At 71.1% G+C, this 57,671-nt stretch carries 49 protein-coding genes, 1 tRNA gene, 1 pseudogene and 1 riboswitch (2 of these 52 running past the window's edge); of the genes and pseudogenes, 39 read left to right on the top strand and 12 right to left on the bottom strand.

Features of this window, described 5'->3' with window-relative positions; all coding sequences use genetic code 11:
- Nucleotides 1-1,193, top strand: the final stretch of a protein-coding gene (gene mfd / locus ABT324_RS04885; protein WP_351171721.1) for a transcription-repair coupling factor. The gene continues 2,404 nt to the left of window position 1, outside the view; 1,193 of the gene's 3,597 nt are visible here — the last part of the coding sequence; its start codon lies beyond the left edge, outside the window; it ends in the stop codon at nt 1,191-1,193.
- 197 nt (nt 1,194-1,390) lie between these two features.
- The gene (locus ABT324_RS04880; protein WP_351171718.1) at nt 1,391-3,085 is read left to right on the top strand and encodes a BCCT family transporter; all 1,695 of its coding nucleotides are present in this window, start codon (nt 1,391-1,393) and stop codon (nt 3,083-3,085) included.
- Between the two features lie 104 nt (nt 3,086-3,189).
- Here ABT324_RS04880 and ABT324_RS04875 read toward each other — a convergent pair whose 3' ends face one another.
- Nucleotides 3,190-4,398: a cytochrome P450 gene (locus tag ABT324_RS04875; protein ID WP_351171715.1), complete on the bottom strand. Its 1,209-nt coding sequence runs from the start codon at nt 4,396-4,398 to the stop codon at nt 3,190-3,192.
- A 124-nt stretch (nt 4,399-4,522) separates the two neighbouring features.
- Between ABT324_RS04875 and ABT324_RS04870 the strand changes: the two genes are divergently transcribed.
- From ABT324_RS04870 to ABT324_RS04845, 6 genes are all read left to right on the top strand, one after another.
- Nucleotides 4,523-5,149: a TetR/AcrR family transcriptional regulator gene (locus ABT324_RS04870; RefSeq protein ID WP_351171712.1), complete on the top strand. Its 627-nt coding sequence runs from the start codon at nt 4,523-4,525 to the stop codon at nt 5,147-5,149.
- Nucleotides 5,150-5,267: 118 nt separating this feature from the next.
- Complete coding sequence (locus ABT324_RS04865; RefSeq protein WP_351171709.1) at nt 5,268-5,819, top strand: AMIN-like domain-containing (lipo)protein; 552 nt, start codon at nt 5,268-5,270, stop codon at nt 5,817-5,819.
- 133 nt (nt 5,820-5,952) lie between these two features.
- Entirely contained in the window at nt 5,953-6,888 is a 936-nt protein-coding gene (locus tag ABT324_RS04860; RefSeq protein WP_351171705.1) for a SurA N-terminal domain-containing protein, read from the top strand.
- Nucleotides 6,889-6,959: 71 nt separating this feature from the next.
- On the top strand, nt 6,960-7,970 hold the full coding sequence (locus ABT324_RS04855; protein WP_351171702.1) for a nucleoside triphosphate pyrophosphohydrolase: 1,011 nt from the start codon (nt 6,960-6,962) through the stop codon (nt 7,968-7,970).
- Between the two features lie 114 nt (nt 7,971-8,084).
- Nucleotides 8,085-8,855, top strand: coding sequence for a lytic transglycosylase domain-containing protein (locus ABT324_RS04850; RefSeq protein ID WP_351171699.1), 771 nt, complete (start codon nt 8,085-8,087; stop codon nt 8,853-8,855).
- Between the two features lie 190 nt (nt 8,856-9,045).
- Entirely contained in the window at nt 9,046-9,870 is an 825-nt protein-coding gene (locus tag ABT324_RS04845; protein ID WP_351171696.1) for a lytic transglycosylase domain-containing protein, read from the top strand.
- Between the two features lie 9 nt (nt 9,871-9,879).
- Here ABT324_RS04845 and ABT324_RS04840 read toward each other — a convergent pair whose 3' ends face one another.
- The gene (locus ABT324_RS04840; protein ID WP_351171693.1) at nt 9,880-10,254 is read right to left on the bottom strand and encodes a tetratricopeptide repeat protein; all 375 of its coding nucleotides are present in this window, start codon (nt 10,252-10,254) and stop codon (nt 9,880-9,882) included.
- 273 nt (nt 10,255-10,527) lie between these two features.
- Here ABT324_RS04840 and eno point away from each other — a divergent pair, with 273 nt between their 5' ends.
- Genes eno through ABT324_RS04825 form a run of 3 tightly spaced genes read left to right on the top strand, consistent with a single transcriptional unit; the run spans nt 10,528 to nt 12,854 of the window.
- Nucleotides 10,528-11,814, top strand: coding sequence for a phosphopyruvate hydratase (gene eno, locus ABT324_RS04835; protein ID WP_351171690.1), 1,287 nt, complete (start codon nt 10,528-10,530; stop codon nt 11,812-11,814).
- 3 nt (nt 11,815-11,817) lie between these two features.
- Nucleotides 11,818-12,351, top strand: coding sequence for an FtsB family cell division protein (locus tag ABT324_RS04830; RefSeq protein ID WP_351171687.1), 534 nt, complete (start codon nt 11,818-11,820; stop codon nt 12,349-12,351).
- A gap of 2 nt (nt 12,352-12,353) precedes the next feature.
- Nucleotides 12,354-12,854, top strand: coding sequence for a DUF501 domain-containing protein (locus ABT324_RS04825; protein ID WP_351171810.1), 501 nt, complete (start codon nt 12,354-12,356; stop codon nt 12,852-12,854).
- 482 nt (nt 12,855-13,336) lie between these two features.
- Here ABT324_RS04825 and ABT324_RS04820 read toward each other — a convergent pair whose 3' ends face one another.
- Nucleotides 13,337-14,950: an acyl-CoA dehydrogenase family protein gene (locus ABT324_RS04820; RefSeq protein WP_502949692.1), complete on the bottom strand. Its 1,614-nt coding sequence runs from the start codon at nt 14,948-14,950 to the stop codon at nt 13,337-13,339.
- Nucleotides 14,951-15,158: 208 nt separating this feature from the next.
- On the opposite strand from ABT324_RS04820, the gene ABT324_RS04815 reads away from it, so the two are divergent.
- From ABT324_RS04815 to ABT324_RS04785, 7 genes are all read left to right on the top strand, one after another.
- Nucleotides 15,159-16,886: a lytic transglycosylase domain-containing protein gene (locus tag ABT324_RS04815; RefSeq protein WP_351171684.1), complete on the top strand. Its 1,728-nt coding sequence runs from the start codon at nt 15,159-15,161 to the stop codon at nt 16,884-16,886.
- Nucleotides 16,887-16,967: 81 nt separating this feature from the next.
- A complete protein-coding gene (locus tag ABT324_RS04810) occupies nt 16,968-17,921 on the top strand; it encodes a Ppx/GppA phosphatase family protein (RefSeq protein ID WP_351171681.1) in 954 nt (317 codons plus the stop codon).
- Between the two features lie 207 nt (nt 17,922-18,128).
- On the top strand, nt 18,129-19,760 hold the full coding sequence (locus tag ABT324_RS04805; protein ID WP_351171678.1) for a peptide ABC transporter substrate-binding protein: 1,632 nt from the start codon (nt 18,129-18,131) through the stop codon (nt 19,758-19,760).
- Nucleotides 19,761-19,827: 67 nt separating this feature from the next.
- Complete coding sequence (locus ABT324_RS04800; RefSeq protein WP_351171675.1) at nt 19,828-20,754, top strand: ABC transporter permease; 927 nt, start codon at nt 19,828-19,830, stop codon at nt 20,752-20,754.
- Complete coding sequence (locus tag ABT324_RS04795; RefSeq protein ID WP_351171672.1) at nt 20,747-21,706, top strand: ABC transporter permease; 960 nt, start codon at nt 20,747-20,749, stop codon at nt 21,704-21,706. Before ABT324_RS04800 ends, ABT324_RS04795 begins: the two co-directional genes overlap by 8 nt.
- A gap of 9 nt (nt 21,707-21,715) precedes the next feature.
- Nucleotides 21,716-22,726: an ABC transporter ATP-binding protein gene (locus ABT324_RS04790; RefSeq protein WP_351171669.1), complete on the top strand. Its 1,011-nt coding sequence runs from the start codon at nt 21,716-21,718 to the stop codon at nt 22,724-22,726.
- Entirely contained in the window at nt 22,719-23,720 is a 1,002-nt protein-coding gene (locus ABT324_RS04785) for an ABC transporter ATP-binding protein (protein WP_351171666.1), read from the top strand. Before ABT324_RS04790 ends, ABT324_RS04785 begins: the two co-directional genes overlap by 8 nt.
- Before the next feature lie 319 nt (nt 23,721-24,039).
- Here ABT324_RS04785 and ABT324_RS04780 read toward each other — a convergent pair whose 3' ends face one another.
- Nucleotides 24,040-24,627 carry a TetR/AcrR family transcriptional regulator gene (locus ABT324_RS04780; protein ID WP_351171663.1) on the bottom strand — a complete coding sequence of 196 codons (588 nt, stop codon included), beginning with the start codon at nt 24,625-24,627 and terminating at the stop codon, nt 24,040-24,042.
- A 107-nt stretch (nt 24,628-24,734) separates the two neighbouring features.
- On the opposite strand from ABT324_RS04780, the gene ABT324_RS04775 reads away from it, so the two are divergent.
- Nucleotides 24,735-25,610, top strand: coding sequence for an NmrA/HSCARG family protein (locus tag ABT324_RS04775; RefSeq protein WP_351171660.1), 876 nt, complete (start codon nt 24,735-24,737; stop codon nt 25,608-25,610).
- 105 nt (nt 25,611-25,715) lie between these two features.
- Here ABT324_RS04775 and ABT324_RS04770 read toward each other — a convergent pair whose 3' ends face one another.
- Both ABT324_RS04770 and ABT324_RS04765 read right to left on the bottom strand, forming a co-directional pair.
- Nucleotides 25,716-25,952 (bottom strand): helix-turn-helix transcriptional regulator, encoded by a 237-nt coding sequence (locus tag ABT324_RS04770; protein ID WP_351171657.1) that lies wholly within the window; start codon nt 25,950-25,952, stop codon nt 25,716-25,718.
- A gap of 12 nt (nt 25,953-25,964) precedes the next feature.
- A pseudogene (locus ABT324_RS04765) lies at nt 25,965-26,261 on the bottom strand (ABC transporter permease); the annotation flags it as partial.
- A gap of 391 nt (nt 26,262-26,652) precedes the next feature.
- Nucleotides 26,653-26,872: riboswitch (cobalamin riboswitch) on the top strand.
- 117 nt (nt 26,873-26,989) lie between these two features.
- Here ABT324_RS04765 and metE point away from each other — a divergent pair.
- Nucleotides 26,990-29,275 carry a 5-methyltetrahydropteroyltriglutamate--homocysteine S-methyltransferase gene (gene metE, locus ABT324_RS04760; RefSeq protein ID WP_351171654.1) on the top strand — a complete coding sequence of 762 codons (2,286 nt, stop codon included), beginning with the start codon at nt 26,990-26,992 and terminating at the stop codon, nt 29,273-29,275.
- A gap of 145 nt (nt 29,276-29,420) precedes the next feature.
- Here metE and ABT324_RS04755 read toward each other — a convergent pair whose 3' ends face one another.
- A complete protein-coding gene (locus ABT324_RS04755) occupies nt 29,421-31,139 on the bottom strand; it encodes an amidohydrolase (RefSeq protein WP_351171651.1) in 1,719 nt (572 codons plus the stop codon).
- A gap of 133 nt (nt 31,140-31,272) precedes the next feature.
- Between ABT324_RS04755 and ABT324_RS04750 the strand changes: the two genes are divergently transcribed.
- Both ABT324_RS04750 and ABT324_RS04745 read left to right on the top strand, forming a co-directional pair.
- Nucleotides 31,273-31,497, top strand: coding sequence for a cell division protein SepF (locus ABT324_RS04750; protein WP_351171648.1), 225 nt, complete (start codon nt 31,273-31,275; stop codon nt 31,495-31,497).
- 65 nt (nt 31,498-31,562) lie between these two features.
- Nucleotides 31,563-32,399 carry a class I SAM-dependent methyltransferase gene (locus ABT324_RS04745; protein ID WP_351171646.1) on the top strand — a complete coding sequence of 279 codons (837 nt, stop codon included), beginning with the start codon at nt 31,563-31,565 and terminating at the stop codon, nt 32,397-32,399.
- 31 nt (nt 32,400-32,430) lie between these two features.
- Here the strand turns inward: ABT324_RS04745 and ABT324_RS04740 are convergent, their stop codons facing one another.
- On the bottom strand, nt 32,431-33,891 hold the full coding sequence (locus ABT324_RS04740) for a S10 family peptidase (RefSeq protein ID WP_351171643.1): 1,461 nt from the start codon (nt 33,889-33,891) through the stop codon (nt 32,431-32,433).
- 124 nt (nt 33,892-34,015) lie between these two features.
- On the opposite strand from ABT324_RS04740, the gene ABT324_RS04735 reads away from it, so the two are divergent.
- From ABT324_RS04735 to ABT324_RS04685, 11 genes are all read left to right on the top strand, one after another.
- Nucleotides 34,016-34,711 (top strand): uracil-DNA glycosylase, encoded by a 696-nt coding sequence (locus tag ABT324_RS04735; RefSeq protein WP_351171804.1) that lies wholly within the window; start codon nt 34,016-34,018, stop codon nt 34,709-34,711.
- 52 nt (nt 34,712-34,763) lie between these two features.
- Entirely contained in the window at nt 34,764-35,042 is a 279-nt protein-coding gene (locus ABT324_RS04730) for a FitA-like ribbon-helix-helix domain-containing protein (protein WP_351171640.1), read from the top strand.
- Nucleotides 35,039-35,443 carry a type II toxin-antitoxin system VapC family toxin gene (locus tag ABT324_RS04725; protein WP_351171637.1) on the top strand — a complete coding sequence of 135 codons (405 nt, stop codon included), beginning with the start codon at nt 35,039-35,041 and terminating at the stop codon, nt 35,441-35,443. Before ABT324_RS04730 ends, ABT324_RS04725 begins: the two co-directional genes overlap by 4 nt.
- A 58-nt stretch (nt 35,444-35,501) precedes the next feature.
- Nucleotides 35,502-37,052: a WD40 repeat domain-containing protein gene (locus ABT324_RS04720; RefSeq protein WP_351171634.1), complete on the top strand. Its 1,551-nt coding sequence runs from the start codon at nt 35,502-35,504 to the stop codon at nt 37,050-37,052.
- A 270-nt stretch (nt 37,053-37,322) separates the two neighbouring features.
- Nucleotides 37,323-38,081: an SAM-dependent methyltransferase gene (locus tag ABT324_RS04715; RefSeq protein WP_351171631.1), complete on the top strand. Its 759-nt coding sequence runs from the start codon at nt 37,323-37,325 to the stop codon at nt 38,079-38,081.
- 244 nt (nt 38,082-38,325) lie between these two features.
- Nucleotides 38,326-38,907, top strand: coding sequence for a DinB family protein (locus ABT324_RS04710; protein WP_351171628.1), 582 nt, complete (start codon nt 38,326-38,328; stop codon nt 38,905-38,907).
- A gap of 92 nt (nt 38,908-38,999) precedes the next feature.
- On the top strand, nt 39,000-39,371 hold the full coding sequence (locus ABT324_RS04705; RefSeq protein WP_351171625.1) for a hypothetical protein: 372 nt from the start codon (nt 39,000-39,002) through the stop codon (nt 39,369-39,371).
- On the top strand, nt 39,353-39,787 hold the full coding sequence (locus ABT324_RS04700) for a type II toxin-antitoxin system VapC family toxin (RefSeq protein WP_351171622.1): 435 nt from the start codon (nt 39,353-39,355) through the stop codon (nt 39,785-39,787). Before ABT324_RS04705 ends, ABT324_RS04700 begins: the two co-directional genes overlap by 19 nt.
- A gap of 459 nt (nt 39,788-40,246) precedes the next feature.
- The gene (locus ABT324_RS04695; RefSeq protein ID WP_351171619.1) at nt 40,247-41,569 is read left to right on the top strand and encodes an NAD(P)/FAD-dependent oxidoreductase; all 1,323 of its coding nucleotides are present in this window, start codon (nt 40,247-40,249) and stop codon (nt 41,567-41,569) included.
- Nucleotides 41,570-41,882: 313 nt separating this feature from the next.
- Nucleotides 41,883-43,010 (top strand): ATP-grasp domain-containing protein, encoded by a 1,128-nt coding sequence (locus tag ABT324_RS04690; RefSeq protein ID WP_351171616.1) that lies wholly within the window; start codon nt 41,883-41,885, stop codon nt 43,008-43,010.
- Between the two features lie 91 nt (nt 43,011-43,101).
- Nucleotides 43,102-43,175, top strand: a tRNA-Leu gene (locus tag ABT324_RS04685).
- 561 nt (nt 43,176-43,736) lie between these two features.
- Here the strand turns inward: ABT324_RS04685 and ABT324_RS04680 are convergent.
- Nucleotides 43,737-44,093 carry an ArsR/SmtB family transcription factor gene (locus ABT324_RS04680; RefSeq protein ID WP_351171613.1) on the bottom strand — a complete coding sequence of 119 codons (357 nt, stop codon included), beginning with the start codon at nt 44,091-44,093 and terminating at the stop codon, nt 43,737-43,739.
- A 28-nt stretch (nt 44,094-44,121) separates the two neighbouring features.
- Here ABT324_RS04680 and ABT324_RS04675 point away from each other — a divergent pair, with 28 nt between their 5' ends.
- Entirely contained in the window at nt 44,122-45,477 is a 1,356-nt protein-coding gene (locus tag ABT324_RS04675; protein WP_351171610.1) for an MFS transporter, read from the top strand.
- A 367-nt stretch (nt 45,478-45,844) separates the two neighbouring features.
- Nucleotides 45,845-46,900, top strand: a complete 1,056-nt coding sequence (locus tag ABT324_RS04670; protein ID WP_351171607.1) for a zinc-binding dehydrogenase — start codon at nt 45,845-45,847, stop codon at nt 46,898-46,900.
- Nucleotides 46,901-47,277: 377 nt separating this feature from the next.
- Here the strand turns inward: ABT324_RS04670 and sigJ are convergent, their stop codons facing one another.
- Nucleotides 47,278-48,171, bottom strand: coding sequence for an RNA polymerase sigma factor SigJ (sigJ, locus tag ABT324_RS04665; protein WP_351171604.1), 894 nt, complete (start codon nt 48,169-48,171; stop codon nt 47,278-47,280).
- A 142-nt stretch (nt 48,172-48,313) separates the two neighbouring features.
- Here sigJ and ABT324_RS04660 point away from each other — a divergent pair, with 142 nt between their 5' ends.
- From ABT324_RS04660 to ABT324_RS04645, 4 genes are all read left to right on the top strand, one after another.
- Nucleotides 48,314-48,808 (top strand): carboxymuconolactone decarboxylase family protein, encoded by a 495-nt coding sequence (locus ABT324_RS04660; RefSeq protein ID WP_351171601.1) that lies wholly within the window; start codon nt 48,314-48,316, stop codon nt 48,806-48,808.
- A gap of 141 nt (nt 48,809-48,949) precedes the next feature.
- Nucleotides 48,950-51,652: an SCO1167/SCO6262 family helicase gene (locus ABT324_RS04655; RefSeq protein ID WP_502949695.1), complete on the top strand. Its 2,703-nt coding sequence runs from the start codon at nt 48,950-48,952 to the stop codon at nt 51,650-51,652.
- Between the two features lies 1 nt (nt 51,653).
- Nucleotides 51,654-52,880 carry an SWIM zinc finger family protein gene (locus ABT324_RS04650; RefSeq protein ID WP_351171595.1) on the top strand — a complete coding sequence of 409 codons (1,227 nt, stop codon included), beginning with the start codon at nt 51,654-51,656 and terminating at the stop codon, nt 52,878-52,880.
- A gap of 278 nt (nt 52,881-53,158) precedes the next feature.
- A complete protein-coding gene (locus ABT324_RS04645; protein ID WP_351171592.1) occupies nt 53,159-55,267 on the top strand; it encodes a putative bifunctional diguanylate cyclase/phosphodiesterase in 2,109 nt (702 codons plus the stop codon).
- Nucleotides 55,268-55,286: 19 nt separating this feature from the next.
- Here the strand turns inward: ABT324_RS04645 and ABT324_RS04640 are convergent, their stop codons facing one another.
- A complete protein-coding gene (locus ABT324_RS04640; protein ID WP_351171589.1) occupies nt 55,287-57,329 on the bottom strand; it encodes an ABC transporter permease in 2,043 nt (680 codons plus the stop codon).
- Nucleotides 57,330-57,334: 5 nt separating this feature from the next.
- On the bottom strand, nt 57,335-57,671 hold the 3' portion of the coding sequence (locus ABT324_RS04635) for an MMPL family transporter (protein WP_351171586.1). Its footprint extends 2,390 nt past the window's final position; only the last 337 of its 2,727 coding nucleotides appear in the window; its start codon lies beyond the right edge, outside the window; its stop codon occupies nt 57,335-57,337.

Raw genomic sequence — 57,671 nt, 5'->3', positions numbered from 1 at the left:
TGAGCATGGCGGGCATCCGCGAGATGTCGACCATCCTCACCCCGCCGGAGGAGCGGCACCCGATCCTGACCTACGTCGGCGCCTACGACCAGAAGCAGGTCGCGGCCGCGATCCGCCGCGAGCTGCTGCGCGACGGCCAGGTGTTCTTCGTGCACAACCGGGTGAACGACATCGAGAAGGTGGCGCGGCAGCTGCGCGAGCTGGTGCCGGAGGCGCGGATCGTCACCGCGCACGGGCAGATGAACGAGGACCGGCTGGAGAAGATCATCCAGGGGTTCTGGGAGCGCGAGCACGACGTGCTGGTGTGCACCACGATCGTGGAGACGGGCCTGGACATCTCCAACGCCAACACGCTGATCGTGGACCGCTCGGACATGCTCGGCCTGGCCCAGCTGCACCAGCTGCGCGGCCGGGTCGGGCGCGCGCGGGAGCGCGGCTACGCCTACTTCCTGTACCCGCCGGAGAAGCCGCTGACCGACACCGCGCACGACCGGCTGGCGACCATCGCGCAGAACTCCGAGCTGGGCGCTGGCATGGCGGTGGCGATGAAGGACCTGGAGATCCGCGGCGCGGGCAACATCCTCGGCGCCGAGCAGTCCGGGCACATCGCGGGCGTGGGCTTCGACCTGTACGTCCGGTTGGTCGGCGAGGCGGTGGAGGCGTTCCGCAGGCACGCCGGGGCCGAGCCCGGCGAGGCGGAGGAGGAGCTCACCGAGGTCCGGGTGGACCTGCCGGTCGACGCGCACATCCCGCACGACTACGTGCCCGGTGAGCGGCTGCGCCTGGAGGCCTACCGCAAGCTCGCCGCGGCGGCCGACGAGGACGCGCTGGCGGCGGTGCGCGCCGAGCTGGTCGACCGGTACGGCCCGCTGCCGGAGCCGGTGGAGCGGCTGCTGGCGGTGGCGCGGTTCCGGCAGCGCTGCCGGGAGCACGGGGTCCGCGAGGTGACCCTGCAGGGCTCGTCGCTGCGGTTGGCCCCGCTGGAGCTGGCCGACTCCAAGCAGGTCCGCCTCAAGCGCCTGTACCCGAAGGCGGTCTACAAGCCAGCGGTCCGCACGGTGTCGGTCCCGCGCCCGACGGAGGGAGCGGCCGGTGGCCGCATGGGCGCCCCGCCGCTCCGCGACGACGCCCTCCTGGACTGGTGCACCCAGTTCCTCACCGACCTCACCACAGCCCCAGCCCCCACGGCCTGATGTGGTCGTGAGCGCGCAACAGTGCTCGAACACTGCTGCGCACGCACGACGGTCAGCTCCCCGCGAACGGCGAGAACGGCGCGAAGGAGCCGCCACCCCAGCTCTGGACGTTGCTGCCGGAGCCTCTTGAGTTGCCGAGATCTGGTGGTGGCGTGACCGTTGATCCGGCTCCGCATCAGCCAGAGGAGGCGCGGATCATGACCAGGAAGGCCTCTGCACCGAACGGCACCGGCCCGGACATCCCGCGGTCACCGGAGGCCTTCGCGCCTGCGCGCCGCACGGACCTGCTGGTGTTCGGGGTCACCGCGGTCATCACGGTGGTCTTCGTCGGCTGGGGTGTGTTCTCCACCAGCTCGCTGGCCACGGTGTCCAGCACGCTGCTCTCGTGGCTGGTGACCAACATCGGCTGGGGTTTCGTGCTCGCCTCGACCGGCTTCGTGGTGTTCGCGCTGTGGCTGGCGTTCAGCCGCTACGGCGCGATCCCGCTCGGCCAGGACGACGAGGAGCCGGAGTTCCGCACCGTGTCCTGGATCGCGATGATGTTCAGCGCGGGCATGGGCATCGGGCTGATGTTCTTCGGCGTCGCCGAGCCGCTGGCGCACTTCGTAAAGCCGCCGCCGGGCACGGTCCCGCCGCTCAGCGACCAGGCGGTGGAGACCGCGATGGCCACCTCGCTGTTCCACTGGACGCTGCACCCGTGGGCGATCTACGCGGTGGTCGGCCTGTCCATCGCCTACTGCAGCTTCCGCCGCGGCCGCAAGCAGTTGATCAGCGCGGTGTTCACGCCGCTGATCGGCAAGCGCGGGGCGGAGGGACCGATCGGCAAGCTGATCGACATCCTCGCGCTGTTCGCCACGCTGTTCGGTTCGGCCGCCTCGCTCGGCCTGGGCACGTTGCAGATCCGCAGCGGCATGCAGGCGGCCGGGTGGATCGGTGCGGTCGGCAACACCATCCTGGTGCTGATCATCGTGGTGCTGACGGTGTGCTTCATCGCCTCCGCGGTGTCCGGCGTGGCCAAGGGCATCCAGTGGCTGTCCAACATCAACATGGTGCTGGCCGCGCTGCTGGCGGTCTTCATCTTCGTCGTCGGCCCGACGGTGTTCATCCTGGATCTGCTGCCCACCTCGATCGGCGTCTACCTGCGCGACTTCGGCTCGATGGCGTCGCGCTCCGGCGCGACCGGCGGGGCGCCGATGCTGGACTGGTTGTCCAGCTGGACGATCTTCTACTGGGCGTGGTGGATCTCCTGGACGCCCTTCGTCGGCATGTTCATCGCCCGCATCAGCCGGGGCCGCACCATCCGCCAGTTCGTCGGCGGCGTGATCCTGGTGCCCAGCGTGGTCAGCCTGGTGTGGTTCGCGATCTTCGGCGGCAGCGCGATCAAGGTCCAGCAGAGCGGCGTGGACGTCTACCGCAGCGGCGGTGAGGAGGCGCAGACCTTCCGGGTGCTGGAGACGCTGCCGCTGAGCGGCGTCACCACGGTGCTGGTGATGGTCCTGGTGGCGATCTTCTTCGTCTCCGGTGCGGACGCGGCTTCGGTGGTGATGGGCACGCTGTCCCAGCGGGGGTCGATCGACCCGAAGCGGTGGATGGTGGTGTTCTGGGGTGCGGCGACGGGTGCGGTGGCCGCGATCATGCTCGTCGTCGGCGGGGAGGACGCGCTCAGCGGCATCCAGAACCTCACCTTCCTCGCCTCGGCGCCCTTCGCGGTGGTGATGGTGCTGCTGTGCCTGGCCCTGATGAAGGACCTGCGCGAGGACCCGATGATGCAGCGCGGGGCGAAGGGCGCGCAGGTGCTGGAGCAGGCGGTCATCGCGGGCACCGAGCGCCACGGCGAGGAGTTCCAGCTGGAGGTGGGCCCGGTCGCGGACGACGACGAGCCCAAGTCGTGAGTGGCGGTGGTGGTTGGGGCGACCATCGCCGCTCACGAGGGTGGGGGTGTGGGGTCGTGAGCGGCGGTGGTGGTTAGGACGACCATCGCCGCTCACGACGTTGGTCACCAGGTCACCGGGAGCTCCGCGACGCCGCCGGTGATGGTCGTGCGCACCGGCAGCTCGTCCACGCCCTTGGCCAGGCGCATGCCGGGCAGGCGCCGGGCGAGGGTGGCGAAGACGATGCGCAGCTCGGTGCGGGCCAGGCTGGCGCCGATGCAGAAGTGCGCGCCGTGCCCGAAGCCCAGGTGGGTGCGCTCGGCGCGGTCCGGGTCGAAGGTCTCGGCGTCGGCGTAGGCGGACTGGTCGCGGTTGGCCGAGTTGATCGACAGGATGACGGCTTCCCCGGTGCGGATCGTGGTGCCCGCGATGTCGACGTCGGTGTGCGCGTAGCGCAGCAGGCCGAGGTCGCCGGGCGCGCCCAGCCGCATGATCTCCTCGACGGTGGCGTCCACCCGCCCCTCGGGGTCGGCGGTCAGCGCCGCCCACTGCTCCGGGCGGGTCATCAGGAACAGCACGCCCAGCCCGATGCGGTTGACCGTGGTCTCGTGCCCGGCGAACAGCAGCCCGACGCACAGCCGGATCATCTCGCCGTAGTCGAACGCCTCGTCGGCGCTCTGGGCGCGCACGAGGTCGGTGATGACGTCCTCGCCCGGTTCGCGGCGCTTGGCCTCGGCGAGCCCCACCATGTAGCGGCTGAACTCCTCGCGCGCCTGGTGCGCCTCGCCCCCGTCGGACGGGCTGGCCATGCGGTCGGACAGGGTGTGGAACAGCTCGCGGTCGCTCTCGGGCACGCCCAGCAGGCGGCAGATGACCGCGACCGGCAGCGGGAAGGCCAGGCCGGAGTGCAGGTCGACGACGTCCTCGGGCGTCGCGCGGGCGGCGGTCAGCTCGTCCAGGTAGCCGTCGACGAGGTCCTGCACGTGCTGGGAGAGCATCCGCATCCGCTTGGCGGAGAACGCCGGGGTGAGCAGTCGCCGCATCCGCGCGTGGTCGGCCTCCTCGGTCTCGTAGCTGCCGGTGGGGCCGTCCTGCACGGCGGCGGTGGTGATCCGCGAGGCGCGCTCGGGCTCGGGGTGGGACCGGCCGAACCGCTTGTCGCCGAGCAGTGCCTTGACCTCGTCGTAGCGGGTCACCAGCCAGGCCGGGTCCCCGGCCGGGGTGGTGACCGGGGTGATCGGTGCGTCCCGGCGGAGCACCTCGTAGAGCGGGGCGAGGTCGAGGACGTTCGGCCGCGGGAAGGGCAGTCGCAGGCGTTCGGCGGCAACGCTCATGGCATCTCCTGGATCATTATTGGCAGACACTGCCAATAATGTTCGGGTCGGTTAAGGTGTGTCAACGCTCGATCCGTGGGAGGTGCTGATGGCCCAGCCGAATCCCCGCCGCGGACGCCCTCCGGTGAGCGAGGAGCAGCGCCAGCAGCAGCGGCTCGACATCTCCCGCCACGCGGTGCGGCTGTTCCGCGAGCAAGGCGTCGCGGCGACCTCGGGCGAGCAGATCGCGCGGGCCGCCGGGGTCTCCGAGCGCACGCTGTGGCGCCACTTCCGCAGCAAGGAGAGCTGCGTCGAGCCGCTGCTGACCAAGACGCTCGACGCCTTCCAGGACGTCCTGCGCAGCTGGCCGCCCGAGGTGGAGCTGGCCGAGCACCTGCGCGCGGCCTACACGCTGGTGCCCGAGTCCTCGTGGTCCGACATCGAAGCGGTCCTCGCCGTCATCCGCATGACGCACGACGAGCCCGCGCTGCGCGCGGCGTACCTGGTGCTGAGCGAGCGCGCGGAGCCCACCTTCGTCGACGTCCTAGCCGAGCGGCTGGGGGTTCCGAACGACGCGCTGGAGGTCCGCATGCAGGCCGCCGCCGTGAGCGCGGCGCTGCGGGCGGCGACCGACGAGCTGGTGGTCATCGCGGCGGGAGGCGTCGACCCGGGCGTCCTGGACGAGCACCGGGAACGGCTCGCCGACGCGCTGCGGTTCATCACCCGCGCGCCCGACATCGCAAGTCCACTGAGGACAGACATGGCGCGGTGATCGGAGGATCACCGGTGCGGCTCGAAATGTGCCGGAGATCAGTTCGCCTCCGGTGGGAACCTGTTGCGGCGCAGTGCGTCTGTAGTGGGAAAGGTCCCCGTGTTGAAAGGTCTTGTCGATGTTCTCGCGCAGCAAGCTGATCCTGGCGGCCGGATCGATCGCGATGTCCGCGCTGGCGGTGGCCGGGTGCTCGGCAGGCGCGCAACCGGAAGCCCCGCTCCCCGCGGATGCGCCGCGGGTGCAGTCCCTGCAGTCCGGGACCTCCGAGCAGGCGGGCACCTTCCAGGCGCCGGTCTCGGCCGACAAGCCGGACATCCGCGCTGGCGTGCACGGCGAGCAGGAGCGGGTCGTCTTCGACTTCAGCGGACTGTCCGGGGTCGACGGCGTCAAGGTGGTCAAGCACGAGCTGACCAGCAAGGCCCCGGTCTGGGGCGGCTCCGGTGAACCTGTCGAGGGCATGCGTGGCGCGAAGTTCCTGCACATCACCATCGAGGTGTCCGACCCCGAGCGCCGCACGGCGGGTCCGGAGACCTTCGACCACGAGCTGGTCGCGAGCGCCGTGGTCAACGACAACTCGCACGGCACCGGCGAGCTCACCGTCGGCCTGGTCACCGACGTCGACTACGAGGTCTCGGTCGAGGGCGAGAAGGTCGTCGTCAACATCTCGTGAGGCCGGCCCGCCCGCGCGGAGCAGCGGTCCCGGCGGCCAAGTGGGTGCTGGGGTTCCGCCACCGGGACGCCTGCGCGGGACGAGCCGATGTGTTGCCCTTCACCCGAGGATGATCTCGTGAGAAGGTGCGCCTGTGAGATCCCGCACGCGCCACGGGCGCCTTCTCGCTTCGATCGTCGCGGCCGGGTTACTGCTCGCCGGTTGCGGTTCCGGGCCCAGCCAGGCCGGTGCCGCCGCGATCGTCGGTGACACCCGGATCCCGGTCACCGACGTGCAGTCCTGGTTCACCGAGCTCTTCGAGCGGCAGCCGGACATCAAGCCGCAGGCGAGGGAGCAGGGCGCGTTCGACGACCTCGGGCGGCAGCTGGCCTCGCAGCTGGTCCGGCAGGAGCTGATCGACCGCGCCGCGCGCGAGGAGCGGCTGACCGTCACCGACCAGCAGGTCGCGGCGCGGGTCGACGAGCTGGGCGGACCGGAGGCGGCCACCGAGGGCATGATCTACGGCCCGCGGGAGGCCGGCGAGATGGTCCGCTCCCAGCTGCTGACCACGGAGCTGGGGCGCAAGTACATCGACCGGCTGGCGATCACCTTCGACCTCACCCAGGCCAGCACCCGCCGGGAGGCGGAGGAGAAGGCCCGGCGGATGGCGCGCGGCCCGCAGGAGGCGGCGGCGCTGGTCGTCGAGGACAAGGCGGCCGGGCTGCTCGCCGGTGCCGACCAGCGGGCGCGCCCGGTGGACACCCTGGAGCTCGCGGCCACCACACCGCTCTTCGGCGCCGAACCCGGCACCGTGATGGCCTTCGAGCGGACGCCGAACAGCGGCCAGTGGCTGGTCGTGCGGATCAAGGACCGCCGGGTCGACCCCGCCGCACCGGCCCAGCTGGCCAACGGCGCGGACGACCGGGTGCTCCAGCAGTTCGGGATGCACCTGCTCGGCGCGACGGCCGACCGCGCCGGGGTGCAGCTCAGCCCGCGCTACGGGGTCTGGGACCCGGTGGGCCTCGCGGCGGTGCCGAGCGAGGGCGAGACCACCGGCTTCCGCTTCCAGGGCGGCGCCCCGCAGTCCTGACGGTCGTGAGTGGCGGTGGTCGCTGCAACCACCATCGCCACTCACGAGGTGGGCTTGGGACAATCAGGGGCATGGACGAGGTGCGGGTGGCGGAAGGTTCGGCGGTGGTCCTGGTGGACGACCGCCTCGGTGAAGTCGTGCCTGCCGCGGCGGTCCCGCTGCTGCGGCATGCCACCACCTACGCCGAGCCCGGCCTCGCGCCCGCTGCGCGCGAGGCGCTCGGCGCTCCGGAACCGCCCGCCGACCTGCTGGCGCAGGCCGCGCGCGAGCCGGTCGTGCTCTTCGTCGGTGACCTGGGCTGCGCGGACGCCGAGGCGCTGCGCGCCGCCGGTGCTCGGACGATCGGCGCGCCCGCTCCGCCCGGGGTGGAGCTGCTGGACGCGGTGACCGTGATGGACCGCCTGCGCTCGCCGGGCGGCTGCCCGTGGGACGCCGAGCAGGACCACGACACGCTGCGCAAGTACCTCGTCGAGGAGACCTACGAGCTGCTCGACGCCATCGCCGACGGCGACCGCGAGGCGCTGCGCGAAGAGCTCGGCGACGTGCTGCTGCAGGTGCTGTTCCACGCGCGGGTCGCCGCCGAGGACGCGGCCGACCCGTTCGACATCGACGCGGTCGCCGCGGGCCTGGTCAGCAAGCTCGTGTCGCGGCACCCGAACGTCTTCGCCGATGCGGAAGCCCTGCTGGACTCCGAGTCGCAGCACGCCCGCTGGGAAGAGCTGAAGCAGCAGGAGAAGCAGCGCGAGTCCATTGTGGATGGTGTGGCGCTGGCGCAGCCCGCGGTGGCCCTCGCCGCGAAGCTGGTGCAGCGCGCCGCCCGCGCCGGGATCCCGCCGGAGGCGCTGCCCAGCGGCGCGGCGCCCGGCGAGGCGCTGTTCGACATCGCCGCGCGGGCCAAGCTCGGTGGTGGCGACCCGGAGGACGAGCTGCGCGCGGTCGCGCTGTCCTTCGCCGAGCGGATCCGCGCGGCCGAGCAGCGCGCGCGGAAGTCCGGCCGGGAACCGGCGGAGCTGACCGCCGACGAGTGGCGCGCGCTGCTGTCTGATTTGTCCAACCCGGTCGCGGTGCGCTCGGAGTCGTGACGCACACTTGCCGCTGGTGCGTCGGCTGACGCGGGATCACGGCGGTTCACCACGGGTGGCGGTCTGCTGGGTTCGACGCCCTGAAGTGTCCAGGTGCGCGAGGGAGGAACTTTGGTGTCGCGTCGGCTCTGGCTGTTGTTGTGCCCTGCGCTCACCCTGGTGGCTTCGTGCACCCCCGGGGCGCTGCGCAACGAGCTGGCCTCACCGCCCCCGGCGACCGCCCCGCCGGACCCCGGCATCGACCCGCCCGACGTGCAGCTGCACCCGCCCGGCGAGCCCGCGCCGCAACGACCGCAGGACCAGCTGGTCGACTGGTCCGAGTCGATGGCCGACGAGCTCAACATCCCCCGCGCCGCGCTGCAGGCCTACGGCTACGCGCAGCGGTACCTCGAGCAGACCACCCCGGGGTGCCGGGTCAGCTGGACGCTGCTGGCCGGGATCGGCGCGGTCGAGTCGAGCCACGGCAGGTACGGCGGGGCGCGGTTGGACGAGACCGGCCGCCCCAGCACGGCGATCATCGGGTTACCGCTGGACGGCAGCGACGGCGTGATGCGGATCCCGGACACCGACGGCGGCGTGCTCGACGGCGACGTGGAGTGGGACCGCGCGGTCGGACCACTGCAGTTCCTCCCCACGACCTGGGCGGAGTGGCAGGTCGACGCCGACGGCGACGGGGTGGCCGACCCGCAGGACATCGACGACGCGGCCCTCGCGGCAGGCCGCTACCTGTGCGACGAAGGCGGCGACCTCCGTGACGCGGAGGTCTTCTGGAGCGCGCTGCTCGCCTACAACCGGAGCCGCAGCTACGCCCAGGAAGTCCTCGACTGGGCCGACCACTACGGCAGGACCAGCCACGAGATCCCCGAAGTCCCCACCGGCAGCTAGTCCCACCCGCGTGGGGCCCGCCGCCCGCGGTGGTGGGGCCCAGGTCGGAGGGCTTGTCCACACCCTCCGGTGTGTCGTGCTCCCGACACGCCCGGGAGTGCGGTTCCGGGTGCACTGCGGGTGTCCTGGGGAGTGGAAGGCATCGGTTGGAGGCTGGAGGGGGCGGTCTACCGTTGAGTAGCCTGGCCGGGTGATCAGGACCACTTCCGACGTCTTCGCCGCCCTCGGGCGGCTGGCCACCGCGTTCGGGCTGCTCGCCGCGATGGTCACCGGGGTCGGCCTGATCAACCTCCTCGGCGCACCGCCGTCCGCGCCGTGGGCGGGACCGCCGGTGGAGCGCGAACCCGAACCCGCACCGGTCCTGCCCGGTTCGACCGCACCGCCGGTCGAGGAGCCGCCGGAGGCCATCCCCGGCGTCGACCCGGGCCAGCTGGAGTCGGGGGTGGACCCGGTGCGTAAGTGGGCCGACGAGGTCGCGACGGTGGTGGACATCCCGGCGCGCGCGATCGTCTCCTACGTCAACGCCGACCTGGCGATGCGCGAGTACCAGCCGGGCTGCCGGATCTCCTGGGCGACGTTGGCGGGCATCGGGCGCGTCGAGTCCAACCACGGCCGCTTCGGCGGGCGGATCCTGCGCGAGGACGGCCGACCGTCCACCCCGATCACCGGCGTGCCGCTCAACGGCGCGCCCGGCATCCGCCAGATCCCGGACACCGACGGCGGCAGGCTCGACGAAGACCCGGTGCACGACCGGGCAGTCGGTCCGATGCAGTTCATCCCGTCGACCTGGCGGCGGTGGGCCACCGACGGCAGCGGCGACGGGATCGGCGACCCGCAGAACCTGGACGACGCCGCGGTGTCGGCCGCCCGCTACCTCTGCGCCGGTGGGCGCGACATGACCACCGGCGCTGGCTGGTGGAGCGGGGTGATGTCCTACAACAACTCGGTGGAGTACGCCCAGAAAGTCTTTGCGCTCGCCGAGTCCTACGCCGAAGCGGGCAACCGCCGCCGCTGAAGCCGGAGCTCAGCCGCGGGTGGCGATGTGCGCGTTGATCTCCCCGAGGGCCTCCTGGTAGGCAGGGGACGGGTGCATCATCGCGGCCAACCTGAGCTGGGCGCGTGCCTCGTGGAGGCGCCCCAAGCGCTGCAGGGTGCGGCCCAGCACGAGCCGCGCGTAGTGGTCTGACGGGTCGAAGTCCAGCACCCGGAGGAAGGCGCGCTCCGCGCGGCGCAGCTGGGCGGAGAAGTAGTACGCGCGGCCGAGCAGCAGTTGGACGCTCGGCTTGTCGGCGTCGACGTCGAGCACGGGCTCGAGGACGTGGAGCGCCTCGAGCGGACGGCGTTGCGCGAGCAGTTCCTCCGCTCGGCGGAACGCTGCGACGGTGCCTTCGGTCGTCATGGCGGACACAACGTTACGTGCCGGTGGGGTGTTCCGAGACGTCCGTCCGGATGGTCTTGGTGGCCACGCAGAGCGAACGGCGGTCGAACGGCGGGTGGCCGGACGGGGGCGGAACGGGCGCCTCCGCCGCGAGGCGTGCGAGTCTCCGGCGGCCGTGCTAGCGACCCGGTTAGGCTCGTAGGCGGTCGTCGGGCGTTCGGCCGGTTTCGCCGCGCGCGGGAACGCCGGGGCGGCCCGCTTCGTCCATAGTTCAAAAGCTGGTTAGGAGCACACGTGGCGATCATCGAGCAGGTCGGTGCCCGCGAGATCCTGGACTCCCGCGGTAACCCCACCGTCGAGGTCGAGGTGGCATTGGAGGACGGCACGCTCAGCCGCGCCGCGGTCCCCTCGGGCGCTTCGACCGGCGAGCACGAGGCCGTCGAGCTGCGCGACGGCGACGCCGGGCGCTACGGCGGCAAGGGCGTGGAGAACGCGGTCGCGGCGGTGCTGGACGAGATCGGGCCGGAACTGGTCGGGTTGGACGCCACCGAGCAGCGCGTCGTCGACCAGAAGCTGGTCGACCTGGACGGCACCCCGGACAAGTCCCGGCTGGGTGCCAACGCGATCCTCGGCGTCTCGCTGGCGACGGCCAAGGCCGCTGCGGAGACCTCCGGGCTGGAGCTGTTCCGCTACGTCGGCGGGCCGAACGCGCACGTGCTGCCGGTGCCGATGATGAACATCCTCAACGGTGGTGCGCACGCCGACACCGGCGTCGACATCCAGGAGTTCATGATCGCGCCGATCGGCGCGGACACCTTCTCCGAGGCGCTGCGCTGGGGCGCGGAGACCTACCACGCGCTCAAGTCGGTGCTCAAGGCCAAGGGCCTGGCCACCGGTCTCGGCGACGAGGGCGGGTTCGCCCCCGACCTGCCGAACAACCGCGAGGCGCTGGACCTGATCGCCTCCGCGGTGGAGAAGGCCGGGTACAAGCTGGGCCGCGACATCGTGCTGGCGCTGGACGTCGCCGCCACCGAGTTCTTCGCCGACGGCACCTATGCCTTCGAGGGCGCCAAGCGGACCGCGGACCAGATGGCGGACTACTACAAGGAGCTCATCGGCGCCTACCCGCTGGTCTCCGTCGAGGACCCGCTGTCCGAGGACGACTGGGACGGCTGGGCCAGCCTGACCGAGCAGGTCGGCGACCAGGTCCAGCTGGTCGGCGACGACCTGTTCGTGACCAACCCGGAGCGCCTGGACGAGGGCATCTCGCGGGGCGCGGCCAACGCGCTGCTGGTCAAGGTCAACCAGATCGGCACCCTGTCGGAGACCCTGGACGCGGTCAACCTGGCGACCTCGTGCGGCTACAAGAGCATGATGAGCCACCGCTCCGGCGAGACTGAGGACACCACGATCGCCGACCTGGCGGTGGCCACCGGCTGCGGCCAGATCAAGACCGGTGCCCCGGCGCGCAGCGAGCGGGTCGCCAAGTACAACCAGCTGCTGCGCATCGAGGAGGCCCTCGGTGAGGCGGCCCGGTACGCGGGCGAGCTGGCGTTCCCGCGGTTCACCCCGGAGAGCTGAGCCGTGCCGGTCGGGCGCGCATCGGAACCGCGGCGGCGCCGCCAGGGGGACACCCCGGCGCAGCGCCGGGCCGAGCGCGCCCGCCGCAAGACCGGCGCGACGTCGGGCAAGCGGCCGGGGCGGCAGTCGTCGTCCCGGTCCCGCCCGAGGTCGAGCACCGGGGGTGCTTTCAAGCTCTCCTCGACCCGGCGGGCCGCTGGCCTGGCGATGCTGTTCTGCGTGATGGCGCTGAGCGTCTCGGTGCCGCTGCGCACCTACCTGAGCCAGCGGGCCGAGCTGGAGGCGCAGGACCAGCAGCGGGCCGCGCTGGCGCAGCAGGTCAGCGAGCTGGAGAAGCGCAAGGAGGAGCTCTCCGACCCGGCCCAGCTGGAGGCCGAGGCCCGGGCCCGGCTCGGCTACGTCCGGCCGGGGGAGACGCCCTACATCGTGGAGGTGCCGACCGCGCCGGTCGCGCCACCACCACCTGCGGAGTCCGCCGACGACGGGCTGCCGTGGTACGAAGAGCTCTGGAATTCGGTCACGGGGAAGGGATCTTGACGTTGAACTCGGGTGCGCCGGTGATCAGCGACGCCGATCGGGAATGCGTCCGCCGGCAGCTCGGCCGTCCGCCGCGCGGCCTGCGCGCGATCGCGGCCCGCGACGCGGCCGGTGAACCGACGGTGGTGCAGACCTGGCCGCGGCTGGAGGACGGCACCCCGTTCCCGACCCTGTACTACCTGACCGCGCCGCAGCTGGTCGCGCACGCCTCGACCTTCGAGGCGGAGGGCCTGATGCGCGAGATGCAGGACCGCCTGGCCACCGACGAGGACCTGGCGGCTCAGTACCGCCGCGCCCACGAGTCCTACCTGGCGGAGCGCGACGAGCTGGAGTCCCTGGGCACCGACGTCAGCGCGGGCGGCATGCCGGACCGGGTGAAGTGCCTGCACGTCCACATCGCCCACGCCCTGGCCAAGGGCCCCGGTGTGAACCCCTTCGGCGACGAGGCGATCGCCCTGATCGCCGACCGCTGGCCAGAACACCGCCACCTCCTCAACCGCTGACCCAGAACGCCACCAACCTCCCAGGGGCAGGTCGTCCCTCCCGGCGCCCGCTCCGCGATCCCGCACCCCAACGGATCAAGCGACCAAATCCCCTGCGAGGTGACCTCGGCGTCGTGAGTGCGTAACAGTGTTCTGGCACCGTTTCGCACTCACGACCCCTGACCTGCACAAACGCTGCCTCCAGTGGAGGGGGGAGGTGTGCTGGTTCGCGAGCCCGTCACTCATCTCACGATCTGGTGCTGGGGGCTGTTGGCGGCGACTTCGGTGCTCGTCTGGCATGCGGTCGGCGTGTCGGGTGTCCGACACACCGGTGGTGCGCAGTTTCAATTGAAACTGCGACCGTTGCCCACTCATGTTCGAGGTTTCAATTGAAACTGCGGACCCGGGTGTCACCCAGCTGTGGTTCCCGTGGGGTTGGCGAGTGTCCGTTGTGGTGGGTCGACTGGGCGTTCGATTCCCTTGGGCGTTGTGCGGTTGTTCGGTCAGTGGGTGGGGGTTGTGCGGTTGAGGAGGCCGTGGGCTCCGGGGATGGGGGTTGCGCCGAAGGTTCGGGATGCTGTGGTGAGGCGGGTTGTGGTGAAGGCTTCTGCGACGTGTGTGGGGGCGTGGCGGAGGAGGAGCGCTGACTGGAGGGTCAGGGCCAGGAGTTCGGCCAGGGCTCGGGCCCTTTCCGGTGCTGGGGCGTCCAGTTCCGCTCGGAGGCGGCGCAGGGCTTCGTCGTAGTGGGTGTTGGCGCCCGCCGCCGCGTCGAGTTCCGCGAACAGTGCGTCCCTTGTGGACGGTTGCTTCTCCAGGGCGCGCAGGAGGTCCAGGGCGGTGACGTTGCCCGAGCCCTCCCAGATCGACATCAGCGGTGCCTCCCGGTACAGGCGTGGCATGCCGGATTCCTCGACGTAGCCGTTGCCGCCCAGGCATTCCAGCGCTTCCGCCACCACCGCGGGGGCGCGCTTGCAGACGTAGAACTTCGCCGCCGGGAGCGCCAGCCGCAGCAGGTCGTGCTCGCCCTGCTCCACCGCCGCGGCCAGGCGCATCGCCAGCGTGGTCGCCGCTTCGGACTCCAGCGCCAGGTCGGCCAGCACGTTCTGCATCAGCGGCAGGTCCGCCAGGCGCGCGCCGAAGGCGCTGCGGTGCTGCACGTGGTGGGCCGCTTCGGACAGCGCGATGCGGATGTTCGCCGCCGAGCCCAGCACGCAGTCCAGCCTGGTCATCGACACCATCTCGATGATGCAGCGGACGCCGCGGCCCTCCTCGCCGATCAGGTGGCCGATCGCGCCGGTGTACTCGATCTCCGCCGACGCGTTGGACTTGTTGCCCAGCTTGTCCTTGAGCCGCTGCACCCGGATCTCGTTGCGGCTGCCGTCCGGCAGCACCCGCGGCACCAGAAAGCAGCTCAGCCCGCCGGGCGCCTGCGCCAGGGTGAGGAACAGGTCGTTCATCGGCGCCGAGGTGAACCACTTGTGCCCGACCAGCCGGTAGCTGCCGTCGGCGAGTCGTTCGGCGGTCGTGGTGTTGGCGCGCACGTCCGAGCCGCCCTGCTTCTCGGTCATTGACATCCCCGCCAGCAGCGCGGTCTTCTCCGCGGGCGGACGCAGGCCGAAGTCGTACTCGGTGGCGGCGAGCTTCGGCACGTGCTGGGCGGCCAGCTCGGGGTTGTAGCGCAGCGCGGGCACTGCCGAGTACGTCATCGAGATCGGGCAGCTGTGCCCCGGCTCCACCTGCGACCACAGGTAGAAGCCCGCCGCGCGGCGCAGGTGCGCGCCCGGCCCGCACGTCCACGGCGCGGCGTGCAGGCCGTGCTCGACGGCGCGTGACATCAGCCAGTGCCAGGACGGGTGGAACTCGACCTCGTCGATCCGGTTGCCGTAGCGGTCGTGCGTGCGCAGCTGCGGCGGGTGCTCGTTGGCGAGCCGCCCGTGCTCGCGGGCCTCCGCCGACCCGGCCTCCTTGGCCAGCGCGGTCAGGTCCCCGACGGCGTAGCGGGTGAGCGCCGAGCCCAGCGCGGGATCGCAGGCCAGCGGGTCGAATCCGGACAGCGGTGGCGGCTGGTTGGTCACCTGGTGGGTGCCGAACACGCGGGGCTCGTCGGTGAGCGTCATGCCCGGAGCGTAGGCAGATTTCGCTCGATCGGCGGGAACCCGACGGAGCGCACCGCCCGGACGGAGCAGTGGGAACGGGTGGTCGAGACCAGTCACCAGTCGTCCGGGTGACGTGTCGGCCCGCCATCCGGCGATCGTCCACCTGGTGGTGTATCCAGGAGGCCATTCGTTTTTCGGGGTTGGCGGTCCACGTCGGGGGAATGGACTAGTGACGGCTCGCAGCAAGCGCCACGGCAAGCACATGTGGAGGACGGCTCCGCGGTTCGGCGGGGTGGCGGGGCACCGGGCGCGGAGGTGGGTCGCGGTCACCGCGCTGACCCCCGCGCTGCTGATACCGTTGTCGCTGGTCGGAGCGTCGAGCTCGTTCCTGGCGGCGCCGCCGGGGTCGGTGCCGCGCGAGCTGGGCGTCACCGGGAACCTGCCGCAGGCCCCGCAGCCCGGACCGGACCTGCTCGGGCAGGCCGGTGATCCGCGCGAGCTGGCCGACGGTGCCGAGCGGCCGATCGAGCTGCCCACCGGGTCGCTCGGCATCCCCGAGGTCGTACTGGCCGCCTACCACCGGGCCGCGGACGCGGCGAACGGGCGCAACCCGAGCTGCGGGCTGCACTGGTCGGTGCTGGCGTCGATCGGCCGCATCGAGTCGGGGCACGCCCGCTCCGGCAGCGTCGACCTGCTGGGCACCACGATCCGCGCCATCCTCGGCCCCCGGCTGTCCGGCGGCCCGGGGATCGCGGCGATCCCGGACACCGACGGCGGCGCGTTCGACGGCGACCCGGTGTGGGACCGCGCGGTCGGGCCGATGCAGTTCATTCCGTCGACCTGGCGGAAGTTCGCGGTGGACGGCAACGCCGACGGTGCGGCAAGCCCGCACAACGTCCACGACGCGGCTGCCGCGGCCGGCCAGTACCTCTGCATCGGGGGTGGTGACCTGCGCGAACCGCGCGACCTCGCGGCTGCGGTGTTCCGCTACAACCACTCCGAGAGCTACGTGCGCACGGTGCTGATCTGGGCCGCCGCCTACGCGAACGGCGTGACGCCGACGCCGACGGACCTGGCGCCCGAGGTCGACGACGTGCTCGCCGGTGAGCGTCTGCCCGACGGCCCCGCGGTCCTGGCCCTGCCCGCCGCACCGGCGGCGCTGCCTGCCGCGCCACCTGCGCCGTCGTCCGAGCAGCCGCCGGTTCCCTCCGGCGAGCCCCCGGCACCGCCCGGGGAGGTGCCGCCGCACTCCGGCGAGCCGCTGCCGCACCCCGGCGAGGTGAGCGTCCCATCGCCGTCGATCCCGGAACCGTCGCCGCCGAACCTGCCCCCGTCCACTCCCGGCACTTCCGCGCAGCCGTCGAACCCGCCTGGAACCTCGGTGCCGCCGTCCACTCCGGGCGAGCCCGCGCCAACACCTGGGGCGCCGTCGCCCACGCCCGGCGCACCGCCATCGGAACCGGCGCCGGGGGCGCCGCCGTCCGGCGAGGTCCCGCCGCCCGAGGCGAAGCCCGAGCCGGGCGCTCCGCCGCCCGGTGCCTTGCCGCCTGCCGCACCGCCGCCTTCGGCTCCGCCATCCGACGCCCCACCGCCCGCCGCACCGCCACCGCCGCCCGGCGAACCGTCGTCGGCGACGCCTCCGCCGGGGGCCAGCGCGCCGCCGTCGGAGCCCGCTCCGGGGGGTGCGCCTGCGCCACCGTCCGTCACCGCGCCTCCGGCGACGTTGCCCGAAACGGGCGACCCCGTTCCGGTGCCCGTCGAGTCGCTCGGGACCTGTGACCCGGCAGTGCTGGGCCGGGGCGAGTTCTCGCTCGACCAACCAGCGCCGGGCACCTCGATCGGGCCGGGCACCGGCGACCCCGCGACCCTCGCGCCGGGCCAGGAGGTCTACGTCCAGAACGGCACTCCGGGGACCTTCGCGACCTGCACAACGGGAATTCCCACCCCTCCGCAGTGAACCCCCGAAGGTCCTGCTGGGCCGCGTCGACCGGGGAAGTAGCGTGGACCTCGGGGCTGCGCGAAGCGGAGGAGGACTGGGATGCCACGGGTTGCGGCGATCGACTGCGGGACGAACTCGATCCGGCTGCTGGTAGCCGATGTGACGGTGCACGAGGACGGTCGGCGCGACCTGCGCGACGTGTACCGCGGGATGCGGATCGTCCGCCTCGGGCAGGGCGTGGACGCCACCGGTCGGCTCGCCGACGAGGCGCTGGAGCGGACCCGGGAGGCGCTGGTCGAGTACGCCGCGATGGCCGTCCGCAAGGGCGTCGAGCGGGTGCGCATGGTGGCGACCTCGGCGACCCGGGACGCGGAGAACCGCGAGGACTTCTTCGCCATGGTGCGGGACGTGCTCGGCGTGGACGCCGAGGTGATCAGCGGTGACGAGGAGGCCCGGCTGTCCTTCACCGGCGCCGTCGGCGACCTGGACCCGCTGGACGGCCCGTTCGTGGTCACCGACGTCGGCGGTGGGTCCACCGAGGTCGTGGTCGGCACCTGGGACGGGGTGCGCGCCGACATCACGGCCGCGCACTCGGCGGACGTGGGCTGCGTGCGGCTGACCGAGCGCTGCCTGCACACCGATCCGCCCACCGAGGAGGAGGTGCGGGCGGCGGAGAAGGTGGCCCGGCAGGTGCTGGACGAGGCCTTCGCCGCGGTGGACTGCTCGGGCGCGAAGACCTGGGTCGGCGTCGCGGGGACCGTCACCACGTTGTCCGCGATCGCGCAGGACCTGCCGGAATACGATCCGGTGGCAATTCATCTTTCCCGTATTTCCCAGAGTCGGGTCGAACGAATCACCGAGGAACTGCTCGGCATGACGCACGAGGAACGCTCCGCAATCGGTTCGATGCACCCGGGGCGGGTCGATGTCATCGGCGGTGGTGCGCTGGTGGTGGAGGTGCTCGCCGAGGAATTGGCGGAGCGCGCGGGGATCACCGGGGTCACTGTCAGTGAGCACGACATCCTGGACGGTATTGCCCTGTCTATCAGCTAGTTCTCACGATGTGAAAACTTGATTCCAACTTTTGGGTGATATCTGGTCTGGATCGAATCAGAAAGTGACGGCTTTGTGACAGTGCACCGGCGTGATCTGGTTCTCCCTTATGTTTACGCTCGTCTGACGCGGCGGTGAATGATCCGCCGCGCGTGATGCCTTGGGAATGAAACCCCCGGGGAGCGCGTGGAAACAGGAGGACGCTCAATGCGGAAACGACGCTTGGTCGCTTGGGTTGCGGCCCCACTGGCGGTGGGGTTGCTCGCCAGCGCCTGCGGCGGTGGTGGTGGTGGGGCGGCCGAGGACGGCATCGTCACGGTCAACCACACCGAACCGCAGAACCCGCTGCTGCCTGGTAACACCAACGAGACCGGTGGCGGCAACGTGCTGAAGGCGATGTTCACCGGCCTGGTCGACTACGACGAGAAGACCACGGAGCCGTACAACGCCGTCGCCGAGTCGATCACCTCGGACGACAACAAGGTTTTCAAGATCAAGCTCAAGCCCGGGTGGACCTTCCACGACGACACCCCGGTCACCGCGAACAGCTTCGTGAAGGCCTGGAACTACGCCGCCTACGCGCCGAACGGCCAGTCCAACTCGTCGTTCTTCGAGCACATCCAGGGCTACTCGGAGGTCAACCCGCCGGACCCGGACGGTGACGCCGGCCCGGCCGAGGCGCCGCAGCCGACCGCCCAGGAGATGTCCGGCCTCAAGGTGATCGACGACCTGAACTTCGAGGTCACGCTCGACGCGCCGTTCGCCACCTTCCCGGTCATGCTCGGCTACACCGCGTTCTCCCCGCTGCCGGAGAGCTTCTTCGCCGACCCGAAGGCGTTCGAGGAGCACCCGATCGGCAACGGCCCGTTCAAGTTCGACTCCCGCCAGCCGAACGCGTTCATCAAGCTCACCACGTACGACAAGTACGCGGGCAAGAACAAGCCGCAGATCAAGGGCATCGAGTTCCGCATCTACAACGAGCTCGAAACCGCCTACCAGGACCTGGTCTCGGGCAACCTCGACTTCGTCGACCAGCTGCCGCCGTCGGCGCTGGTCGGTGACAAGTGGAAGTCCGACCTGCAGGACCGCGGCGAGTCCAAGCCGATCCTGAGCAACAACGCGCTGCAGGTCGCGCTGTACGCCCCGGAGTACAAGGACCCGCGGGTCCGGCAGGCGATCTCGATGTCCATCGACCGCGAGCAGATCACCTCGACGGTCTTCCAGAACGCCTACGAGCCGGCCAACGGCTGGGTGCCGGGCGGCGTCATCCCGGGCTACCAGGACGGCGGCTGCGGCGAGTTCTGCGAGTTCAACCCGGAGAAGGCCAAGCAGCTGCTGGCCGAGACCGGCTTCAAGGGCCCGGTTTTGATCGACTCCAACTCCGACGGCGGGCACAAGGAGTGGATCGAGGCCATCTGCGGCCAGGTCAAGAACAACCTGGGTGTCGACTGCGTGTACAACCCGGTCCCGACCTTCGCCGAGTTCCAGAAGATCCACGACGAGAACGCCCACCAGGGGCCGTTCCGCTTCGGCTGGCTGGGTGACTACCCGGCGGCCGAGACCTTCCTGGGCAAGATCTACCGCACCGGTGCGTCGTCGAACTACATGCGCTACTCCAGCCCCGAGTTCGACGCCGCGATGGACCGCGCGGACCAGGCCCCCACCGAGGAGGAGGCCAACAAGCTCTACGCGGAAGCGGAGAAGGTCCTGGCCAAGGACATGCCGTCCATCCCGCTTTGGAACCAGAAGGCCGTGGTCGGCTGGTCCGAGCGGCTGGAAGGTGCGACGGTGACCTTTGACCGGAACCTGAACTTCGAGACCGTCAAGCTGAAGTCCTGATCGGGTAAGTCCGGGTCCGGCCCGACCAGTTGGGCCGGACCCGGCTTGCGTCCTGGAGGAGGTTCACGTGGGGCGCTACGTGCTGCGGCGGTTGCTGCAGCTGATCCCGGTATTCATCGGGACGACCTTCATCATCTACGCCCTCATCTGGGCGTTGCCCGGCGACCCGTTCGCCGGCCGCTGCGGGGACCGGCCGTGCCCGCCCGCCTACATCGCGGAGATGACCGAGAAGTACAACCTGGACGACCCGGTGATCGTCCAGTACTTCAAGTACCTGGGGAAGATCCTGACGGGTGATTTCGGCGAGACCTTCGCCGGCATCGAGGTCAACCAGCTGGTGGCCGACGCCTACCCGGTCACCCTGCGGCTGGCCATCGTGGCGCTGGGCTTCGCCGCGCTCATCGGCATCGGCGCGGGCATCATGACCGGCCTGCGCGGGCGCGGGTTCATGGACAACCTCGTGCTGATGTCCACCCTGTTCCTGATCTCGCTGCCGGTGTTCGTCACCGGCTTCATCCTGCAGGTCGTGCTGGGCACCGAGCTCGGCATCATCACGCCGAGCGTCAGCTCCAAGGCCACCTGGGGCGAGCTGATCGTGCCGGGCTTCGTGCTGGGCAGCACGTCGATGGCCTACGTGGCGCGGCTGACCCGGACCAGCCTGATGGAGAACAAGCGGGCCGACTACGTGCGCACCGCGGTGGCCAAGGGGCTCGAGCCCAAGCGGGTCGTCGGGGTGCACCTGCTGCGCAACTCGCTGATCCCGGTGATCACCTTCCTGGGCACCGAGCTCGGCGCGCTCATGGGCGGTGCCATCGTCACCGAGGGCATCTTCAACATCCGGGGCATCGGCGGGCTGGTCTACAAGGCCATCCTCACCAAGGAAGGCACCACGGTGGTCGGCATCGTGACCCTGCTGGTCCTGGTGTACCTGCTGATGAACCTGCTCGTGGACCTGCTCTACGCGGTTCTCGACCCGAGGATCCGATATGACTGAACAAAGCGCTGCCAGCTTGACGTCGGAGCCGACTCCACCAGAGCCGGAGACCACGGCGGCCGGGCCCGCCCCCAAGAGCCAGAAGCCACGCGGGCTGTGGGGCGACGCCTGGCGCGACCTGCGCCGTCGACCGATCTTCCTGATCTCGATGGCGATCATCTTCGTGCTGCTGGTGATGTCGTTCTTCCCGCAGCTGTTCACCTCGGTGGACCCCAACCACATGGACCTGTCCCGGTCCCGGCAGACCCCGTCGGCGGAGGCCTGGTTCGGCTACGACACCCAGGGCCGCGACATCTACGCCCGGGCCATCTACGGCGCCCGCGCCTCGATCATCGTCGGTGTCATGGCGACCGTGCTGACGGTGCTGATCGGCTCGATCTTCGGCCTGATCGCCGGGTACTTCGGCGGGTGGCTGGACAGCCTGCTGTCCCGGTTCGGCGAGATCTTCCTGGGCCTGCCGTTCGTGCTGGGCGCGATCGTCATCCTGACCACGCTGAACCCGGCCACCGAGATCCCCGACGCCTTCAAGATCACCTCGCTGGTGATCCTGTCGATCTCGATCCTGTCCTGGCCGATCTCGATGCGGATCATGCGTTCCGCGGCGATCTCGGCGCGCAACCAGGACTACGTCAAGGCCGCGCGCGCCCTGGGGGCCGGACCGGTGCGCATCATCCTGCGGCACATGCTGCCGAACTGCCTGGCGCCGGTCCTGGTGTACGCCACGATCGCGCTCGGGTCGTTCATCGCCGTCGAGGCGACGCTGTCGTTCCTCGGCCTGGGGCTGCGGTCGCCGGTGGTGTCCTGGGGCGTGATGATCGCCGACTCGCGCCAGTACATCCAGACCTCGCCGCACCTGCTGGTCTTCCCGGCGGCGTTCCTGGTGGTCACCGTGCTGGCGTTCGTGATGCTCGGGGACGCCGTGCGCGACGCGCTCGACCCGAAGCAGAAGTAGGAGAACCCTTTGTCTACTGTGGACGAGAAGACCGCGGGGGAACACCTGCTGGAGGTCGAGGACCTGCACGTGGAGTTCCGCACCCGCGACGGGGTGGCCAAGGTCCTCAACGGCGTCAGCTACCACGTCGACGCGGGCGAGACGCTGGCCGTGCTGGGCGAGTCCGGCTCCGGTAAGAGCGTCACCGCCCAGACCATCATGGGCATCCTGGACATCCCGCCGGGCGCGGTCACCGGGGGCTCGATCCGCTACCGCGGTGAGGACCTCCTGTCGGCGTCGGACAACCGGCGCCGCGAGCTGCGCGGCGAGTCGATGGCGATGATCTTCCAGGACGCGCTGTCGGCGCTGAACCCGGTGTACACGGTCGGCTTCCAGATCGCCGAGCAGCTCCGGCTTCGCCGCGGCATGTCCCGCAAGGACGCCACCGCCAAGGCGGTCGACCTGCTCGACCAGGTGAAGATCCCGAACGCCAAGCAGCGCGTGAAGGAGTACCCGCACCAGTTCTCCGGCGGCATGCGGCAGCGCGCGATGATCGCGATGTCGCTGGCGCTGGACCCGGACCTGCTGATCGCCGACGAGCCGACCACCGCGCTGGACGTCACGGTGCAGGCGCAGATCATGGATCTGCTCGACGAGCTGCGCCGCGAGCGCGGCATGGGGCTGATCCTGATCACCCACGACCTGGGCGTGGTCGCCGAGGTCGCGGACCGGATCGTGGTGATGTACGCGGGGCGGATCGTGGAGTCCTCCGACGCGTACTCGCTGTACAAGCAGCCGGGCCACCCCTACACCGAAGGCCTGATGCGGTCGATCCCGCGGCTGGACCTCAAGGGCCAGGAGCTGGAGACCATCAAGGGCCTGCCGCCGAACCTGCTGGCGGCGCCGCCGGCCTGCCCGTTCCACCCGCGCTGCCCCCGCGCCGAGGCGCGGTGCAGCACCGAGGTCCCGGAGTACCACCAGCTGGGGCTGGGGCGGATCAGCGCCTGCCACTTCGCGGAGGAGATGATGAGCCGTGGCTGAGCCGATCCTCCAGGTGAAGGACCTGGTCAAGCACTTCCCGGTGACGCGCGGTGTGCTGTTCAAGCGCACCATCGGGCAGGTGCGGGCCGTCGACGGTGTGTCGTTCGACCTGGCCAAGGGGGAGACCCTCGGCGTGGTCGGCGAGTCCGGCTGCGGCAAGTCGACCCTGGCGCAGGTGCTGATGCGGCTGGAGAAGCCGACCAGCGGCAGCGCGCTGTTCGAGGGGCGCGACATGTTCAAGATGCGCGGCTCCGAGCTGCGCAAGCTGCGGCGCGACCTGCAGATCGTGCTGCAGGACCCGTACACCTCGCTGAACCCGCGGCGCACCGTCGGCGACATCGTCGGCGAGCCGTTCGAGATCCATCCCGAGGTGGCCCCGAAGGGCGAGCGGCGGCGCAAGGTGCAGGAGCTGCTGGAGGTGGTGGGGCTCAACCCCGAGCACATCCAGCGCTACCCGCACCAGTTCTCCGGTGGTCAGCGGCAGCGCATCGGCATCGCGCGGGCGCTGGCGCTGCGGCCGAAGGTGATCGTGTGCGACGAGCCGGTGTCCGCGCTGGACGTCTCCATCCAGGCGCAGGTGATGAACCTGCTGGGCGACCTCCAGAAGGAGTTCGGCCTGTCCTACGTCTTCATCGCCCACGACCTCGGGGTGGTGCGCCACCTGTCCGACCGGGTGGCGGTGATGTACCTGGGCAAGATGGTGGAGATCGGCACCGACGAGCAGATCTACGAGCACCCGCAGCACCCGTACACCCAGGCGCTGCTGTCCTCGGTGCCGGTCCCGGACCCGACCGCGCGCGGCAAGCGCGAGGTCATCCGCCTGACCGGGGACGTGCCGAGCCCGGCGAACCCGCCCTCGGGTTGCCGGTTCCGCACCCGCTGCTGGAAGGCCCAGGACCGCTGCGCGGAGGAGGTCCCCCAGCTGGAGGTCCGCCTGGGCAACCACCCCTCGGCCTGCCACTTCGCCGAGGAACGCCCCCACGTGGTGTCCTGACGACGAGCTCTGCGAGGTGAAGGGCACCTTCCGCTGACTCAGTCGGCGGAAGGTGCCCTTCACTCGTCACCGGACAAGGTGATTCGGGAAGACCTGGACTTCGAGTTCCGCGGGGCGCCTGGCGTCGCGTCGTTCTGCGGGGTCGAGGTGGCGGCGTGGCGGCTCCCGTCGGAGTCGGAGCGGGTGCGCGAGAACACCTGCGGTCGTGAGTGCGTAACAGTGTTCCAACCCCGTTTCGCACTCACGACCCCTCGCGAGTGGCGACGGCTGACTCCCCAGCGGCTGGAGTCGCCACGTTGGCGGTACTTCGCGGCGCGGGTCACCGCCTGGGCGGCGGACAGCATCGCCGCATGGCGTTGAGGATCAGCTCGATCTCCTGCGGGGAGCGGTTCTCCGCTGCTGCTCGGCGGTGCATGGTGATGCAGCCGATGAGCAGGGAGCGGAGCTCCGCCGTCGTGATGTTGGAGCGGACCGCGCCGCACTGCTGGGCGCGTTCCAGCAGGGCCCCGAGGACGGTGTCGAAGTCGGTTTCCCGGCACTCCGACTTCGGTTGCCGACCGGTTGATCCCAGGGCGTCGCAGAGGTCCTTGTTGAACGAGGCCTGCTCGACCACCTGGCGGAAGTAGTCGAAGAACGCCTGCTCCGGGTCGTCGGCTTCGGCCAGTTCGCGGGCGTCGTGGACCATGCGCTGGATCCGCTCGGAGACGACCGCGTCGAACAGCGCTTCCTTGGTGGGGAAGTGGCGGTAGATCGTGCCCGGGCCGACGCCGGCGCGGCGGGCGATGTCGTCCAGCGGGACTGCCAGGCCCTCGGCCGCGAACAGCTCCTGAGCCGCGGCGAGGACGCGGTCCCGGTTGCGCTGGGCGTCCGCGCGCAGTCGTTTCCCCTGGTTGTTGGTGGTCGTCACGTCCCGACCATATCGCGTCGCGGACAACCGGAGCGTGCGTTCCGTATAGTCGTCGAATATAAGCGGGGCGCATGTTCCGTTTAAGGTTCCGGATAGCGGAGGACCCAGTGCCCACAGAAGACAAGGTCGTGCTCGTCGTCGGTGCCACCGGTCAGCAGGGTGGTGCCGCCTCGGCCCAGCTGCTCGACCGCGGCTGGCAGGTGCGGGCCTTCACCCGCAGCGCCGCGAGTGCTGCGGCTCGACGGCTCGCCGACGCGGGGGCTGAGTTGGTTGAGGGCGACATGGGCGACCGGGCGGCCCTGGAGTCCGCGATGCGCGGTGCGCACGGGGTTTTCAGCGTCCAGCCGGCCTTCGTCTCGCCGGAGCTGACGCCGGACTTCAGCCACGAGGTGGAAGTCCGCTGGGGCAAGAACGTCGCCGACGCGGCGAAGGCCGTCGGAGTCGGGCACCTCGTCTACGCCTCGGCGTTCAACGCCGAGCGGGCGACCGGCATCCCGACGCTGGAGACCAAGTGGGCGGTCGAGCAGCACATCCGCGAGATCGGCGTGCCGGCCACGATGCTCCGCCCGGTGTCGTTCATGGAGAACTACCTCGCGATGATGCCGGGCCAGTCAGTCACCGACGGCGAGCTCGTCAGCGCGCTCCGGGCGGACGTGTCGCAACCGCTGATCGCGACGGAGGACATCGGCGCCTTCGCGGCGCTGGCGTTCGAGAACCCCGACGAGTACATCGGCGAAGTGCTTGAGATCGCTGGCGATTCGCTCACCCCGCCGCAGATCGCCGCGGCGCTCGCCCGGGCGACGGGTCGCGAATTCCGGCACGTCGAGATGCCGCTGGAGCCGCTCCGGGAGCAGAACCCGGTCCTGTACCGCGCGTACAAGGTGCTGAACGAACTCGACTCCGACGTCGTGGACGTTCCAGCACTGCGCGAGATCCACCCGGGCCTGCTCACCTTCGAGTCCTGGCTCGCGAAGCGGCGCTGAACGGTCGTGAGTGGCGATGGTGGTCAGGGCGACCATCGCCGCTCACGAGGTGGTGGTGTGGGGTCGTGAGTGGTGGTGGTTGGGGCGACCATCGCCGCTCACGAGTCAGGCGGAGTTGTCCGCGCCGAGTCTGGGGAAGGGGCGGGTGGAGAAGACCACTTCCACCGGTACTTCGAAGTGCTCCGCGATGTGCAGGGCCAGGTGAAGGCTTGGGCTGTACTCGCCGCGCTCCAGGTAGCCCACCGTTTGGTAGTGCACGCCGAGGGCTTCCGCGAGCTGCCGGCGGGAGGTGCCCCGTTCCGCGCGCAGCATCGCGATGCGGTTGTAGATCGTCTCGCTCATGTTCCCTCCGCCTCAGCGCACGCGCTGCAGGGCTTTCTCCCTCCGCGCCGCCAGGGTCGAACCGGACTCGCGCCGCGCCATCCGGCGCAGCACCACCGGCGCGACCGCGAGTCCGACCACGGCCCACAGGACGAGCACCCCGATGGTTCCCAGGTGCCGCCACGACTCGCCGATCTCGGCCGTCGCCGCCGCGTCCGGCAGCAGGATCAGCGCCATGCTGGTGGGGATCGAGAACAGTGCCCCGAAGCTGGGTCCGATCGGGATCGTCGCGACCAGGCCCAGCACCGTCACCCCGAGCACGCCCAGCCACGGACCGAGGGCTCGCACGCGCGCCTGCTGGGCAAGATCGACGCCCGCTCCACGGTCGGCGCGCTGGGTGAACCGGCTGGACGACACGTTGGTCACCCAGCCGATCGGGTCGACGCCTTTGAGCACGTCCGTCGTTCCGTAGCTCATCCGCAGGCCGCGGACGTCGAGCGCGGTCGCGTCGGTGGTTGGCGGTCTCGCGTGATCGTTGTTGGCTGTCATTGCCCCAGTTCTTCTTGTCATGAACATCCGTCGAGATGTAGTACGGGTGCTATATCTCGTGGAAACGGCTGAGCATGTGTGGTGCAGATCTCCTCTCGCTGTAGATCGACTTCAGCGGCTACGCCTGGCGCCCGGGTGCTGGACGGGCCTTGCCAACGGGGGTTCGGCGGATAGCCTTGGCGGTGCTGGTGGTTCGTCCGCTTCCGCGACGCGGGAGGGGACGAGGCAAGAGGGAACCCGGTGCGAATCCGGGACTGCCCCGCAGCGGTGAGCGGGAACGACCGCCGTCATCGAGCACTGGACGCCAACGTCTGGGAAGCGACGGCCAGTAGGTACCTCCGTGCAGGAGAGCGCCCGCGAGTCCGAAGACCTGCCACCGGTGCGCCCGCCGACCGGTGGGCGCGGTCCGAGGTCTCGCGGGAGGACCTGGCCGACGAGCGGCTGCCGCTCGCTGGTTCGCGCCCGCACGACCTCGGCACACCTGATGTCGAGCTCGCGAGGTGAGGGACTTGACCAGCAAGATCGGATCGACCGCGCTCGGATACCCCCGGATCGGGCCGGGGCGGGAGCTGAAGCGGGCCCTGGAGAGCTACTGGGCCAACCGCTCCACCGAGGCGGAACTGCGCGAGGTGGCCCGGGGCCTGCGCATCGACACGTGGCGCCAGCTGCGCGACTCGGGACTGGACTCGGTGCCCGGCAACACGTTCTCCTACTACGACCACGTGCTCGACACCGCGGTCACCTTCGGCGCGGTGCCGCCGCGCTACGCCGAGCTGGGGCTCGGTCCGCTGGACACGTACTTCGCGATGGCGCGCGGGGCTTCCACCGTGCCGCCGCTGGAGATGACGAAGTGGTTCGACACCAACTACCACTACCTGGTGCCGGAGATCGGACCGGACACGCGGTTCTCGCTGACCGACCGGACACCCGTCGAGCAGTACCGCGAGGCCCTGGAAGCCGGTGTGACCACCCGGCCGGTGCTGGTCGGTCCGCTGACCTTCCTGCTGCTGGCCAAACCGGCGGCCGACGCGCCGGAGGACTTCCGCCCGCTGGACAAGCTGCCCGAGCTGCTCGACGCCTACGCCGAGCTGCTGCGCGAGCTGCACCGCGCGGGGGCCGAGTGGGTGCAGCTCGACGAGCCCGCCTTCGCCGCCGACCGCACGCCGGAGCAGCTGCAGGCGCTCGGCGACGCCTACCGCCAGCTGGGTGGGTTGGCCGCGCGGCCGCAACTGCTGGTGGCGGGGTACTTCGGCGACTTCAGCGAGGCGGTGCGGGTGCTCGCGGCCACCCCGGTGGAAGCGCTCGGGGTTGACCTGGTGACCGCGACGTCCACTGTGGACTCGCTGTCCGGGGTGCCGGGACTGCGGGACAAGGCGCTGGTGGCCGGGCTCGTCGACGGGCGCAACGTCTGGCGCACCGACCTGGACCGCGCCCTCACCACGGCGGCAACCCTGCTCGGGCTGGCCGGTGAGGTCGCCGTGAGCACCTCCTGCTCGCTGCTGCACGTCCCCTACGACGTCGAAGCCGAGGACATCGACCCGCAGGTCAAGTCCTGGCTGGCCTTCGCCGCGCAGAAGGTGCGCGAGGTCGTCGTGCTCGGGCGCGCGCTGGAGGAGGGGCGGGAGGTGGTGGCCGCCGAGCTCGACGCCGCCCGCGACGCCATCGCCGACCGCGCTGGGGCGGCGCGCGTGCGCAACAACCGCGTCCGCGCCCGGCTGGACTCGCTGCGGCCCGAGCACTCGCAGCGCGGCGACCACCAGAAGCGTCGGCAGGCCCAGCAGGAGTCCCTGCGGCTACCGCCCCTGCCCACCACGACGATCGGTTCGTTCCCGCAGACCACCGACGTCCGCAAGGCGCGGGCGGCGTTCCGGGCCGGGCGCATCGACCGGGCCAGCTACCAGCAGCGGATGCGGGACGAGATCCGGCGCGTGGTCGAGCTGCAGGAAGCGGTCGGGCTCGACGTGCTGGTGCACGGCGAACCGGAGCGCAACGACATGGTGCAGTACTTCGCCGAGCACCTGGACGGGTTCACCAGCACCGCGGGCGGCTGGGTGCAGTCCTACGGGTCGCGGTGCGTGCGGCCGCCGATCCTCTACGGCGACGTGTCCCGGCCGGGACCGATCACCGTGGAGTGGGCGACCTGCGCGCAGGCGCTCACCGCCAAGCCGGTCAAGGGCATGCTCACCGGCCCGGTCACCATCCTGGCCTGGTCGTTCGTCCGCGACGACCAGCCGCTGGCGGACACCGCCGCGCAGGTCGCGATGGCCATCCGCGACGAGGTGCAGGACCTGGAGGCGGCCGGCATCCGGGTGATCCAGGTGGACGAGCCCGCGCTGCGCGAGCTCCTGCCGCTGCGCGCGGCGCAGCACGAGGCGTACCTGCGGTGGGCGGTGTCGGCGTTCCGCCTGGCCACCTCCGGCGTCAGCGACTCCACCCAGGTCCACACCCACCTGTGCTACTCGGAGTTCGGTGACGTGATCGACGCGATCGTGGCGCTGGACGCCGACGTGACCAGCATCGAAGCGGCCCGGTCGCGGATGGAGGTGCTGGACGACCTCAACGCGGTCGGCTTCAGCCGCGGTGTGGGGCCGGGGGTGTACGACATCCACTCGCCGCGCGTGCCGGACGCGGCCGAGGTGGTCGACCTGCTCCGCGCGGCCCTGCGCTCGGTGCCCGCGGACCGCCTGTGGGTCAACCCGGACTGCGGCCTGAAGACCCGCGGCTACGCGGAGGTCGAACCGGCGTTGGAGAACCTGGTCAGCGCAGCGCGAGTGGTCCGCCGCGAGCTGCCCTGACCGCGAGCGTTGCGGGCGGTGCGGTTCCCCCACCACTCACCGCACCGCCCGCAACACCTCCCGCGCGGGGTGACTGCCCGGACCTCGCGCGACCGTCAGACGGCCAACTCCCGTTGAGGTCGCGTTGGGACGCGCCTGACCGGGGTCAGGTCTGCGGGGCGAGGTCGGGGCCGAGGGAGGCGAACTTCTCGCGGGAGACCACCCGGGGCGGGGGCCAGGTGATGTTGCGCGGGGGCCAGGACTGGCCGGTGCGCTTGAGGAACCACTCCGGCGGCTCGTACATCGGCGGTTCGAAGTCGGCGGGCAGCATGCTGCGCCACTCGACGTCCTTGGTGCGCTCGGCGAACTCGTCCTTCAGCGTCTGCAGCCGCTCCGGTTGGGTGAGCAGGTCGATCGCCAGCGCCGCGAGGTACTTCGACGCCGCGAGCAGCGCCGCGTGGCCCATGGGGGCCGCGGTCGTCGCCGCGAACGCCCAGTTGTGCGTCTTGCAGCCGATCGGGGCGACCGCCGTGCCGAGGCTGACGGTCGGCACCTGCCAGCTGATGTCGGCCACGTCGGTCGACCCGCCGCCCAGGAACGCCGGGTTCGGCGGCTCCAGGTCGCCGATCTCGGTGGACACGCCCTTGGTCGGCAACCCGAGCGAGTCCTGGATCTCCCGCGCCAGCCGCTGGTCGGCGTCGGTGAACCGCGGCGGCCCGATCTGGAGCATGTTCTCGTGCAGCAGCTCGGCGGCCGACCGCGACGGCAGCTTGTTCCAGCAGGCCGCGGTGATTTTGTGCTCCACCCGGGTCTGGCTGGCCTGGGCGGCGGCCTGCGCGCAGGAAACGACCTTGTCGAACAGCACCTTGACCCGTTCCGGGCTGCCTTCCCGCACGTAGTAGGAGATCTGTGCGATCTCCGGGGTCACGTTCGGCGCGTCACCGCCGTTGTTGATCACGTAGTGCAGCCGCCCGGACGGCGCCAGGTGCTCCTCGCGCAGGAACTCCGTCATGGTGGCGAGCATGATCGCCGCGTCCAGCGCACTCTTGTTGCCCAGCGGGAGCCCGCCGTGCCCGGCCACGCCGAGGAAGGTGAAGGTCACCGCGGTCAGCGCGCTGCTGGTGCCCCAGCCGGTCGAGTTGGTGGTGCCCGGGTGCCAGTCCAGGAACGCGTCCAGCCCGCGGTAGACGCCCTCGCGCACCGCGTAGGCCTTGCCGATCAGCTGCTCCTCGGCGGTCGAGCCGAAGAACTTGATGGTGCCGCCGACCCCGTTGCGGCGCATGCCCTGCGCCGTCGCCGCGGCTGCGCCCGCTGCGGCCGAGCCGAGCGCGGCGTGTCCGCAGCCGTGGCCCGGGCCGTAGGTCGGGGCGAACGGGTCGTGGTGGTAGACGAGCGGGTCGTGCTGCCCGGCGCCCTTCTTCTGCGACAGGCCGGGCAGCGCGTCGTACTCGCCGCTGAACCCGAGCGTCGGCCCGGCTCCGTTGTGGAAGGTCGCGACGAACGCGGTGGGGAAGCCCGCCGCGCCCCACTCGATCTGGAAGCCGTTGCGGCGGAGGAACTCGGCTTCGGCGATCGAGGAGTTCCACTCGCGCAGCGACAGCTCGGCGTGCTCCCAGACCTCGTCGTTGAGCGCGGTGATGTCGCCGCCGTGCGCGTCGATCCAGGCCAGCGCGCCCCGCTTGGCCGGGGTGTCCTTGGCCAGGCCGGTCGGCGGGGTGTACCCGCTGGTGGTGTCGCTGGCCGTCGCGGCCATGGCGGCGTCGCCGGTCATCGCCAGCCCGGCGGAGGTGACACCTGCCGCGCCGAGCAGGTGGAGGACTTGGCGGCGGCTCAACCCGCTCTGCGGTGCGGCATGTTCGTGGTCGCTGTGGTGCAGGTCACACACGATGTGTCTCCCCGGGCCGACGATCGTTTGCCTCGGCAAGCATTCGGTTGAAGGTTGGACGAGGTCAAGGAGATCGACCCGAACGGACGCGTGTGCGGTTGACTTCCGGTGGTGGCCGAGAAGACTGGAGGGCGTGGTCAAGACGCTGCACCCGCGGAACTACGACGACGCCTACCACGTCGGCGACTACTTCCGGCAGGGCAACTCCGTGCTCATGGACCTGTCGGGTGTGTCGAGCTCCGAGGCCCGGCAGCTGGTCGACTTCGCGGCGGGCATGGTCGTGGCGCGGGAGGGCAGCATGGAGCGCGTCGCGCCACGGGTGTTCCTGCTGAGCCACCCGGAGCGGAAAACCGGTTGATCGATCCGGTGTGCGGGGTAGGGTTCGCGACTGCGCTTGCCGGCAACGAGGTTCGGGGGATTTCCGTGGCTGCTCCAGTCGATCCGTCCAATGTGGAGCAGTTGCGCGCGTGGGACGGGGACCAGGGTGGCTTCTGGGCCGCCCGCGCCAAGCGCTTCGACGAGGGCGTGGCCCGCTACCACGGGCGGTTCCTCGACGCCGCGGCGATCGACCGCGCGGCGGAGGTGCTCGACATCGGCTGCGGCAGCGGGCAGACGTCGCGGGACGCGGCCCGGCGCGCGGTGGACGGGTCGGTGCTGGGTGTGGACCTGTCCTCCCAGATGATCGAGCTGGCCCGCCAGCTGGCCGCCCGGGAAGAGCTGTCCAACGTGGCGTTCGAGCAGGTCGACGCCCAGGTGCACGACTTCGGCGAGCAGCGCTTCGACGTCGCGGTCAGCCGCCACGGGGCGATGTTCTTCGGCGACCCGCTGGCCGCGTTCGGCAACATCGCGCGGGCGGTGCGCCCCGGTGGGCGGCTGGTCCTGCTGACCTGGCAGCCGGTGGAGCGCATCGAGTGGGTGGTCGCGTTCCGCACCCTGCTGACCGGTGAGCCGCCGAAGCCGCCCGCGAGCGGCCCGAACCCGTGGTCGCTGAGCGAGCCCGACGTGGTCCGCGAACTGCTGACCGCCGCCGGGTTCTCCGACGTCCAGCTGCACGGCCTCACCGAGCCGATGTACTTCGGCCGGGACGTCGACGACGCCTGCGACTTCGTCACCGAGCAGCACGCCGGGTTGCTCACCGCGCTCCCGGAGGAAGAGCGCGACCGGGCCGTGGCCGAGCTCCGCGCGGACCTGGCCGAGCACCAGACCGCGGACGGCGTGTTCTACGACTCCGCGGCCTGGCTGGTCGAAGCCCGCCGCTGAGCCCGCCGCGGCGAGCCCAGCGGCGCCCCGATCAGCTGCGCACGAACTCCGCGAGGTGCGCGGACTGCTCCACGCGCGAGGGCTCGTGGACGTACATCATGTGGCCCGCCGGGTAGTAGCGGACGTCGAGGTTCTCGCGCAGCTCCGCCGGGATCGGCAGCCGCGCCAGCACGTGCTCGGCGGCGAAGTACGGCGTCGCCCCGTCGGTGTAGCCGCAGCCGACGTGGACCCGCAGGTGCGGGTTGGCCTGCATGGCCGCGCCCAGCTTGTCCACCACGGACACGCTCGCGCCCTCGAACTCCTTGTACGACCAGGGCTGCACGCGGCTGGAGATCATCTCGTACGGCAGGTCGTTGGTGTAGTCGAGCTCCTCGCGCAGGTAGTGGTTGATCGCCGCCGCGTAGGCACCGAGGATCCCGGAGATGCTCGGGTCGTCGGTGAAGCGCTCGCCCACCGCGTCCGGCTCCCAGCCGGTGAACCGGCCGTCCATCCGGCCCACCGTCTGCCGCCGGTCGCGCAGCAGCTCGGTGAAGAAGCGAATGTGCTCGATGCGCAGGTTCGCGCGGTCCACGTAGTCCTCGGTGAGCCCGGACAGCTCCGCGACCTTGCGCACCACGTCCGCCCGCTCCTCGGCGGTCAGCCGCGCGCCGCGCGCCAGCGCCCACGAGTAGTCCTCGGCGGCGAACTTCTCGGCCTCGTCGAGCACCTCGCGCAGCGGCCGGTCGCCGTGCTTGCCGTGGTGGTGCGCGATCGCCGCGTAGGTCGGCAGGTAGAGCGAGTAGGGCAGGTCGTTGCCCTCGGTGAACCGGATCGTGCCCAGGTCCAGCACCGAGGAGATCAGCAGCAGGCCGTTCGGGTAGAGCCCGTACCGGGACTGCAGATGCTCGGCCAGCGCCGCCGCGCGCAGCGTGCCGTAGGACTCGCCAGCCAGGTACTTCGGCGACATCCACCGCCCGTTGCGGGTGGTCCACAGCCGGATCACCTCGGCGATGGACTCGATGTCGCGCTGGTATCCGTGGAAGTCGCCCGGCGTGCCGCCCTCGACGGCCCGCGAGTACCCGGTGGACACCGGGTCGATGAACACCAGGTCGCTGTGCGCCAGCAGGGTCTCCGGGTTGTCGGCCAGCCCGTACGGCGGCGGGGCGAGGTCACCGGCGTCACCGGAGAGGACCCGCCGCGGGCCGAGCAGCCCGAGGTGCAGCCACACGCTCGAGGACCCCGGGCCGCCGTTGAACGCGAAGGTCACCGGTCGGGTGGTGCCGGGCTCGGCGTCGACCACGTAGGAGGTCATGAAGACCTCGGCCTTGGCCTTGAACCCGTCGAACTTGCCGTCGGTGTGCACCTCTTCGCGCAGCACGACCCGCCCGGTCGTGGCGGTGTAGGACAGCTGCCCGCCGTCCACTTCGATCGTGTGGTGGGTGCTGACCAGGTCGTCGACCGGCTCCGCCGGGGTGGTCGTGTCCTTGCTCTCGTTGTCCGCGCTGGCTGCCATGGCGACCACATTACGTGCCGTCGCAGCGCTTTTCTGAGACTTTTGGGAGGTGCCCACCACGCCCGCCAAGCTGGTCGCCGACCCGGTCGGCGACCCGGCCACCGCTGCCCCGACCGCCCCCGAGCTGACCGAGCTGGACCAGCTGATCAGCCGCTGCACGGCCTGCCCGCGCCTGGTGGCCTGGCGCGAGGAGGTGGCCGAGGTCAAGCGCGCGGCGTTCCGCGACGAGGACTACTGGGGCCGCCCGGTGCCGGGCTTCGGCCCGCCGGACGCCGCGATCGGCATCGTCGGCCTGGCCCCGGCGGCGCACGGCGGCAACCGGACCGGCCGGATCTTCACCGGCGACCGCAGCGGCGACGTCCTGTTCCGAGCGCTCCACGACGTCGGCCTGGCCTCCCAACCCGAAGCTCACCACCTGGACGACGGCCTGGAGCTCTTCCACACCAGGATCACGGCCCCGGTGCACTGCGCCCCGCCGGCCAACAAGCCGACCCCGGCGGAACGCGACACCTGCCGCCCGTGGCTGGTCCGCGAGCTCGATCTGCTCCGCCCAACCCTGCGCGCGGTGGTCGTCCTCGGCGCCTTCGGCTGGCAGGCCCTGCTCCCGGTGTTGGCGGACGCGGTCTGGCAGGTCCCGCGCCCCCGCCCGAAGTTCGGCCACGACGCCCACGCGGAACTCCCGGCCACCGACGGCGGAGCACCCCTCCACCTCCTCGGCTGCTACCACGTCAGCCAGCAGAACACCTTCACCGGCACGCTCACCCCAGCGATGTTGCGGGGCGTGCTGGAACACGCGAAGGAACTGGCGGGAATTCCGTGAGGTCCAGGCGCTTGACTTGACTGTGCATGCATGGTGACTGCAAAATGCATGCATGACTGTGCTGACGATTCGCGATGTGCCGGAGGATGTCAAGGAGGCTCTGGCGCGTGATGCGCGGGAGAGCGGGCAGTCCCTGCAGGCGTTCCTGCTGGGCGTCCTGCGGCGGCAGGCCGCGTTCAGCCGCAACCGGCAGCTGCTCTCCGAGATCGAACGCGACCTGGCCGAAGGTGGCGGAGCCGGGGATGATGCGCCCGATGCGGCCGCGCTCCTGGAGCAGGCCAGGCCGGAAGACCTGGACGGCGGGCGCTTCGGGGCGGGTGGCGCTGCGTGATCGTGGTCGACGCCTCGGTGTTGGCGAACATGCTGCTCTACGCGGACGAACGCGGTCGCCGAGCGAGGGCGGTGCTGGGGCGGGACGTGGAGTGGGCCGCGCCCGAGCACTGGAAGGCGGAGGTCTTCTCGGTCGTCCGCGGGCTCGCGCTGGGCAGGAAGATCAAGGAGGCGCAGGGGGTTCGGGCGATCGAGCGCCTACCGCTGCTCGGCGTCGAGCACGTCTCGCTCGACGAACTGCTCCCGCGCATGTGGCAACTCCGGTCCGCGATCAGCGGCTACGACGCCGCTTACGTGGCGTTGGCGGAGATGCGCGGCCTGCCGCTGGTCACCGCTGATGCCCGACTCGCGCGCGCGGCGACGAGTTGCTGCCGGGTGGAGCTCGTGGCGACCTCGGCGTGACAACTCCGGCGGACTTCTGACAGTGGTGGCGTCGGTATGGGTGGCTAGTGTTCGCCCCATGGCTTCCCAAGATCATTTAGGTGGGGCGTTCGTCGATCTCGCGGCGCTCGGCGTCGAACCGGCCGAAGTTCTCCGCGCTCTTGAAGCTGCGGACTGGTCGGCGTTCGTGCCTGGCCGCGACCTCGCCCCGTTGCGCGACCTGCTCCACGCGGTCGAGCGGGAGCACGGGATCACCGAGGCCCACCGCTTCGCCACCGCGCGGCTCCGTGCGCTCGGTGCTCAACCACGCCACCCGCACCACCACTTCGACGGGATCTCCGCGTGCGCGCTGAGCACCTGCGGGCGCTACCTCGCCACCGGCAGCTGGGGAGAGGACCCGGGCGTCCTGCAGATCTGGGAGGTCGCCACGGGGCGGTGCGTCAACGCGCTCCCCGACATCGAAGGTGGGCTCGGCTGGTTCGACGAAGCACGCACCATCCAGTGGTCCGCGGACAACGCGCGGGTCGGGATGTCCTTCAACACCAACGTGATCGGTTCGTGGGACCCCTTCGGGGACACCTCCGAGCCCATCGCCTCGGCTGACGTGACCAACGGTGGTGGCAGGCCGCCCGCGTTCGCGCTGGCCCCCGACGGCCTCCGCGCCTACATCTCGGTGGGGACCGGGGACGGTGAAGGCGTGCCGGGTTGCGTGGTCCCGTTGGTGGAGGGGGAGCTGGACGAGGGCGACGAGGCAGTGGAGCCGATGGCGGAGTCCCTCCCGCCCGGGTTGATGGCGGGCCGCGAGTACGGCCCGGAGCCGCCGAAGTGGGTCGCGTGGTCCAGCGACGGGACCCGCATCTACGGGCAGGACGGCCTCGGCGAAGCGTTCTCCATCGACGCCCGGACCCGGCAGCTGACCTGGGTCGCGCAGGCCGGGGACCTCCTGCGCGTCGGCACGGTCGGGATGCCCGCCGCGTGGAGCGAAGACGGGCGCTTCCTCGCCCACCAGTACGGGGAGCTGGTCATCCGGGACGGCGTGACCGGCGAATCCCTGGCGACCTTCCCCGCGCACCCGGGCGAACCCACCCTGCACTGGGGCCAGTCGGCCAAGCTCGCCGTGGCCGTCCGGGAGGGCGACGAGGCGGGCGCGAGCCCAGCCGTGACCATCTACGACGGCGGCGAACTCCGCCACCAGCTCGACATCGCCCTCCCGCAGTGGCACGACCCCGACGCCCCGGCGTGGTGCTGGGCACCGGATGGCGACCGGGCCGCCGCGCTGACCGCGGCTGGGGTAGCCGAGGTCCACTCGCTCACCGGCGCGCCCGAGCTCCTGCGCACCCTGGACGTACCGGCTGGTGCTGTGGGCCTGCTGTGGGGAGTCGGCGACGTGCTGATCGCCCTGGGAAGCACGGCGCTGCGCTTCGTCTCCGTGGCGACCGGTGAGGTGCTCGGGGACTTCACCTTCCCGGTCGACGATGGCGCGGACACTGACGAGTCCGGATCATGGCTCGGCGTCGAGGACGACGAGCTGGCCGAGCTCGTCGAGGAGCACGACGACCCGCAGGCCCTGGACGACACCCTGGCCTGGACCGTCGACCGCCGCTTCGCCTGGCCGCTGCGCTGGAGCTGACGGGAGCTCACGGTTCGACGGGGTGGGGACGAACACCGAGAGGCCCGCTCGCGGCCACACTGCACCGGCAGGACCCGCTTCACGATCTCCTCGACCAGCGCGCTCCGCCCGTCGGAAGCTGGCGGAGGGCATGGCCGCCAGGACGAAGCGGGTGGTGCACAGCTGCGCGTGGTGCTCCGCATATGGAGAACCTGCTGGCCGTCGCGGGGCCGCAGGAGTTCCCCGTGAAATTCGGGTGCACTTGATCTGCTCGACTTCCATGCTGGCCGGATGGATCGCCAAGAGCTGAGTGCCCTCGCCCACGCTGACCACCCCATCGCTGCTCCGGTGAGCGCGTCGAACATGGGGGAGTTGATCCGGCGGGCCGCGTGCAAACCGGACGCCCTCGTGCTCGACCTCGGTTGCGGACCGGGCGAGTGGGTTCTGCGGGCGCTGCAAGAACATCCGACCGCGCGCGCACTCGCCGTGGACACCTCGGGCGAGGCGTTGCGGAGGGCCGAGGACTCCGCGCGAGAACGGGGAGTCGGTGACCGGGTGACCTTCGTGCGCGGTGACCTGCGGGAGTTCCAGCCTCCGCGACCGTGCGACCTCGTGCTCTGCGTTGGCGCCACGCACGCCTTCGGCGGCCTGGAAGAGACGTTGCGGGCGGTCGACGAGCACGTCGGACCAGGCGGGGCGGTCCTGGTCGGCGAGGGGTTCTGGGAACGCCCGCCGGACCAGGCGGCGCTGGAGGTGCTCGGTGCGACCCCCGACGAGTACCGGGACCTCGCGGGCACCGTGGAAGCGGTCGAGGCCGCCGGGTGGACACCGGTGCACGGGCACGTCAGCGAACCCGGGGAGTGGGACGACTACGAGTGGTCCTGGTCCGGTTCGCTGACCCGGTGGGCGCTGGACCACCCCGAGCACCCGGACGCCGAGGCCGCCATCGAGGCGGCGCGCGAACACCGCACCGGCTGGCTCCAGGGGTACCGAGGAGTGCTCGGTTTCGCCTGCCTGCTGCTCCAGCGCAACCGACCGCCACGCCGCTGAACGGCGCCCACCCGCCCTCCGTCCAGTGCACGCGATTTCCATGGAGATCAGATGTCTGATTTCCATGGAGATCGCGGAGGTTCGGGCGGAGGTCGGAGGTTCGCCGCGGTTCGCCGAGGGTGGTGGCGGTGCCCGGTGCGGGTGACCGGTGGCGTCGACGCGGTGGGTGCAGGCGACGTTGGGGCGCCCGATCGCGGGTCGTTCGAGTGGTGGAGTTGTCGGTGGGGCCTAAGAGGTTCCAGGCATGACGGGATCTGTGATGAAGGCCGATCTGAAGCAGTACCTGCAGGCTGCTCGCGAAGCGCTGCTGTGGAAGCTGGAGGGGCTCTCCGAGTACGACGTCCGCCGTCCGCTGACGCCGACCGGGACCAACCTGCTGGGGCTGGTCAAGCACGTCGCGAGCATGGAGGCCGAGTACTTCGGGCACGTTTTCGACCGGCCGTTCCCGGATCCGCTGCCGTGGCTGGCTGACGAGGCCGAGGCCAACGCGGACATGTGGGCGACCGCCGACGAGTCGCGCGAGTGGGTCATCGACTTCTACCGCCGCGCGTGCGCGCACGCGGACGCCACGATCGACGCCCTGGACCTGGACGCGCGGTGCCGGGTGCCGTGGTGGCGAGCTGACGAAAGCGAGGCGACGCTGCACCGCATCCTGGTCCACGTGATCGCCGAGACCCACCGGCACGCCGGGCATGCCGACATCGTCCGCGAGCTCATCGACGGGCAGGTCGGCTGGCAGGTCGGCGCGGACAACATCCCCCCAGCCGACCAGGCGTGGTGGGAGGACTACCGAGCCCGCCTGGAACAGGTGGCGAAGGAGGCCTGACACCCCGACTCGACAACACGCCGGGGTGAATTTCGACCTGCAACGTCTTCGCAGGTGGAGGTGAGGTTGCTACCAGAGGTAGCATCCTCCTCGTGAGCGCGTTGCCGAACGACCCCGCAGGTGGTCCCGAGCGGGGGAGGGATTTCACCGAGCGGTTGGCCCTGCTGCTGAGCCAGTACCGCGACTTCGACGAGCTCGCGCAGGAGGATGCCGCGGCGGCTGGCAACGTGCGGTCACTGGGGCGCGCGCGGAAGGTCAGCGTGTCGATGCCCGAGGAGCTGACCGCCGCGGTGCAACGTCGGGTGGGCCGGGGCGCGTTCAGCCAGTACGTGACGGATGCGGTGGCCAGGCAGCTCGAGCTGGACCTGCTGGCAGAACTGTCCGGCCTGCTCGACGCGGAGCACGGCCCGGTTCCGGATGAACTCCTGGCGGAGGCGCGGGCGGCATGGCCGGATACCGAGTAGCGGGTGGCGGCACGCTGGTTCTGGACAGCGAGGGCTTGTCGAAGCTCGCGAGCGGCGATGCGCGGGCCCGGTCGTACCTGGAGATCGCGCGGGTGCGGCGGGCCAGGGTGGTGGTGAGTGCGATCACCCTGACCGAGGTGCTCCGCGGCGGTGCCCGGGACGCGTTGGTGCACCGGGTGCTTTCGCGCATCAGCGTCGTCCCGGTGTCGGCCGAGATCGCCCGTGCTGCTGGGGGGCTCCTCGGTGCCACGGGGATGTCGGGCCACCGCTGCGCGATCGACGCGGTCGTCGCGGCGACGGCCCTGGGCCTGGCGCGCCCCGTGGTGCTCCTGACCAGCGACCCGGACGACCTGAACCAGCTGGTCGACGAACCGGAACGACCAAAGCACGAACGAGTGGCCGTCCACCACGTCTAGTGCGGAGCTCTCCGAGCCCGGGGCGCGCACTGCGCGAGTACGTGGATGACTGGCACGAACGCCCGCCGGATGCGTCGAACCGCCGCGAGAGCTGGGGTCTCAGCGATGGCGTGCAGTCGCGGGAGAGGCTGGGGGGCAGTGCCGCGGCACTCGCAGGCGGATGCGGTGGTGTGGCAGCTCGAAGCTGGTGAACGTTGGGTGAACGATCTGGGGAAATCGGGCAGATCGACTCGGGTCCGGGCATCGCCGTCCAAGATTCGGTATGGTGGCGGGAACCAGCCCCCATGACACCTCGGTGGCGTCATCGTGACATCACCGCACACCACCCCTCCTGGGTGCGTACACAGCGCGTTTGGCCGCACACAGCGCGTTGACCGTGATCGAAGCCACCCGCGACTGGCGTCACATTAAGGGGGGTCGGCGCAGCGCGAACGCGGTACGTGGTGCGAGCATGTAAGCATGGCTGGTAAATCCGATCCCACGCGGATTCTCATCCTCGGCGGCGGTTACGTCGGCATGTACACGGCACTTCAGCTGCAGAAGAAGCTGGGGCGCCGGGAGGCCTCCGTGACGGTCGTCGACCCTCAGCCGCACATGACCTACCAGCCCTTCCTCCCGGAAGCGGCCGCGGGCAACGTTGAGCCCCGCCACGTGGTAGCGCCACTGCGACGAGTGTTGAAGCGGTGCCACGTGGTCACCGCCGCCGTCACCGAGATCAATCACGACCAGAAGGTCGTCACGGTCGACAACCCGCAGACCGGCAGCGAGCAGATCGCCTACGACGTGCTCGTCGTGGCGCTGGGCTCGGTCTCCCGACTGCTGCCGATCCCCGGCCTCGCCGAGGAGGGCATCGGGCTCAAGACCGTTGGCGAAGCCACCTACCTGCGCAACCACGTGCTGGGCAAGATGGACGCTGCGGCCAACACCGACGACGAGGAGCTGCGCAAGCGGCTGCTCACCTTCACCTTCGTCGGCGGCGGCTTCGCCGGTGTCGAGGCGCTCGCGGAGCTGGAGGACATGGCCCGCTTCGCGACCCGCTACTACGACAACCTCAAGGCCGACGACATGTCCTGGGTGCTCGTCGAGGCCGCTGGCCGGGTGATGCCCGAGGTCAGCGAGAAGATGGGCGTCTACGTCGTCAACGCCCTCGAAGAGCGCGGCATCAAGGTGTACCTGAACACCTTCCTGAAGTCGGTCGAGGGCGGTCACGCCGTCCTGTCCGACGGCACCGAGTTCGACACCGACACCCTGGTGTGGAACGCGGGCGTCAAGGCCAACCCGGTGCTGAAGAACAGCGACCTGCCGCTCGACGAGCGCGGCCGGGTCAAGGCCAGCGCGCACCTGCAGGTCGAGGGCCTGCCGGGCGTCTGGGCGGCCGGTGACTGCGCCGCGGTGCCGGACCTGTCCAAGACCGACGAGACTCCCGGCGCGACCTGCGCGCCGTCGGCTCAGCACGCGGTGCGGCAGGCCAACCAGCTGGCGAAGAACGTGCTGGCCTCGCTGCGCGGGAAGCAGACCAAGGAGTACCGGCACGCCTACGCCGGTTCGGTCGCCGGCATGGGCCTGTACAAGGGCGTTGCCGACGTCTACGGCTTCAAGGCCAAGGGCTTCATCGCGTGGTTCATGCACCGCTCGTACCACGTGAGCCGGATGCCCACGTTCAACCGCAAGCTGCGCATCATCATCGACTGGACGCTGGCGTTCCTGTTCAAGCGGGAAGTCGTGTCCATGGGCCAGATCCAGAACCCGCGCGCCGCCTTCGAGCGCGCTGCGGAGAGCTGACCGGTCCTGGTCGGGGCAGTAGCGACGAAGCCGCGTGTCGCAGTCGGCACGCGGCTTTCTTGCGCCGCAGTTCTGCTCCGTGCGGGCTACTTTCCGATCAGTTATCCTTGACAGCCCGTAGCGAGTAATCGAAGACTGAGCCGAGGTGTTCACCTGAACGGGTGCGTCGTGCGGGGGAAGGGGTGAATTCCTTGACGCTGAAGGAGCTGGCTGCGCTGCTGCGCAGCGGCGCGGTCGAGGAAGGTCCGCTCGCCGAGTTCGCGGTCGACTACCGCGAAGCGGCCAAGGTCTTCCGGAAGAAGGACGACTGACGATGCCACCGGCTGAGGGGCAGCCCGCTGAGGCCGGGGATGTCTCCGAGCCGTCGCTGCGCCCCACGCCGATGCTGCTGCAGGGGCAGGACTACTTCTTCCGCGCCCCCGACACCTCGCTGGACTTCCAGGAGCGGATGTTCGGCGCGGACCTGGTGGCTGACGAGCCGGGGGACCCGGTGCCGTGCGTGCTGGTGCTGGCCCGCGCCGCGGACATGGAGATGAACGAGCTCTCCCTGGCGCTGGCCGAGCACGACATCCGCATGGTGCGCATCGACGCGGACCGCTGCCTGGACCTGCCGCTCACCATCTACACCGACACCCCGCTGGTCGAGTTGCACCGCTGGCTGCTGCGCCCGGTGCTGGTCTGGCGGCGGCACTTCGACATCGACGCGGTCCCGGCCGACCCGACCACCGTGCACGGCGCCTACGTCCGCGAGCAGTGGCGGGCGGTGGCCAACTGGCTGTCCTGCCGCGACGACTGGGACCGGGTGAACTCGTTGCGCGTGGCCGAGCACCTCGACCGGCTGACGCAGCTGCAGGACGCGGCCGCAGTCGGCCTGCGGGTGCCCCGCACCGCGGTGACCACCATGCCCGGCCGCAGCCGCCCCGGTGGCGGGCGCTGCATCGTCAAGACGGCGGGCCACCACCTCCTCGAACCCGAGCCCGGCGCGCTGCGCGGGCTGTTCCCGCAGCCGCTGGACATCCGCCGCTCCGGGGAGATCCGCGAACCGGCCCCGGTGCTGGTCCAGCAGTACCTCGACGCGGACCGCGAGCTGCGGGTGTTCGTGGTCGGCGAGCGCACGATCGGCTTCCAGGTGGAGAAGCTGGACCCGGCGCAACTGTGGGTCGACCCGGAGTCGGTGGTGGTCGAACCGGTCGAGGTCCCCGAGCAGCTGTCCGAGCGCTTGCTGCAGCTGTGCCGGAACTGGGGCCTGAACGTGGCGGGCTTCGACCTGTTGGGCGTCGGCGACGACTGGGTGTTCCTCGAGGTCAACGTCAACTGCGATTGGCGCTGGTTCGAGCACCGCGCGGACTCCGACGAGGTGTCGACGGCGGTGCACGGGTGGGTCCGGGCCCGCTTCCACGAGCTGTCGGCGGCGGCCGCTGGCGGGTGGGGCGGATGGTGAACCAACCGACCAGGTGCGAATTAGCGGAACCGGGAACCGATCCGAGGCGCCTTGCGTCGTAGTGATGCGGACGGCCCCGTGCCGCCCACCGGCCCCCGTAGCCCAACTGGCAGAGGCAGACGACTTAAAATCGTCCAAGTGTCGGTTCGAACCCGACCGGGGGCACTCATACCCTGTCTGATCAGGCTTTTTCAGCCCCGTTGACCTGTTCCGCCGCGTGGGCGACCTGGGTTGGGTCATCGGCGGGGAGCCTGATCGTGATGCTGGCTTGGTCGATGCCGCCGGGCAGTGAGCTGGGTGGTGGCGAACGGACCCGTGCCTCTGCGATCAGCCATGGTCACCACCCGCGAAGCCTCCGATCTGCGCCACGATCACCGAAGGGGTCGTGAGTGCGTAACAGTGTTCCAACCCGGTTTCGCACTCACGACCCCCGAACTCCCACAGCCGGCGCGGGCCGGTGAGCACGTGGACGAGCAACTTCCGCGTCACCGGGGTGCGGCTGAATGCCACGTGATCAGCGGCAGCGCGTTCGGCGTCGAGCGTCGGTGGGCTTCGCCCAATGAACGACCTTCTCGCGCCATGACGGCGTGTGGAGCAGCAAGATGTGTGACGACCCGATGTAGCTTGCTGGACGCTCGGGTGAGAGGCCCGTCCGCTGTGGCCCGGGGCCCTCATACCCTGCCTGATCAGGCGTTCTTCCTCCTCGGTCGGCTTGGGTGGGGGCCGTTAGTCGTGGTCTGGGGTTCCGGTGACGTGGTGTTCGGCGGCGTTGACGGCTTCGGTCAGGAGTCGTCGGACGTGGCCGCCGCGGGCTCGGTAGAGGGCTCGGCGGCCGTCTCGCTGGGTCGTGACCAGGCCCGCCAGGCGGAGCTTCGCGAGGTGCTGGGACACCGCGGGGCGGGCGATGCCGACCGCGGCGGCCAGGGCGGTGACGTCGTACTCGTCGCCGCAGAGCAGCCACAGCATCCGCAACCGGGTGGGGTCGGCCAGCATCCGGAAGGCGTCCGAGGCGGCCGCCACCTGCTCGCCAGGGGGTAGCTGCTGCCAGCGCTGGGCAGTTGCATCGTTGTCGCGTGCGTACACGAGAACATATGTTGGCACTCCGACCACGATGCAGCCGCGAGGGGTGCCGATGCTGGGCGTGCTGCGCCACCAGACCTACCGCCGCCTGTTCGCGGCCCAAATCATCGCGCTACTCGGCACCGGCCTCGCCACCGTCGCCCTGGCCCTGCTCGCGTACGAGATCGCCGGATCGCGGGCGGGGCTGGTGCTGGGCACGGCGTTGGCGATCAAGATGGTCGCGAACGTGCTTGTGGCCCCGGTGGCCCACGCGGTGCTGGGACACCTGGCGCGGCGCACCGTCCTCGCCTCGCTCGACGCGGTCCGGGCACTCGCCGCTCTGCTGTTGCCGTGGGTGGATCAGATCTGGCAGGTGTACCTGCTGGTGTTCGTCCTGCAGGCCGCCTCCGCCGCGTTCACCCCGGTCTTCCAAGCCACCATCCCGGACCTGCTCGAAGACGAGGACGACTACACCAACGCCCTGGCGCTGTCCCGCCTGGCCTACGACGCGGAACGCCTCATCAGCCCCGCACTGGCCGCCGCCGCACTGGCCCTGGTCAGCGTCAACGAGCTGTTTCTGGGCACCGCCGTCGGGTTCACCGCCTCCGCGCTCCTGGTCGTCTCGGCAGCGCTTCCCGCGGGTGCCCGGCAGGCCGGGGGCCTGGTCTCCCGCACCACCGTCGGCGTGCGCGGCTACGTCGCGGTGCCGCGCTTGCGGGGCCTGCTCGCGCTGCACTTCTCCGTCGCGGCAGCCGGGGCGATGGTGCTGGTCAACACCGTCACCGCCGTGCGGGACGACCTCGCCGGGAGCAATTCCGACGTCACCGCTGCGCTCGCCGTGTACGGCACCGGTTCCCTGCTGGTGGCGCTGTCGTTGCCCCGGTTGCTGCGCCGGTCTCCTGAGCGACCGCTCATGCTGACCGGAAGTGCCCTGGGCGTGGGTGCCCTCGTAGCCGTGGCGGCCTCCTTGCCGGGGCAAGGGGCGTGGCGCTGGCCCGCGCTCCTGGTGGCTTGGGGCCTGCTCGGTGCGGCTGGAGCACTCGTACTCACCCCTGCTGGTCGGCTGCTGCGGCGCAGCGCCGACGGCAGCCGCCGCTCAGCCTTGTTCGCCGCGGACTACGCCCTGTCCCACGGCTGCTGGCTGGTCACGTACCCGCTGGCCGGGTGGCTGACGACCACGTGGGGAAACGTTTGGACCGCGGCGGTGTTGGCCGCTTTGGCCGCTGCGGCCACAACCGTTGCCGCGCGCCTCTGGCCCACCGGCGACCTCGCCGCGCGGGAGCACGACCACGACCTGCCCCCGGATCACGACCACATCCAGGACGCCCAACTGGTCGCGGCAACCGGAGCTTGGCGCCATTCGCATCCCTACCGGCTCGACGACAACCACCACACCTGGCCCCGCTGACCGCGCTCCCGGCCCACCGTCGACCGCGGGGACCACGCTCGCCGCGACGACGGAATGCAGGTCGCACACGCCAGGGCAGGAAGCCCTGCTCCGCCGCCGCAAGAAGGGCTGCTTCGAGCAGGAACCCGCCCGGCATCACCACCGTCGGCGAACGCCTCGCCGAACTCCTCAGCGGCAACTGACGCGTCCCGGGCGGTGATGGTCCCCTGTGGACACTCGTCTGGGCGCAACGTTGACCCGGTCGAGTTTCCGGCGTGGTTGAGCCGTTCCTCCTTCACTAGCGTCCGAGGCTTGCTTCGGGAGGTTCTCGGTGCCGCCAGGCGAGTGGGCGGTCACCGGCTCCCGGTGCGTTCGGAGAGGAGTCGGGGTGAAGGTTGAGAAGTGGGTCATCCGGGAGCACGTCGAGGGCGTGCCGGACGTGGGGCGGATCTACGAGAAGGTGGTGGAGGACGTCGCGGTCGAGCTCGCCGACGACGAGATGCTGCTCGAGGTCCGGTACGTCTCCCTCGAACCCCACCTGCACGGGATCACGCTGAACCTGCCGGTCGGGTCGGTGGCGGGCGCGGACTCGATCATGGAGGTGGTGCAGGCCGGGCCGCACGCCCGGTTCCCGGTGGGTGCTCTGGTGCAGGGCTGGGGCGGTTGGCAGACCCACCTGGTCAGCAGCGGGGCTGGCGGGCGGCTGTGGGAAGGTCGGTTCCCGCTGGTCGTGCCGCCCTTCCGCGAGCTGGATCCGCGGAACTACGACGAGGTGCTGCCGCTGTCGACAGCGCTGGGGGTCATGGGCAGCACCGGCATGACGGCGTGGGGCACCATGACGAAGTTCTTCACCGTGCAGCCCGGCGACACCGTGCTGATCAGCGGAGCTTCCGGGAGCCTCGGGCCCGTGGTCGGGCAGCTCGCCAAGCGCGCCGGGGCCCGTGTCGTCGGCACGACCACCTCACCGGACAAGGAGGCCTATCTGCGTGAGCTGGGCTTCGACGCGGTGCTCGAATACCGGCACGGTGACCCGGTGGAGGAGGTGCACGCGGCCCTCGACGCGGCGGTGCCGGACGGCATCGACAAGTACTTCGACAACCTGGGCGGTCCGATCACGGACGCCGTGTTCACCCGGCTCAACCTGCACAGCCAGGTCGCGGTGTGCTGGCAGTGGGGCAACCAGGTCCACGGGGACGAGGTCGGGCCGCGCTTGCTGCAGCACATCATGTACCCGCAGACCACCATCCGCGGCATCTACGTCCTGGAGTGGTTCACCGAGCCGAACTGGAACGCCCTGCACGAGGAACTCGGCGGCCTGGTCCGGCGCGGTGAGATCCGCTACGACCAGACCATCCACCACGGCGTCGACGCGATCCCGAACGCCTACCAGAGCGTCTTCTCCGGTGGCCCGGCCAAGCGCGGGAAGGTCCTCGTGGAGCTTTGATGCGCGACTGCCCGGCAGGAACACGAAGCTCCGCCTGATCGTCGGTCAGCCGGAGCTTCGCGTTCGAGCGCGCAGAACGTGGGGGCTGGCGAGGGCGCCTGCAACGTCTGGGACCTCATCGCCCAGGTTGAGGCTGAACGGGAGCAGTTGCCAGAGCGCCGGATACCGCGGCCTCCCCAGTTCCCGGACCACGACCCTGATGACGAGCCGACGGAACGCCACCACCTGCGGACTTGATCCCCCGAGCCGGGCTGGTGCGGACTTCTCTCCGACCACTGCACCAGCCCACCCGGCGGCCGGGCGCGCTGCGCCGTCCCCAACCGCGTCCGGCTGTCGGCCTATCAAGCTGCTCCGGTTGAGCTTCGATCAGGTTGAGGTCAGCTTCGTTCGTGTTGCTTCTGCCAGTGGCGGAGCTTTTCTGGGTTGCGGACTGCCCAGATGTGCTTGATCAGGCCGTCCTCGACGTGGAAGGCCGCCACCATCACGGTGGTGCCGTGGTGCTGGGTCACCAGGCCTGGGTGGCCGTTGACCGGGCGTTCCAGGAGGGTCAGGTCGGGGGCTCGGCTGGCCAGGTCGACCAGGTAGCGCGCGATGTGCTCGCTGCCCTCGATCGGGCGTGGGGCGGCCGGGACCAGGCCGCCGCCGTCGCCGACCACCGTGGCGGACGGGTCGAGGAGGCCGATCAGGGCCTTGATGTCCTTGGTCTGCCACGCCTGTCGGAAGGAGCTGACGACGTCGGCGTGCTGGGCCGTCCGCGCCGTCGGTGCCGGGGACGTGCGGATGCGGCGGCGGGCGGAGGAGGCCAGCTGGCGGCAGGCCGCCGGGCTCCGGCCGACGATCTCGGCCACCTCGGGAAAGCGGTAGCCGAACACGTCGTGCAGGACGAAGGCGACCCGCTCAGCCGGGGTCATCGACTCCAGCACGACCAGGAACGCCATGCTGACCGACTCGTCGAGGGTGATCCGGTCGGCCGGGTCGTCGAGCCCCGAACGGTCCGGCAGCGGCTCGGGGACCCACTCGCCCACGTAGCGCTCCCGCCGGGCTCGTGCCGAGCCGAGCAGGTCCAGGCAGATCCGACCGGTCACGGTCGTCAGCCAGGCGGCGGGGGACTCGATGGTCTCCCGCTGCTGCGCGGGCAGGGCATACCAGCGGGCGCAGGACTCCTGCACGACGTCCTCGGCCTCGCTCAGCGAACCGAGGAGCCGGTAGGCGATGTTGATCAGCTGCTGGCGTTCCCGGACTATCGCGCGCAATGCCGGATCGGTGTTCACGTGTGGCTCCCTCGTCGTGCCGCTGCTCACCGGGTTCGACGAAGCACCGCGTCGAACTGTGACTCCGTCGGCCCACCTCACACTCCGACGGGCAGCGTCGTCGGGCTTGTCGGACGCACCCGAGGACGAGAAGGGACACGACATGACCACGACGAGCGAGCGCGTCGAGTCGCGGCTGCCCAACCCGCTGCAGTTCTTCCCCGAACTGGGCGAGGTCGCTGGCGCGATGATCAAGGCGATGCGCAACGGTTCCATCCCGCAGACCACGGTCTCCCTGGTGCAGCTGCGTGCCGGGCAGATCGTTGGCAGCACCTACCACACCGTCCGGCACGTGGACGCCCTGCGCGAGTCCGGGGAGCCGGAGGAGCGCATCACCGCCGTCGCCTCCTGGCAGGACGCGGGCTGTTTCACGGCGGCCGAGCGGGTCGCGTTGGAACTCACCGAGGCGGTCTTCACCTCGCGCCACCTCGCCGAGCGCGTGCCCGACGAGCTGTTCGCCCGGGTTGCCGGGCACTACGACGAGAAGGCGCTCTGGACGCTCATCCTGGCGCTCGGGCAGATCGGATTCTTCATCCCGGTCGCCCTCGTCGCCAAGCCGATCCCCGGCACGCCGCCGGGGCGGAACTACAGCAGGTGAGCCACCGCTGGGAAGGGGGACGCGCAGTGCGGTGGCTCGCCGCACTGCGCGGCTGCTGCACCTCTGGTCGAACCGGGTTAGTGCGCAATACGGTACACTGTACGGTCGACGAGGTGGGAGGTGCGGGTGGGGCAGTGCGCGATGGTGTTCGAGCCCGGCGAGGTGCCGGGTGCGGGGACGTTCTTCCGCCACGATCCGGACGGTGGCCCGGCTGGGACGGATGCGGCGGTGGTGACCCTGCTCGACGGCGGTGAGGTCGTCGCGCGGCGGGTGCTGGGCCGCCGGATTCCGCTGGTCGATGCGTTGCCGCTGCTGGTCTCGCCGCACGCGCACCCCTCGGCCGCGTTCTGGGGCGCGGCTGCGAGGCTCGCGCTGCACATGGTGGCGCGCGGCCGGATCCTGCCGGGCGTCCGCGCGAGCGGTGTTGACGCGTGGCGGATGGGGCCGTTCGACGTGGCCGACGTCGAGCGGTTGCGGGCACTGGCCGCTGCCGCCCCGGCGAGCGCGCGGTCGATTCCGCTGGACGCGGAAGCTGCTCAGCTGCGGCTGCCCGACGCCGAGGACCTGCTGCGCGAGTTCTTCGACGGAGTCGCCGACGCGATGCCGCGCACGCCGGGAGCCGTCTGGTTGACCGGTGATCCGCGGTACGCGGCCCAGGAGCGCACCACCGCTGACGGCGAGCTCCGCGAGTGGGCGCAGCAGGTCGCCGCGGGCGTGGACGAAGGTCTGCGGGTCGGCTTGCGCCTGGAACTGCGTGGCGACCCCGAGTCGACGCCGTTCACCGCCGTGGTCCGGCTGCGCAACCTCGCCGACCCGACCCAGGTGGTCGACGCCGAAGCCCTGTGGGCCGGGGAGGCGCACGGGTTCGGCGACCGGGCGACGTTCGAGGCCGTGCTCGCGCTGCGGCGGGCCGCCCGCGCCTGGTCGCCGCTGGAGAGCCTGCTGGCCGAGGCCGAACCGGTCGAGCTGGAGCTGGTCGACGAGGACGTGGTCGACCTGCTCGACGGTGGTGAGGAGCGGTTGGCGGCGATGGGGGTCGACGTCGAGTGGCCGCTCTCCCGCGGGCTCAGCGCGCGGGTCGCGGTGTCCGCGCCGGGCGACCAGCCGGACGACGTCGCCGCCTTCCTGCGGGAGTCCGAGCCGCTCCCGATGTCCTGGCAGCTGGTCCTGGACGGGGAGCCGCTCACCGACGACGAGGTGGACCTGGTCGCCGGGTCCCGCCCGGTGGTTAGGCTGCGCGACCGGTGGGTGCTGGTCGACCCCGAGCTGGCGCGCAAAGCCCGGGAGCGCGCGTTGCCGCCGATCCCGGCGTACCCGGCGCTGGGGGTGGTGCTGGTCGGCAGCGCGGTCGTCGGCGGGGCGCGCTTCGAGGCCGTCGGGGAGGGCTGGCTCGGTGACCTGGTGGACCGGATCGCCGATCCCGGTGCTGGCCCGGAACCGCTGGGGCAACCCGTCGAGCTGGCCGCGACGCTGCGCGACTACCAGCGGCGCGGGCTGCGCTGGCTGGAGCGGATGACCTCGCTCGGCTTCGGCGGGTGCCTGGCCGACGACATGGGTCTGGGCAAGACGATCACGCTCATCGCGCTGCACCTGCGGCGCGCGGCGGGACCGACGCTGGTGGTCTGCCCGACTTCGCTGCTGAGCAACTGGGAGCGCGAGATCGCGAAGTTCGCCCCCGGCACCCCGGTGCGCCGCTTCCACGGGGCGGCCCGGTCGCTGGCCGACAGCGGTTTCGTGCTCACCACCTACGGAACGATGCGCAGTGCCGCGGCAGCGTTGGCGGCGCAGCACTGGGGCATGGTCGTCGCCGACGAGGCCCAGCACGTCAAGAACCGCCTGAGCGACACGGCGAAAGCGCTGCGCGCGATCCCGGCGGACGTGCGCGTGGCGATGACCGGGACACCGGTGGAGAACAACCTGGGCGAGCTGTGGGCGGTTTTGGACTGGACGACCCCGGGGCTGCTCGGCCGGATGCACGAGTTCCGCGCCGAGTGGGGGCGGGCGGTGGAGGAGGACCGCGACACCGCGACCGCGCAGCGGTTCTCCCGGCTGGTGCGGCCATTCCTGCTGCGGCGGCGGAAGAACGACCCGGGCGTCGCGCCGGAGCTGCCGCCGAAGACCGAGACCGACCACCTGGTGCCGCTCACTGCGGAGCAGACCGCCTTGTACCAGCGGGTTGTCCGGGACGTGATGGCGGAGATCTCCAGCAGCACCGCGGAAATCGTGCGGCGAGGACTGGTGCTGAAGTTGCTGGTCGGGCTCAAGCAGGTGTGCAACCACCCGGCGCACTACCTCGGGGAGCCCGTCGCGGAAGCTGAGCGGTCGGCGAAGCTGCAGGCCCTCGACGAGCTGATCAGCACCATCCTCGCCGAGGACGGGGCTGTCCTCGTCTTCACGCAGTACGTGCGGATGGCCCGGTTGCTGGCGAAGCACCTGGCAGACCGCGGGGTGCCCGCGCAGCTGCTGCACGGCGGAACCCCGGTGGCCAAGCGCGACGAGATGGTGCGCCGCTTCCAGACGGGGGAGGTGCCGGTGTTCCTGCTGTCGCTCAAGGCGGCCGGAACCGGGCTGAACCTGACCCGGGCCGACCACGTGGTGCACTACGACCGCTGGTGGAACCCGGCCGTCGAGGACCAGGCCACGGACCGGGCGCACCGGATTGGCCAGCGCAAACCGGTACAGGTGCACCGGCTCGTCGCGCAGGGCACCGTGGAGGAGCGGATCGCCGAACTGCTGGTGCGCAAGGCGGAACTGGCCGAAGCGGTCATCGGCGGGGGTGCAGCCGCGCTGAGCAGGCTCTCCAACGCCGAACTGCGCCGCCTGGTGGAACTGAGGGGTGCCTGAGATGCCTTGGGACGAACCGGTGCGCGCGGTGACCTTCCCGGCCTTCCCGCCGGGCAGGCGGTACGGCAGGAAGTTCGCCGACACCTGGTGGGGCAACGCGTGGGTCGAGGCCGTGGAGAGCGCCGCGCTCGACCCGGACCAGCTGAAAAAGGGGCGCAAGCACGCCTTCGCCGGTCAGGTCGGGGCGATCACGGTCAGCCCCGGCCGCGTGCTCGCGCCGGTGCACGACGGCGACCCCGACCAGCCCTACCGCACCGAGGTCCACCTCCCCGCGCTCCGCGACCCGGCGTGGGAGCGGTTCCTGGACCAGGTGGCCGGGCGCGCCGGACACATCGCCGCGCTGCTCGACCGGGACATGCCGCCCGACCTGGTCGGCGCCGCCGAGGACGCCGGTGTGCCCCTGCTGCCGGGTTGGGGCGAGCTGGAACCGGAGTGCGACTGCCCCGGCTGGGACAACCCGTGCAAGCACGCCGCGGCACTGGCCTACCAGGTCTCGTGGTTGCTGGACCGGGACCCGTTCGTCCTGCTGCTGTTGCGCGGTCGCGGGGAGGACGAGCTGACCGAGGAGTTGCACCGGCGGAACGCGCGGCGGAGCGCTTCGGCCGAGGAGCAGGCGGCGGGCACCCCGGCCACCGAGGCGTGGGCGGCTCCGGTGTCACCGCTGCCGGACGGGCCTGGGGAGCCGGGTGAGCTCTTGGACCTCGCGCGGCTGCTCGAGGACGCTCCGGTCGACACCGCTGCTCTCGCCGCGCTGGCCGCTGACGCCGCCGACCGAGCCCGCGATCTGCTGTCCGATGTGGACTGCTCGGTTGATCGGTGGGCGAGTGCTGTGCGGCTCGCGGCGCGAGCCGGGAGCGAGGAGTTGACCGCGCGGGCTGGGCGGCTTTCCGGTCGTCCCACGGAGTTCGCCCGAGCGGTGCGGGCGTGGGAGGTCGCCGGGCAGGCGGGGCTGTCAGCGCTGGAGGGTTCGTGGTCGCCACCGCGGGAGGTCGTGGTGCGCGCCCGCGCGGAGATCGCCCACGCCTGGGCGGACGCTGGGCTCGAACCGCTGGAGGTGCGGCACTGGCGCAACCGGCTGACGCTGGCCGACCGCGGGGTGCAGCTCAGGTTCGGCGAGGATGAGCGCTGGTACCTGTTCCGCGCCGACGGGAGCGGGTGGTGCCCCACCGGTACCCCGGCAACTCACCCGGTCGAGGCACTGATCGACCTGCTGAACCCGGCCGGCTGACGGGGCGTCGCGAATTTCGAAGACGCGTTCGCCAGCTGCGGGCGTGGCCGGGAATTCAGCTCCGACGAGCAGGTACTGGCGGCCCCGCCGGGCGGTAGAGTACGCGTCGTCCGCTCCTTGTCGACGACGAGGTGCGCATGGTGTTCGCGAGGCCCAGCGTGGCGGCAGTGCACGAGCGCTGCGCCGGAATCCACCACGAACAGGTCCGTCCGGGTAGGTTTTCCTGCGCAGGCCGGGCAGCCTGAGGTCAGGACGACACTTCGCGCGGAGGGGGTCCGGTGGGTTCGACCAAACCAGAGCTTCCCGATGACCAAGCGGTGCGCGCCCACGTGGCCAAGGCCCTCGCCGCCGAGGACATGCGCGACTACGCGATCTTCTCGCTGGACGCCGAAGGCCACGTGGTCAGCTGGAACCCGGGTGCCCAGCGCATCAAGGGCTACACCAGCGACGAGATCATCGGCCAGCACTTCTCCGTCTTCTACCCGCCCGAGCAGGTCGAGTCGCGCTACCCGGACTGGGAGCTGGAGCAGGCGGCCCGGGACGGCTTCTTCATCGACCGGGGCTGGCGGGTGCGCAAGGACGGCAGCCAGTTCTGGGCGCACGTGGTGGTGACCGCCCAGCGCACACCGGCCGGTGACCTGCTCGGGTTCATCAAGGTGACCCGGGACGAGAGCGAAGCGCAAGCGCGCCAGCAGCGGACCCGGCGCCAGTTCAGCGACCTGTTCGAGTTCGCCTCGTCGGGCATTGCGCTGTTCGACAACAGCGGGCGGTTCCTCGACGCCAACCAGGCGCTGTCCGACCTGCTCGGCCACCGCCTCTCCGAGCTGCTCGCGAAGACCGACCGCGACCTGGTGCACGGCAGCGACCCCGGCGCGGGCGGCCTGCTGCCCAGCACCTCACCGCTGACCTCGCCCAGCGGCGTCGGCGACCCGATCCCGCACCGGGTGCTGGCGCGCTCCGACGGCACCCCCGTGCTGTGCCAGGTGCACAGCAAGCCGTCGGTGAGCGAGGCGGGCGGACCGGTGTGGCTGGCCCTCTTCAACGACGTCACCGAGCAGGTCGAGCACCTCGAGGTGCTGCGCTACCAGGCCACCCACGACGAGACCACCGGCCTGCTCAACCGCCGCGGGTTCGAGCACTTCGTGACCACCCTGGCGGGCGGTGACGAAGGTGGGCGGGCGGCCGTGCTGTTCTGCGACCTGGACAACTTCAAGCGGGTCAACGACGCGCTGGGCCACGAAGCCGGGGACGAGCTGCTCCGGGCGGTCGCCGAACGCCTCACCGCGGCACTACCGGCGAAGTGCACCGCGGCGCGCCTCTACGCGGACCAGTTCGTCATCGCATGCGCCGACTCGGAGGCCTGCGGGGGGCTGGACACCCTCACCGAGGAGATCACCGACCTCTTCCGGATGGTCGTGCCGCTGCAGGAGTGGCGGGTCCACGTGTCGGCCTCGGTCGGGGCAGCGGTGCTCTCGCGCAGCACGTTGCCGCTGACCGACATCCTCCGAGCCGCGGAGGCGGAGATGATCGAGGACCGCGTCCGCGGGCAAGGGCGCTCGACCGGCGCGCGCAGCACGGTCCTGCCCGCCCAGACCGACGCCGAGCAGATCAAGCTCGAGCAGCACCTGCGGGAAGCCATCGACAAGGACCACCTGGAGCTGCACTACCAACCCATCGTGGACAGCACCGGCCACGTGATCATGGCCGAGGCGCTGCTGCGCTGGTTCCACGCCGACCTCGGGCGCATCACCCCCGACGTCGTGCTGCGCGTCGCGGAACGCGGCGGGTTGCTGGCCGACCTGGACCGGTGCGTGATGCACCGGGCCCTGCGTGAATCAGCCCACTGGCAGGCACCGGACGGCCACCCGATCGCCGTCACGGTCAACGTGGCCGGGCTGCACCCCGACCAGCCGACGTTCGCCTCCGACGTGCGGGACGCCCTGCGCGCCGCCGACGCCGACCCCGGCCACCTCGTCATCGAGATGGTCGAGACCGTCATCGCCGAGCTCTCACCGGAGTCCCGCAAGGCGATGAGCGACCTCGTCGACACCGGGGTCCGCTTCGCCATCGACGACTTCGGCACCGGCTACTCCTCGCTGGCCCGGCTGCGCAACCTGCCCGCGCAGGTCCTCAAGCTGGACCGCGAGTTCGTCGGCAACGTCTGCATCGACAACAGCGACCTGGGCATCACCCGCGCGGTGGCCGAACTGGCCCGCACGATGAACCGGCTCTGCGTCGCCGAGGGCGTCGAGACCTTCACCCAGTACCACCTGCTGCGGTCCATCGGCATCGACGCCTACCAGGGCTACCTGTTCTCGGCCCCGCTGCCCCCGGCGGACTTCGACACCTTCCTCACCACCACCCCGCTGAGCTGGACCGGCCGCTGACCTCCCCACCCGCCCGGGGTCACCAGGCCGGGCGGCTCGTGGTGCGGCGGCGGAGCTGCCTGGCCGGGACGACGCGGGCCCGGTCGACCGCGACCACGCTGACCAGGATCCCGGCGACCAGCCAGGCCACCAGCTGGAGGACACCGCTGGACGCGCCGCCCGCACCGGTGACGATCGCGGACAGGGCCTGGACCACCCCGTGGGTCGGCAGGAAAGCGCTCGCGCCCTGCAGGGAGCCGGGGATCGTGGAGACCACCCCGGTGGCCGCCGCCAGCACCAGGACCGCGATGCCGATGATGCGCCCGGTGTTGCCGAGCAGGGCGACCAGCGCCTGGTTGAGCGCCACGAACGCCAGGGCCGCCAGCAGGGTCACCCCGGCGAAGGCCGCCCAGGAGCCGAACGACAGGCCCAGGAACGGGGCCAGCGCCGCGCTGACCACGACCGCACCGGTCGTCGCGACCAGCGCCCCCGGCAGCAGCGAGCCGAGGACCAGGCGCCAGGTGGAGCGGCGCGAGCTCGCCGCGCCCTCCGGGACCGCCCTGGTCACCGCGTAGGTGCCCAGCGCCGCGGTCCAGAACGCGATCGCGATCAGCAGCGCGATCAGCGACTTGCCGAAGCCCGGCAGGTCGGACTGCAGCGCGGCCGGGCTGGCCGCGACCGCCTTGAGGTGCTCGCGCTCCTCGTCGGTGTAGTTCGGCAGCTGGTCGACGGCCGGGGCGATCTGGTCGGCGAACTGCCGGTTGCCGTCGGCGACCTGCTCGGCGCCGGAGACCAGCTGGCCCACCCCGCCGTCGAGTTCTTGCACGCCCCCGTCGAGCGCCTGGACACCGCCGTTGAGCTCGTTCAAGCCGCCGGAGAGCTGCTGCGCGCCGTCGCTGAGCTGCGCACCACCGTCGGCCAGCTGGCCGATCCCGCCGACCAGTTGACCGGAGGAGTCGGCGAGCATCCGGGTGCCCATGGCGACCTGCTCGGAGCCGAACGCCAGGCCCTCGAACCCGTCACGGGCCTGCTGCACCGGCTGCTGGATCTTGGACTTGAGGCCGTCCAGCAGGCCTTCCCGCTCGGTGATCTGGTCGACCTGCTCGCGAAGCCGGGTGCAGAAGTCCGAGGTCAGGCCGTCGGTCGGGCACTGCTCGGCGATCTTGGCGAGGCCGCTGAGGTCGGGGGAGTCGGGGATCTGGTCGGTGGCGGCCAGGATCTGGTCGGCGAGCGGGACGAACTGGTCGGCCATCGCGCGGTTGCCCGCCGCGACCTGCTCCGCCCCGTCGGCGAGCTGCCGGGTCTGCTCCGGCATCTGCGACACCTGCTGGTGCAGCTGGTCCAAGCCGCCGGAGAGCTGCTTCGCGCCGTCGGCGAGTTGCGCGCCGCCGTCAGCCAACTGCGGCACGCCGCCCGCGAGTTCACCGACCCCACCGGAGAGCTGACCCACGCCGTCGGCCAGCTGCCTGGTGCCGTCGGCGAGCTGCCCGCTGCCGTCGGCCAGCTGCCGCGCGCCGTCAGCGGCGGTGCCCAGCTGGCCGTGCATCTCCGAGAAACCGCCGTAGAAGCCGTCCAGCAGCATCTCCAGGATCTGCTGGTTGAACACCGAAACGCTCTGCCGCGCCGCGGCTTCCACCGCCGTCGCGTCGGCCGGGGCCGCCACCGGGGAGGTCTCCACGGTGATCCCAGCGTGCGTGGCGTCCAGCGGCTCGCCGGTCAGCACCGACGCGGTGTTGCGGGAGAACGCCTCGGGGATGGTCACCGCCGCCGCGTAGCGGCCGTCCGCCAAGCCCTCCTCGGCGTCCTCGGCCGCGGTGATCTGCCAGACGTAGCCGGAGTCGGTGCTGTTGACCAGCTTCGCCGCCATCTCGCGGCCGAGCGGTGCCAGCTGCCCGTTGATGGTGGCCGGCTCGTCGGCGTTGACCACCGCGACCTTCGCCGCGCCGTGCTGGGTCATCGGAGCCCAGAAGGCCCAGGCCAGCACGCCGACGACGAGCACCGGGACAAGGGCCAGCCCGATCCAGGTGAAGCGTCCGACCGAGCCCCCGGAACGCCGGGTGGCCTGCGTGAACGGGTTCCTCATCGTTTTCACACCTCCTGGAGGCGGCCCGCGAGCACGCCCGGGCGCGCGGAAAGCCGCAGAACGTCGACCCGGTGCTCCGGCAGCAGGTCGGAGACCAGGCTCGGGTTCTGGTACGTCACGACGAAGCCCACCGGCGAACCGTCCGGGGTGGACGTGCCGGGGAGCAGGGCGGCCAGCTGGCGGCGCTGGTCGGCGTCGGCGATCGCGTCGGCCTCGTCCAGCAGCACCAGCCGCACGCCCTCGGCCACCGCCTGCCGCACCTCGGCGGCGGGTTCGGCGCTGGTCCGGCAGTGCACCAGCGCGGTGCGCGAGCGAACCGCCCGCGCCCGCTGCGGCAGCAGC

The sequence above is a fragment of the Saccharopolyspora sp. NPDC000359 genome (assembly GCF_040300525.1).
In the GTDB taxonomy this organism is placed as follows: Bacteria; Actinomycetota; Actinomycetes; order Mycobacteriales; family Pseudonocardiaceae; genus Saccharopolyspora.
Note: the sequence above shows the minus strand (reverse complement) of the source record. Positions and strands in the feature narration are given on the sequence as shown.

Coding starts and splice junctions, on each gene's coding strand:
- ABT324_RS04880 (WP_351171718.1), top strand. CDS start 1,391: ATGACCAGGAAGGCCTCTGCACCGAACGGCACCGGCCCGGACATCCCG.
- ABT324_RS04875 (WP_351171715.1), bottom strand. CDS start 4,398: ATGAGCGTTGCCGCCGAACGCCTGCGACTGCCCTTCCCGCGGCCGAAC.
- ABT324_RS04865 (WP_351171709.1), top strand. CDS start 5,268: ATGTTCTCGCGCAGCAAGCTGATCCTGGCGGCCGGATCGATCGCGATG.
- ABT324_RS04855 (WP_351171702.1), top strand. CDS start 6,960: ATGGACGAGGTGCGGGTGGCGGAAGGTTCGGCGGTGGTCCTGGTGGAC.
- ABT324_RS04840 (WP_351171693.1), bottom strand. CDS start 10,254: ATGACGACCGAAGGCACCGTCGCAGCGTTCCGCCGAGCGGAGGAACTG.
- ABT324_RS04820 (WP_502949692.1), bottom strand. CDS start 14,950: ATGACGCTCACCGACGAGCCCCGCGTGTTCGGCACCCACCAGGTGACC.
- ABT324_RS04810 (WP_351171681.1), top strand. CDS start 16,968: ATGCCACGGGTTGCGGCGATCGACTGCGGGACGAACTCGATCCGGCTG.
- ABT324_RS04805 (WP_351171678.1), top strand. CDS start 18,129: ATGCGGAAACGACGCTTGGTCGCTTGGGTTGCGGCCCCACTGGCGGTG.
- ABT324_RS04795 (WP_351171672.1), top strand. CDS start 20,747: ATGACTGAACAAAGCGCTGCCAGCTTGACGTCGGAGCCGACTCCACCA.
- ABT324_RS04770 (WP_351171657.1), bottom strand. CDS start 25,952: ATGAGCGAGACGATCTACAACCGCATCGCGATGCTGCGCGCGGAACGG.
- ABT324_RS04740 (WP_351171643.1), bottom strand. CDS start 33,891: ATGGCAGCCAGCGCGGACAACGAGAGCAAGGACACGACCACCCCGGCG.
- ABT324_RS04730 (WP_351171640.1), top strand. CDS start 34,764: ATGACTGTGCTGACGATTCGCGATGTGCCGGAGGATGTCAAGGAGGCT.
- ABT324_RS04720 (WP_351171634.1), top strand. CDS start 35,502: ATGGCTTCCCAAGATCATTTAGGTGGGGCGTTCGTCGATCTCGCGGCG.
- ABT324_RS04715 (WP_351171631.1), top strand. CDS start 37,323: ATGGATCGCCAAGAGCTGAGTGCCCTCGCCCACGCTGACCACCCCATC.
- ABT324_RS04710 (WP_351171628.1), top strand. CDS start 38,326: ATGACGGGATCTGTGATGAAGGCCGATCTGAAGCAGTACCTGCAGGCT.
- ABT324_RS04700 (WP_351171622.1), top strand. CDS start 39,353: ATGGCCGGATACCGAGTAGCGGGTGGCGGCACGCTGGTTCTGGACAGC.
- ABT324_RS04695 (WP_351171619.1), top strand. CDS start 40,247: ATGGCTGGTAAATCCGATCCCACGCGGATTCTCATCCTCGGCGGCGGT.
- ABT324_RS04690 (WP_351171616.1), top strand. CDS start 41,883: ATGCCACCGGCTGAGGGGCAGCCCGCTGAGGCCGGGGATGTCTCCGAG.
- ABT324_RS04675 (WP_351171610.1), top strand. CDS start 44,122: ATGCAGCCGCGAGGGGTGCCGATGCTGGGCGTGCTGCGCCACCAGACC.
- ABT324_RS04660 (WP_351171601.1), top strand. CDS start 48,314: ATGACCACGACGAGCGAGCGCGTCGAGTCGCGGCTGCCCAACCCGCTG.
- ABT324_RS04655 (WP_502949695.1), top strand. CDS start 48,950: ATGGTGTTCGAGCCCGGCGAGGTGCCGGGTGCGGGGACGTTCTTCCGC.
- ABT324_RS04650 (WP_351171595.1), top strand. CDS start 51,654: ATGCCTTGGGACGAACCGGTGCGCGCGGTGACCTTCCCGGCCTTCCCG.
- ABT324_RS04640 (WP_351171589.1), bottom strand. CDS start 57,329: ATGAGGAACCCGTTCACGCAGGCCACCCGGCGTTCCGGGGGCTCGGTC.